General features: G+C 36.1%; 57 protein-coding genes and 7 pseudogenes. 40 read left to right on the top strand and 24 right to left on the bottom strand.

The features are described 5' to 3' along the window. Positions 1–685: 685 nt before the first annotated feature. On the bottom strand, positions 686–931 hold the full coding sequence (locus J7Q84_RS13965; protein WP_209095181.1) for a hypothetical protein: 246 nt from the start codon (positions 929–931) through the stop codon (positions 686–688). Between the two features lie 109 nt (positions 932–1040). On the opposite strand from J7Q84_RS13965, the gene J7Q84_RS13960 reads away from it, so the two are divergent. Together J7Q84_RS13960 and J7Q84_RS13955 are read left to right on the top strand one after the other, a co-directional pair. Then, a complete protein-coding gene (locus J7Q84_RS13960) occupies positions 1041–1811 on the top strand; it encodes a prolipoprotein diacylglyceryl transferase (RefSeq protein WP_209095191.1) in 771 nt (256 codons plus the stop codon). Beyond that, positions 1783–3186 (top strand): radical SAM protein, encoded by a 1404-nt coding sequence (locus tag J7Q84_RS13955; RefSeq protein ID WP_209095180.1) that lies wholly within the window; start codon positions 1783–1785, stop codon positions 3184–3186. The genes J7Q84_RS13960 and J7Q84_RS13955 overlap by 29 nt, the downstream gene beginning before the upstream one ends. A gap of 833 nt (positions 3187–4019) precedes the next feature. Here J7Q84_RS13955 and J7Q84_RS13950 read toward each other — a convergent pair. Both J7Q84_RS13950 and J7Q84_RS13945 read right to left on the bottom strand, forming a co-directional pair. Then, positions 4020–4337, bottom strand: a complete 318-nt coding sequence (locus tag J7Q84_RS13950) for a hypothetical protein (RefSeq protein ID WP_209095179.1) — start codon at positions 4335–4337, stop codon at positions 4020–4022. Positions 4338–4511: 174 nt separating this feature from the next. Beyond that, positions 4512–4694 carry a hypothetical protein gene (locus J7Q84_RS13945; protein ID WP_209095178.1) on the bottom strand — a complete coding sequence of 61 codons (183 nt, stop codon included), beginning with the start codon at positions 4692–4694 and terminating at the stop codon, positions 4512–4514. A 226-nt stretch (positions 4695–4920) separates the two neighbouring features. On the opposite strand from J7Q84_RS13945, the gene J7Q84_RS13940 reads away from it, so the two are divergent. Further along, positions 4921–5316 carry an ATP synthase subunit I gene (locus J7Q84_RS13940; RefSeq protein WP_209095177.1) on the top strand — a complete coding sequence of 132 codons (396 nt, stop codon included), beginning with the start codon at positions 4921–4923 and terminating at the stop codon, positions 5314–5316. Positions 5317–5587: 271 nt separating this feature from the next. Here J7Q84_RS13940 and J7Q84_RS13935 read toward each other — a convergent pair whose 3' ends face one another. Further along, a complete protein-coding gene (locus tag J7Q84_RS13935; protein ID WP_209095176.1) occupies positions 5588–6172 on the bottom strand; it encodes a TetR/AcrR family transcriptional regulator in 585 nt (194 codons plus the stop codon). A gap of 281 nt (positions 6173–6453) precedes the next feature. On the opposite strand from J7Q84_RS13935, the gene J7Q84_RS13930 reads away from it, so the two are divergent. The 4 genes and pseudogenes from J7Q84_RS13930 to J7Q84_RS18415 all read left to right on the top strand — a co-directional run. After that, positions 6454–7899, top strand: a complete 1446-nt coding sequence (locus J7Q84_RS13930; RefSeq protein ID WP_209095175.1) for a DHA2 family efflux MFS transporter permease subunit — start codon at positions 6454–6456, stop codon at positions 7897–7899. 313 nt (positions 7900–8212) lie between these two features. Beyond that, positions 8213–8728 (top strand): annotated as a pseudogene (locus J7Q84_RS13925) (PepSY-associated TM helix domain-containing protein); the annotation flags it as partial. After that, positions 8721–9086 (top strand): annotated as a pseudogene (locus J7Q84_RS18420) (FixH family protein); the annotation flags it as partial. The pseudogenes J7Q84_RS13925 and J7Q84_RS18420, both read left to right, overlap by 8 nt. Before the next feature lie 63 nt (positions 9087–9149). Next, a pseudogene (locus J7Q84_RS18415) lies at positions 9150–9617 on the top strand (IS3 family transposase); the annotation flags it as partial. 479 nt (positions 9618–10096) lie between these two features. Here the strand turns inward: J7Q84_RS18415 and J7Q84_RS13915 are convergent. Then, positions 10097–10240 (bottom strand): hypothetical protein, encoded by a 144-nt coding sequence (locus J7Q84_RS13915; RefSeq protein WP_209095173.1) that lies wholly within the window; start codon positions 10238–10240, stop codon positions 10097–10099. A 342-nt stretch (positions 10241–10582) separates the two neighbouring features. Here J7Q84_RS13915 and J7Q84_RS13910 point away from each other — a divergent pair, with 342 nt between their 5' ends. The 3 genes from J7Q84_RS13910 to J7Q84_RS18410 all read left to right on the top strand — a co-directional run bounded on the left by J7Q84_RS13910 (position 10583) and on the right by J7Q84_RS18410 (position 13413). Next, complete coding sequence (locus J7Q84_RS13910; protein WP_209095172.1) at positions 10583–11245, top strand: DUF2642 domain-containing protein; 663 nt, start codon at positions 10583–10585, stop codon at positions 11243–11245. A gap of 238 nt (positions 11246–11483) precedes the next feature. Then, on the top strand, positions 11484–12839 hold the full coding sequence (locus tag J7Q84_RS13905; protein ID WP_209095171.1) for an arsenic transporter: 1356 nt from the start codon (positions 11484–11486) through the stop codon (positions 12837–12839). A gap of 169 nt (positions 12840–13008) precedes the next feature. Beyond that, complete coding sequence (locus J7Q84_RS18410) at positions 13009–13413, top strand: hypothetical protein (RefSeq protein WP_247739268.1); 405 nt, start codon at positions 13009–13011, stop codon at positions 13411–13413. 300 nt (positions 13414–13713) lie between these two features. Here the strand turns inward: J7Q84_RS18410 and J7Q84_RS18405 are convergent. Both J7Q84_RS18405 and J7Q84_RS13895 read right to left on the bottom strand, forming a co-directional pair. Next, positions 13714–14291 (bottom strand): annotated as a pseudogene (locus tag J7Q84_RS18405) (IS1595 family transposase); the annotation flags it as partial. Further along, positions 14288–15190: an AraC family transcriptional regulator gene (locus J7Q84_RS13895; RefSeq protein ID WP_209095170.1), complete on the bottom strand. Its 903-nt coding sequence runs from the start codon at positions 15188–15190 to the stop codon at positions 14288–14290. The gene J7Q84_RS13895 and the pseudogene J7Q84_RS18405, both read right to left, overlap by 4 nt. A gap of 242 nt (positions 15191–15432) precedes the next feature. Here J7Q84_RS13895 and J7Q84_RS13890 point away from each other — a divergent pair, with 242 nt between their 5' ends. The 4 genes from J7Q84_RS13890 (at position 15433) to J7Q84_RS13875 (ending at position 19243) form a co-directional block, all read left to right on the top strand. Continuing rightward, positions 15433–16605, top strand: a complete 1173-nt coding sequence (locus J7Q84_RS13890) for an MFS transporter (RefSeq protein WP_209095169.1) — start codon at positions 15433–15435, stop codon at positions 16603–16605. Positions 16606–16751: 146 nt separating this feature from the next. Beyond that, positions 16752–17603 carry an aldo/keto reductase gene (locus J7Q84_RS13885; protein WP_209095168.1) on the top strand — a complete coding sequence of 284 codons (852 nt, stop codon included), beginning with the start codon at positions 16752–16754 and terminating at the stop codon, positions 17601–17603. A gap of 255 nt (positions 17604–17858) precedes the next feature. Then, positions 17859–18104, top strand: coding sequence for a hypothetical protein (locus J7Q84_RS13880; RefSeq protein ID WP_209095167.1), 246 nt, complete (start codon positions 17859–17861; stop codon positions 18102–18104). A gap of 410 nt (positions 18105–18514) precedes the next feature. Continuing rightward, the gene (locus tag J7Q84_RS13875) at positions 18515–19243 is read left to right on the top strand and encodes an alpha/beta hydrolase (RefSeq protein ID WP_209095166.1); all 729 of its coding nucleotides are present in this window, start codon (positions 18515–18517) and stop codon (positions 19241–19243) included. A gap of 194 nt (positions 19244–19437) precedes the next feature. Here the strand turns inward: J7Q84_RS13875 and pbp4b are convergent, their stop codons facing one another. Continuing rightward, positions 19438–20721 (bottom strand): penicillin binding protein PBP4B, encoded by a 1284-nt coding sequence (gene pbp4b, locus J7Q84_RS13870; RefSeq protein WP_209095165.1) that lies wholly within the window; start codon positions 20719–20721, stop codon positions 19438–19440. A 415-nt stretch (positions 20722–21136) separates the two neighbouring features. On the opposite strand from pbp4b, the pseudogene J7Q84_RS13865 reads away from it, so the two are divergent. After that, positions 21137–21301: pseudogene (locus tag J7Q84_RS13865) on the top strand (exo-beta-N-acetylmuramidase NamZ domain-containing protein); the annotation flags it as partial. A gap of 105 nt (positions 21302–21406) precedes the next feature. Here the strand turns inward: J7Q84_RS13865 and J7Q84_RS13860 are convergent. Together J7Q84_RS13860 and J7Q84_RS13855 are read right to left on the bottom strand one after the other, a co-directional pair. Further along, positions 21407–21625, bottom strand: a complete 219-nt coding sequence (locus tag J7Q84_RS13860; protein WP_091175162.1) for a helix-turn-helix domain-containing protein — start codon at positions 21623–21625, stop codon at positions 21407–21409. Positions 21626–21635: 10 nt separating this feature from the next. Beyond that, a complete protein-coding gene (locus J7Q84_RS13855; protein ID WP_209095164.1) occupies positions 21636–22121 on the bottom strand; it encodes a DUF2975 domain-containing protein in 486 nt (161 codons plus the stop codon). Positions 22122–22674: 553 nt separating this feature from the next. Between J7Q84_RS13855 and J7Q84_RS13850 the strand changes: the two genes are divergently transcribed. Together J7Q84_RS13850 and J7Q84_RS13845 are read left to right on the top strand one after the other, a co-directional pair. After that, positions 22675–23094 (top strand): GNAT family N-acetyltransferase, encoded by a 420-nt coding sequence (locus tag J7Q84_RS13850; protein ID WP_209095163.1) that lies wholly within the window; start codon positions 22675–22677, stop codon positions 23092–23094. Positions 23095–23298: 204 nt separating this feature from the next. Continuing rightward, complete coding sequence (locus J7Q84_RS13845) at positions 23299–23631, top strand: hypothetical protein (protein WP_348519861.1); 333 nt, start codon at positions 23299–23301, stop codon at positions 23629–23631. Positions 23632–23878: 247 nt separating this feature from the next. On the opposite strand, the gene J7Q84_RS13840 is transcribed toward J7Q84_RS13845, so the two are convergent. Continuing rightward, entirely contained in the window at positions 23879–24361 is a 483-nt protein-coding gene (locus tag J7Q84_RS13840; protein WP_209095162.1) for a MarR family transcriptional regulator, read from the bottom strand. A gap of 137 nt (positions 24362–24498) precedes the next feature. Between J7Q84_RS13840 and J7Q84_RS13835 the strand changes: the two genes are divergently transcribed. The 3 genes from J7Q84_RS13835 to J7Q84_RS13825 are packed head-to-tail and all read left to right on the top strand — an operon-like array spanning position 24499 to position 26341. Further along, positions 24499–25254 (top strand): NADPH-dependent oxidoreductase, encoded by a 756-nt coding sequence (locus J7Q84_RS13835; RefSeq protein ID WP_209095161.1) that lies wholly within the window; start codon positions 24499–24501, stop codon positions 25252–25254. Between the two features lie 24 nt (positions 25255–25278). Then, positions 25279–25716 (top strand): VOC family protein, encoded by a 438-nt coding sequence (locus J7Q84_RS13830; protein WP_209095160.1) that lies wholly within the window; start codon positions 25279–25281, stop codon positions 25714–25716. A gap of 16 nt (positions 25717–25732) precedes the next feature. Beyond that, positions 25733–26341, top strand: a complete 609-nt coding sequence (locus J7Q84_RS13825; RefSeq protein ID WP_209095159.1) for a VOC family protein — start codon at positions 25733–25735, stop codon at positions 26339–26341. A gap of 577 nt (positions 26342–26918) precedes the next feature. Here J7Q84_RS13825 and ppsA read toward each other — a convergent pair. From ppsA to J7Q84_RS13810, 3 genes are all read right to left on the bottom strand, one after another. Next, positions 26919–29534, bottom strand: coding sequence for a phosphoenolpyruvate synthase (gene ppsA / locus J7Q84_RS13820; RefSeq protein ID WP_209095158.1), 2616 nt, complete (start codon positions 29532–29534; stop codon positions 26919–26921). Between the two features lie 623 nt (positions 29535–30157). Further along, positions 30158–30541, bottom strand: a complete 384-nt coding sequence (locus J7Q84_RS13815) for a VOC family protein (RefSeq protein WP_209095157.1) — start codon at positions 30539–30541, stop codon at positions 30158–30160. Between the two features lie 160 nt (positions 30542–30701). Further along, on the bottom strand, positions 30702–31370 hold the full coding sequence (locus J7Q84_RS13810) for an HAD family hydrolase (RefSeq protein WP_209095156.1): 669 nt from the start codon (positions 31368–31370) through the stop codon (positions 30702–30704). 377 nt (positions 31371–31747) lie between these two features. On the opposite strand from J7Q84_RS13810, the gene J7Q84_RS13805 reads away from it, so the two are divergent. The 3 genes from J7Q84_RS13805 to J7Q84_RS13795 all read left to right on the top strand — a co-directional run bounded on the left by J7Q84_RS13805 (position 31748) and on the right by J7Q84_RS13795 (position 34314). Continuing rightward, positions 31748–32440 carry a hypothetical protein gene (locus J7Q84_RS13805; protein ID WP_209095155.1) on the top strand — a complete coding sequence of 231 codons (693 nt, stop codon included), beginning with the start codon at positions 31748–31750 and terminating at the stop codon, positions 32438–32440. Between the two features lie 264 nt (positions 32441–32704). Further along, a complete protein-coding gene (locus J7Q84_RS13800) occupies positions 32705–33667 on the top strand; it encodes an AraC family transcriptional regulator (protein ID WP_209095154.1) in 963 nt (320 codons plus the stop codon). A gap of 233 nt (positions 33668–33900) precedes the next feature. Continuing rightward, entirely contained in the window at positions 33901–34314 is a 414-nt protein-coding gene (locus tag J7Q84_RS13795; protein ID WP_209095153.1) for a GNAT family N-acetyltransferase, read from the top strand. A 162-nt stretch (positions 34315–34476) separates the two neighbouring features. Here the strand turns inward: J7Q84_RS13795 and J7Q84_RS18400 are convergent. After that, positions 34477–34695: pseudogene (locus J7Q84_RS18400) on the bottom strand (hypothetical protein); the annotation flags it as partial. A 243-nt stretch (positions 34696–34938) separates the two neighbouring features. Here J7Q84_RS18400 and J7Q84_RS13790 point away from each other — a divergent pair. After that, positions 34939–35187: a hypothetical protein gene (locus J7Q84_RS13790; protein WP_209095152.1), complete on the top strand. Its 249-nt coding sequence runs from the start codon at positions 34939–34941 to the stop codon at positions 35185–35187. A gap of 129 nt (positions 35188–35316) precedes the next feature. Here J7Q84_RS13790 and J7Q84_RS13785 read toward each other — a convergent pair whose 3' ends face one another. The 4 genes from J7Q84_RS13785 to J7Q84_RS13770 form a co-directional block, all read right to left on the bottom strand. Beyond that, a complete protein-coding gene (locus J7Q84_RS13785) occupies positions 35317–36051 on the bottom strand; it encodes an alpha/beta hydrolase (protein WP_209095151.1) in 735 nt (244 codons plus the stop codon). Positions 36052–36069: 18 nt separating this feature from the next. Beyond that, the gene (locus J7Q84_RS13780) at positions 36070–36765 is read right to left on the bottom strand and encodes an ABC transporter ATP-binding protein (protein WP_209095150.1); all 696 of its coding nucleotides are present in this window, start codon (positions 36763–36765) and stop codon (positions 36070–36072) included. After that, positions 36766–37896 carry an ABC transporter permease gene (locus J7Q84_RS13775; RefSeq protein ID WP_348519860.1) on the bottom strand — a complete coding sequence of 377 codons (1131 nt, stop codon included), beginning with the start codon at positions 37894–37896 and terminating at the stop codon, positions 36766–36768. A 95-nt stretch (positions 37897–37991) separates the two neighbouring features. Beyond that, positions 37992–38567, bottom strand: coding sequence for a TetR/AcrR family transcriptional regulator (locus J7Q84_RS13770; RefSeq protein WP_209095148.1), 576 nt, complete (start codon positions 38565–38567; stop codon positions 37992–37994). A gap of 544 nt (positions 38568–39111) precedes the next feature. On the opposite strand from J7Q84_RS13770, the gene J7Q84_RS13765 reads away from it, so the two are divergent. Next, positions 39112–39435 (top strand): transposase, encoded by a 324-nt coding sequence (locus tag J7Q84_RS13765; protein WP_247739267.1) that lies wholly within the window; start codon positions 39112–39114, stop codon positions 39433–39435. Beyond that, entirely contained in the window at positions 39393–40298 is a 906-nt protein-coding gene (locus J7Q84_RS13760; protein WP_209095188.1) for an IS3 family transposase, read from the top strand. Before J7Q84_RS13765 ends, J7Q84_RS13760 begins: the two co-directional genes overlap by 43 nt. Before the next feature lie 56 nt (positions 40299–40354). On the opposite strand, the gene J7Q84_RS13755 is transcribed toward J7Q84_RS13760, so the two are convergent. After that, a complete protein-coding gene (locus J7Q84_RS13755; RefSeq protein ID WP_209095146.1) occupies positions 40355–40780 on the bottom strand; it encodes a hypothetical protein in 426 nt (141 codons plus the stop codon). Positions 40781–40906: 126 nt separating this feature from the next. On the opposite strand from J7Q84_RS13755, the gene J7Q84_RS13750 reads away from it, so the two are divergent. The 3 genes from J7Q84_RS13750 to fsa are packed head-to-tail and all read left to right on the top strand — an operon-like array spanning position 40907 to position 43488. After that, positions 40907–42079, top strand: coding sequence for an MFS transporter (locus J7Q84_RS13750; RefSeq protein ID WP_209095145.1), 1173 nt, complete (start codon positions 40907–40909; stop codon positions 42077–42079). Positions 42080–42125: 46 nt separating this feature from the next. Next, on the top strand, positions 42126–42839 hold the full coding sequence (deoD, locus tag J7Q84_RS13745; protein ID WP_209095144.1) for a purine-nucleoside phosphorylase: 714 nt from the start codon (positions 42126–42128) through the stop codon (positions 42837–42839). 1 nt (position 42840) lies between these two features. Further along, the gene (gene fsa, locus J7Q84_RS13740) at positions 42841–43488 is read left to right on the top strand and encodes a fructose-6-phosphate aldolase (RefSeq protein WP_209095143.1); all 648 of its coding nucleotides are present in this window, start codon (positions 42841–42843) and stop codon (positions 43486–43488) included. A 49-nt stretch (positions 43489–43537) separates the two neighbouring features. On the opposite strand, the gene nagZ is transcribed toward fsa, so the two are convergent. Further along, entirely contained in the window at positions 43538–44707 is a 1170-nt protein-coding gene (nagZ, locus tag J7Q84_RS13735; protein WP_209095142.1) for a beta-N-acetylhexosaminidase, read from the bottom strand. A gap of 409 nt (positions 44708–45116) precedes the next feature. Here nagZ and J7Q84_RS13730 point away from each other — a divergent pair, with 409 nt between their 5' ends. The 4 genes from J7Q84_RS13730 to J7Q84_RS13715 all read left to right on the top strand — a co-directional run bounded on the left by J7Q84_RS13730 (position 45117) and on the right by J7Q84_RS13715 (position 48617). Then, positions 45117–46394: an aminopeptidase P family protein gene (locus J7Q84_RS13730; RefSeq protein ID WP_209095141.1), complete on the top strand. Its 1278-nt coding sequence runs from the start codon at positions 45117–45119 to the stop codon at positions 46392–46394. A gap of 155 nt (positions 46395–46549) precedes the next feature. Continuing rightward, entirely contained in the window at positions 46550–47428 is an 879-nt protein-coding gene (locus tag J7Q84_RS13725) for a GNAT family N-acetyltransferase (RefSeq protein WP_209095140.1), read from the top strand. Next, entirely contained in the window at positions 47425–47931 is a 507-nt protein-coding gene (locus J7Q84_RS13720; protein ID WP_209095139.1) for a GNAT family N-acetyltransferase, read from the top strand. The genes J7Q84_RS13725 and J7Q84_RS13720 overlap by 4 nt, the downstream gene beginning before the upstream one ends. Positions 47932–47990: 59 nt before the next feature. Next, on the top strand, positions 47991–48617 hold the full coding sequence (locus J7Q84_RS13715; protein ID WP_209095138.1) for a TetR/AcrR family transcriptional regulator: 627 nt from the start codon (positions 47991–47993) through the stop codon (positions 48615–48617). A 186-nt stretch (positions 48618–48803) separates the two neighbouring features. Here J7Q84_RS13715 and J7Q84_RS13710 read toward each other — a convergent pair whose 3' ends face one another. From J7Q84_RS13710 to J7Q84_RS13700, 3 genes are all read right to left on the bottom strand, one after another. Beyond that, entirely contained in the window at positions 48804–49877 is a 1074-nt protein-coding gene (locus J7Q84_RS13710) for an alpha/beta fold hydrolase (protein ID WP_209095137.1), read from the bottom strand. Next, the gene (locus tag J7Q84_RS13705) at positions 49877–50347 is read right to left on the bottom strand and encodes a hypothetical protein (RefSeq protein ID WP_209095136.1); all 471 of its coding nucleotides are present in this window, start codon (positions 50345–50347) and stop codon (positions 49877–49879) included. Before J7Q84_RS13705 ends, J7Q84_RS13710 begins: the two co-directional genes overlap by 1 nt. A 428-nt stretch (positions 50348–50775) precedes the next feature. Further along, positions 50776–51432: a TVP38/TMEM64 family protein gene (locus J7Q84_RS13700; protein WP_209095135.1), complete on the bottom strand. Its 657-nt coding sequence runs from the start codon at positions 51430–51432 to the stop codon at positions 50776–50778. Positions 51433–51711: 279 nt separating this feature from the next. On the opposite strand from J7Q84_RS13700, the pseudogene J7Q84_RS13695 reads away from it, so the two are divergent. The 7 genes and pseudogenes from J7Q84_RS13695 to J7Q84_RS13665 all read left to right on the top strand — a co-directional run bounded on the left by J7Q84_RS13695 (position 51712) and on the right by J7Q84_RS13665 (position 56063). Continuing rightward, a pseudogene (locus tag J7Q84_RS13695) lies at positions 51712–52424 on the top strand (carbon-nitrogen hydrolase family protein). A 126-nt stretch (positions 52425–52550) separates the two neighbouring features. Beyond that, the gene (locus J7Q84_RS13690) at positions 52551–52997 is read left to right on the top strand and encodes a DUF3920 family protein (RefSeq protein WP_209095134.1); all 447 of its coding nucleotides are present in this window, start codon (positions 52551–52553) and stop codon (positions 52995–52997) included. A gap of 102 nt (positions 52998–53099) precedes the next feature. After that, positions 53100–53624, top strand: coding sequence for a GNAT family N-acetyltransferase (locus tag J7Q84_RS13685; RefSeq protein WP_209095133.1), 525 nt, complete (start codon positions 53100–53102; stop codon positions 53622–53624). A gap of 18 nt (positions 53625–53642) precedes the next feature. After that, complete coding sequence (locus J7Q84_RS13680) at positions 53643–53873, top strand: hypothetical protein (protein WP_209095132.1); 231 nt, start codon at positions 53643–53645, stop codon at positions 53871–53873. 30 nt (positions 53874–53903) lie between these two features. After that, positions 53904–54062 (top strand): hypothetical protein, encoded by a 159-nt coding sequence (locus tag J7Q84_RS13675; protein WP_209095131.1) that lies wholly within the window; start codon positions 53904–53906, stop codon positions 54060–54062. 231 nt (positions 54063–54293) lie between these two features. Beyond that, complete coding sequence (locus tag J7Q84_RS13670) at positions 54294–55580, top strand: helix-turn-helix domain-containing protein (protein WP_209095130.1); 1287 nt, start codon at positions 54294–54296, stop codon at positions 55578–55580. Positions 55581–55640: 60 nt separating this feature from the next. Continuing rightward, positions 55641–56063 (top strand): hypothetical protein, encoded by a 423-nt coding sequence (locus J7Q84_RS13665; RefSeq protein ID WP_209095129.1) that lies wholly within the window; start codon positions 55641–55643, stop codon positions 56061–56063. The last annotated feature ends 184 nt before the right edge of the window (positions 56064–56247 follow it).

Below are 56247 nucleotides of genomic sequence, written 5' to 3'. Positions count from 1 at the left end.
CGACTAATATTGGTTAGGAGTTATTCAATTAACTGATGCATTAGTTTAATAAGCATTAAAAAGACTGTTTGGTGAAAAACAGTCTTTTTTAGTACGCAAAAATCAACATTTTAGTTTAACAGAGCCTTTATAAAAGAAAGATAAGAAAAGAAGGTTGGATACTAATCCTTCTTTATTTTGTTTAATATATTTAATTTTCAAATATGTACACATATAGAACATAGGCAGTTACATGGGAATTTGAATAAAACATGATGGAGGGGTAAAAAGAAAGGGTATCTAGATTCTCTTTCTTTTTTATAATTTTTCGGTAATTAGGTAAATAAATAAGGATTAGTTCGGTAAAGGGGTAGGGAATGGGATAGTAAAAATAACTATAATCACAGTTACAATCAAACCAATCAAAAGTGGGAATAAATTTCGTCTAGCCAATTCAAACGAATCCACATTACAAATAGCAGCTGCAGTCAGGGTTGCGACTGATTGTAATGAATCAACAGTATCTAGATTATCCTTTGAAGTTGTGTCTGCTTTATTTGATATTAGCACAGACCGAAGTTATATGTGTATATACCCCAAAACTCAAAATGGTATTCAAAACCTGTGAAAAAACGGCCCCGCTGCCTGCAGTAGGGCCATGTTACTAAAGTTGATGGTTATGGACACTCGTGTCCTTTTTTTCGCTTCACCCTCCCCACACTGATCCACAAATAACAACCATGATATAAATCTGAATAGGGATGGATAACAACAGACCGAGACCTAAATACTTTCGCCCTTTTGCCATTACTAAGATCGCCGTAAATGCAAGTGCAAGCGGTAGGAAGACAGAAAAAATGAACAGGATATATGTACTACAAGCGGATACCGCGCCGATTACTAATCCAAGAAGAAATTCAGCTAGTGGTTTTCGTTGGCGTAGAATCTTCATACTTTCACTCCTTTCTAATAGAATTTGTTATAAATATAATAGTAGATTGCTTAAAAAAATAGTATCATAGGAATAAAGATTCTGAAAATTTTAAAAAGGATGTGGTACTATTCATACCCCTGTACTCATTCCGTTTTTCGGGGAGTCTTTACACCCGCATCGTATATTCGAAACACTGGCTTTTTTTATTGGTTTTCGAATGTATGTTAAGCTCAGACGAAAAGAAACGATCAGCGAAGAACATGCAGTGTATGTGTTGATTGGCGCCGTTTTGGGTGCGTTGATTGGAAGTACAGTCGTTGCTTCGCTTCAAGACATTCCCGCACTGGTTCATAACGTTCACAACCATGGCTTCTTGGGATTGCTTCAAGGGAAAACGATTGTTGGCGGCTTGTTCGGCGGGATTATTGGTGTTGAAATAGGGAAAAAACTAGCTGGTCACCAACACTCTACTGGCGATGACATGGTGCTCCCACTAGCAATTGCCATGTGTATCGGGCGGATCGGTTGTTTTTTAACTGGTTTGTCGGACGATACCTATGGAATCCCCACTTCTTCTATCTTTGGAATTGATGTTGGAGATGGGGTCAAACGACATCCGACGTCACTTTATGATATCGTCTTTTTACTTAGTTTGGTCATGGTGATTCGATGGAGCGCACGAAGAAAACCGTATGAAGGGTTTCAATTTGCTTTATTTAGTACGGCTTATTTTCTGTACCGATTCGGAATTGAATGGTTAAAACCCTCCATCAAACCGTATGTTGGGATGAGTAGTATTCAATGGACGTGTGTCCTTGGTGTTCTTTATTATGTTGTGTACTTTATCGTTCAAAAAAGGAGAATGAACTATGCCCAATCGTCCGTACACTTACACTGATTTTACATTATCTGTTTGCAGTAAATGTTTACGAAAAGTAGAAGCGAAAATCATCATCGAAAACGACTGTGTCTACATGGTAAAACGTTGTAAACAGCACGGGATGGAAAAAGTACTGATTTCAACGGATGTAGCATACTATGAGCTGTGCCGTCAATTTGTGAAACCAAGTGAAATGCCGCATCGCTGGAATACACCGATTAAATATGGTTGCCCTTACGATTGCGGACTTTGTCCAGATCACGAACAACATAGTTGTCTAAGTATCGTTGAAATCACGGATGTGTGTAATTTGCAGTGTCCAATTTGTTACGCGGAGAGTTCACCAAAACGAACAACGTGGAAAGATTTAGACACCATCAAAAAGATGTTTGATACGATTATCAAAAATGAAAAAGAAGCGGATGTTGTGCAAATATCAGGTGGTGAACCAACCATTCACCCGCAATTTTTTGAGATTTTAGATGAAGCAAAAAAACGACCGATTAAACATCTTATGGTGAACACAAACGGCCTTCGGATTGCCACAGACGAAGCATTTGTGAAAAAACTAGCGAGTTACAAACCAGGATTTGAGATTTATTTACAATTTGATAGCTTTGAGGAAGAGACACTTATTGAGCTGCGTGGCCGTGATTTACGCGCTGTGCGCCAAAAAGCCATTGACAATTTAAATAAATACAACATCAGCACGACACTTGTAGCAGTTGTTAAAAAAGGGTTAAACGATCACGAAATCGGGAAAATCATTAAATGGGGGACGGAACAAAAATGTGTGCGAGGTGTGACCTTCCAACCGGTTCAACATGCAGGCCGTACCGAAAACTATGACCCAGCAACACAGCGCCTCACCCTCAGTGAAGTGCGTCAAGAAATCATCAACCAAAGTGAATTCTTTACAGGTGATGACATCATTCCAGTCCCATGTCATCCAGACAGTTTGGCGATGGGGTATGCCCTCAAAATGGGAGGCAAGATTACGCCGCTCACCAGTATTATCGATAAAAGTGTGTTATTAGAAGGTGAGCGAAATACAATCGTATTTGAAAGTGACGAAGAGTTAAAAAAGAAAGTATTTAAATTATTTAGTTTGAATCATTCCCCGCAAAGCGGCTTCCAAGGATTAAAAGATTTACTCTGTTGTTTGCCAAAAGTGGTTTTACCAAACGGAATGGGCTATGACAATGTGTTTCGCGTACTCATTATGAAGTTCCAAGATAATTATGATTTAGATGTACGAAGTGTCAAAAAATCATGTGTTCACTTTGTGACGACCGATGACAAAATGATTCCATTTGATACCTATAATCTGTTTTATCGGGACGACAAAGAGGCTTACCTGCAAACACTTCACGAAGAAATCGAGTCAAACTAAAAAAGCTTGCCCTTGTTCGCTTGAAGAAATCATTGCGACCAAGATAAACTTCGTGGAAAATAGATGTAAAATTCAGAAAATAAATAAAGTAATGAAATCTACATGTATACTAGGGCTGTCCAATAGTCGGTATTAGACAGCCTCTTTTTTATTTGACGATGTTCTAAAAGGTATTTGCACTAATGAGGTTATGCTCTCTCTTTTGTAAAACCAGCAAGATTGTTTTGGCTAATGTGCACCTAAAAGGTTTTCTTAAATGGATTAATAGCATAACCAAATCCTGTTCGATAAAGAATTTGTATTTCGCTATAACCATATGTTGTAAAGAGATGAGAACACATGAGTTCGATACTAGGATTAATTCAAACACTCATTATAATGGCTTTAGTCTTTATGTTGGTTTACAAATAGGTTGATGTTCAAACAAAAAATACCCATTTTGAATGCCCGCATTTTCGTTCGTTCTTTAAATTATCAAAATCAAGTTTCGCTTTGGTTTTTTAAAAAAATTCTTATGAACGAATGGTGATTTGTCCCGTTTGTGGCTATACAGGTTGGATGGAAATTATAAAAGATGAAAAATAAAAATTGAAATCAATAACAACTGTTAAACAGGAGAAGCTTCAAGCGTTTTGATGTGCTGTTTACACTGTCTGTTGATTTTGAAAATTAACTGTGAATTGATATTTTCTCTACGTTATCTGAACTACTTACTTCATGCAGAAAAGTAGTTTAATAATCTGAAATTACATTTCGTATCATTTGTTTCTGTGTGCCATATTTTTGTAATGATACCTATAAAAAAGAGACTGTTTGAACAGCCTCTTTTCCCTTTAATTATTTCCATCACCGTTTTCTTCCTTTTTCACAACATTCTCTTCTAATTCACCTATGGTTCCCTGTACTTTTTCATTGGCTTCTTTCACTGTTTTTTGAATAATATCTTTTTGATGTAACACATTTTCGCGAATTGCAGATTTTAATTCATTTTTTTGGTTTTTTAAATTCTTTTTCAATTCTTCCATTGCCGCTTTGAGGCTTTCCGATACTTCCTTTTGTAACTCTTTATCTACCTTCGTTTCATTCGCTTCGTTATTATTGTTTGAGACATTTGAAGTAAAAGAAAATGAATAATTTTTCTTGTTTGACATGTAAAATACACTCCTTGCTTTGATGTGATGTTTATCTTTTGTACATCAGAACCAACCATTAGTTAACGTTATAAATCTGCGTTTTGCGGGCAGGATCTTATTTATTGAATAGCACCTTTACATACAAAAAACATCCTTGCAGCCGTAGTAAGGATGTTGTCTTAGGAAAACCTATCACTCATAGATAGTTAAAATTCTAGAAAAACGTGAAAACGTAATACATCCTCGCCATTGTATATAAGGCATTCTATACATACTATTTTCTTCAAGGATAGATTGTTCCATAATTTTTAAATTAGGGTAAATTAATACATATTCTTTTATTCTATCTCGTTGATATTGGTTTAGTTTTTCCATACCATATGTCCTCTTGATACGAAAAAATATTATTATTATTTTGTTAAATAAATTATATGAACGTAGTAAAAACGTTTGAATTTGAAATATTTGTGAACGATTTCACATTTGAGTATCTTCTTTTTTTATTAATATTATAATGGTAGTAGTTATAGTAAAAAAGCTTATTGTATAGAGACGTATAAGGTAAACTTCTTGGGGATGGATGGGGTACAAGGAGGAAAAGATGATACAAAAGGCAATTAAAGCATTTAAACTACAAATGTATTATATTTTTGGATTAGTGGTAATCGCCTGGTTGTGTACACCGTTCGCCGAACACTTTTTGGGATTAGGTGTGGGACTGTTAGTCAGCCTGTATTGTGGATGGATTTTAGCTCGTCGTATTGAAAAGATGGGAGAACATATTATTTTGAATAAACGTTTGCCTTCACTCGGGGCGGCGAACCGTTTTGCTGCAACCGTCTTAGGTTGTGTGCTTTTGTATGAGATAGAACATCATATGGTAATGTGGGCTTTTGCGACAGGAATCTTAGGCGGCTATTTTCTTCTTATTATAAACCTAGGATATTATAGTGCGTACTACAAAGGTGACGACTTGATGACAGAACAAAAGATATAAATAAAATACCCTTTCTGCGTAGACTGTTTCTACATAGAAGGGGTATTTTTTGTTACATGAATGTGATATTTTATTTGTATTTTCATTTTGTGAAGAATTGTTAGAAGTATATGCCTGCATAGTTCTGACGCTGTGGATTAATATCCAATTATTTATTTGTGCTGTACAATATTGAAGTTAAGGACTATACATGTTTTAGATTGTATTTAAAAATATGTGAGATTTAGGTTGAATGGTCAAGGAGTCTAAGCGTTTTAACAGTCGAATCTTACTATTTTTTACTTGCTTGAAAAATCATAGACAACTGTTTTGCAAGATATTGCGGTGTATAAGGCATATCATTTCGCAACCAAAATGATATGGTTCCGATAAGTGCAGAAGATCCATACCAAATCACAATGTCTCTTTGGAGAGTATTTGGGTTAATAGAGGAAAGAATCTCTGTTCTTTCTCTTACTAGTTCTGTTAGGACATTTAACAAACGTTCTGTAAATATAGGAGTTCTTCTAGTACCGAGAACTACTTTATAAAATTTAGCATTTTCAGCAATATACTCTAGGAGATGTTCTAACATTATCCATTTAACATCTTTATCGAATTTTCCAGTGGTTATAGGCTTCCTTATTATATGCTTAATATCCTCGGCCATTTCCTCTGCCATTTTTTCCAGCATGTCTTGAATATCTTTATAATGCAGATAAAATGTAACACGGTTAATTGTAGCTCGTTCTGCAATTCGATTGACTGTTATTTTACTAATATCCATCTCTTGTAGCAAGTCAATTAAAGCATTTTTGATTAATTGTCGTGTTCGAATGATTCTGAGATCAACTCGAGTTTTACCAGTTTCAGTCACTTCAAACCTATCCCTTCTCAATAAAATATAAATTTACAATTAGTTGTATTCTGTATATTATTTGTGAATTTATTAACTAAATTAATAATGGTGATAACTAATTTACAGTTCTTGAGAAATTGTCTGTTGTCAGAATAAACTATCTCTTTATAATGTAATTTATACAATGTTAATTATTAAACACATTGTAAAAAAAGTCTATATTTAAAAAGAGAAAGGGTCGGGGAGAATTGAATACTCATTCGAATATAGTTATAAATTCGATAAAAAAAGGACCTATTATGTTTATTATGATTTTAGGTGCCTTCCTTGCTACACTAAACCAAACACTCATGAGTGTAGCTATTCCTGAGTTAATGACTGAATTCAATATCACAGCTGCAACAGCGCAGTGGTTAACGACAGGCTACATGCTAGTAAACGGGGTATTAATTCCAATTACAGCGTATTTAATGCAACGCTTTACTACTCGAGAGCTTTTTCAAGCATCAATGTTTACATTTCTCGCAGGTACAATTGTTTCAGCAATCGCAACCGGATTTCCAGTCTTATTAACAGGACGTATGATTCAAGCTGCTGGTGCCGGTATCATCATGCCATTGCTTACAAATGTTATTCTTACACTATTTCCTCCAAATAAAAGGGGATCAGCCATGGGAATGGTCGGGCTTGCTATTATTTTCGCTCCGGCAATTGGACCGACAATCGCAGGCTATATTCTTGAAAATTATAAATGGGAAACAATGTTTTACGGAATGATTCCATTTACAGTCCTTGTCATTGTATTAGGATTTGTTTACTTAAGAAATGTATCAGATCGAGTTAAGACAAAGCTGAATGTCCTTGGAGTTATACTATCTACCATTGGATTTGGGACATTGCTTTATGGATTCAGCAGGGCTGGAAGTCTTGGGTGGTCAGATTCAGAGGTAATCAGTACGATTGCAATTGGAGTAGTGGCTCTTATACTCTTTACATGGAAAGAATTAAAGTCGAGTAATCCGCTACTAGACTTAAGAGCATTTAAGTACAATATGTATACTTTAACTACTTTTATTAATATCGCTATTACAATGGTAATGTATGCAGATATGATGCTGCTTCCGTTATACCTTCAAAACATTCTTGGATACACAGCTATTGAGTCCGGTCTCCTTCTTCTACCAGGAGCGTTAGTGATGGGATTCCTTATGCCAATTACAGGAAAGCTTTTCGATCGATTTGGAGCTAAATGGTTAGCGATTCTTGGTATGATTATTACGATTATCACAACAATTGGATTTACTGATTTAACAGACTCGACTAGTTATGTGTACTTAGTTCTCATGTCAACTGGACGCCGTATTGGAATGGCCTTAATGATGATGCCAATCCAAACAGCTGGTCTAAACCAATTACCACAAAGGTTAAATGCACATGGTACAGCAATTGTGAATACAATTCGTCAAGTAGCCGGAGCTGTTGGAACTTCACTCCTTGTTACAGTTATGTCAGAGCGTACTAAGTCACATTTAGATGAACTGATTCCCACTGCAGCCACAAAAGGCTTAACACAGGTGCAACTTATTAAAGAAGCTACTATACAAGGGATTAATGACGCGTATTTTGTTATTGTAGGAATTGGTATTATCGGATTACTACTCTCATTCTTTATAAAAAAGGCAAAACAAGCTTCTGAAGTAGAAGCAACTGTTTCTGTTGAAAGGAAAGTATATAAAAAAGCGTAACATGAAATCATGTTGCAATTCATTGAGGTATTACACATACAAGATAAAAAAGTTTATATTTTTTTAGAATGGTATGTAAGTTTAAATATTTTGTAGGAAAAAGATCGTTTCTCTGAATTAAGAGAAGCGATCTTTTTCGCATCATTGATATTGAATTAGCTTATGAGAAAATGAAGCACAATGGCGTAGAAGTAGAGAAAATGTTAAGAATGCTATTTGGGACCATGTTCTCATTTTAGTGGAAAGAATTAATACTGCATTTAAATGAGAGTTTACGTGGCATACATTCTCCCCCTTCAATAAATTCTAAAAAATAGATGATGTAATATCAGTTGCTAAGAGTGAAGGAATCCATCCGAGTTATTCAATTTATATTCCGCAAGATAAAGAAGGGGTTTATACCTTATCTGCCTTTCCGCCAAAAGGGCAGGATGAGGTCACAATGCATATTGACCAATATACAGGTGCTGTTCTAGCTGATTATCGTTATGATAACTACGGACTAATCGGGAAAATGGTTGCTTGGGGAATTACTTTGCATACTGGAACTCAATTTGGCGTAATCAACCAAATTGTTGGCCTTATCATATGTTTAGGAATTATTCTAGTGGCTCTTAGTGGATTCTATTTATGGTGGAAACGCAAACCAAAAAGAGAATTAGCAGCTCCAAAAGCCCCTGGTATTCAGAAAATGAAACCTTTTCTTATTCTAATGATTGGCTTAGGAATTATTTTTCCTTTAGTTGGATTATCACTAATTGCTGTATTGCTGTTGGACTGGTTAATTATTCAAAGAGTATCTCCATTAAAGAAATTTTTTAATGCTTAATTCAAATGTAAAGGATGCTTTTTCTATGAAAAAATATGTATATTTTTCTCTCACTATTATTTTCAATCTTTTGCTAGCAGCTTGCTCAGCTGACGTGGAAGAGGCAGCTCATTTATATAAACAAGAAAGTCCACTTGAATTAAGCATCATTTTACCAGAATCGTTCTCGCCTAATCAGAATGAGACGATTAAAGCCGTTCTGAACCAGGATGGAAAGAAGTTGCAAAAAGCCGATTTTGTCCATTTTGAAATAAAGAAGCAAGATGGCTCTGTAAACTATAGCATGGAGGAAGCACGCAACGAAGGCAACGGCACATATAGCTTAAGTAAAAGCTTTGATAGCGAAGGCTTATACTTTATTAAAGTACATGCAAGTAATAATGGCTCTACCATTATGCCTCAAAAGCAGTTTATCGTTGGAAATACGTATATTCCTACGAATGAAGGCTGGTTATATTTAGCGAGCGTAATGGATCTGTATTCACGTAAAATTGTAGGATGGTCAATGGATAAAACGATGACAAAAGAGTTAGTAATGAATGCATTAAAAATGGCATATAAGCGTCAAAAACCAGGAAAAGGACTTCTGCATCATTCGGATCGTGGTGTGCAATATGCTTCCAATGAGTATCAAAAATTACTAAAAGAATATAAAATGATTGGCAGTATGAGTCGTAAAGGAAACTGTTACGATAACGCTTGTATTGAATCATTTCATGGAATCATAAAGCGAGAATTGGTCTATCAAACAAAGTACAAAACTAGGCAGGAAGCCAAAGAATCCATTTTTGAATACATTGAGCTTTTCTATAATTCAAAGCGAATTCATTCAACTCTTGGATATTTTACGCCGAATGAATTTGAGAAAATGTATTCAGTCGCAGCCTAATTTTCACCCTAAATAAAATAGTTTAAAAGACTTTCTTTTGAATTATTTTATTAGGGTCAAGAAGTTAAAACGTGTTAGAAAATCTGTGTCTACTTTCTTGACGTAGTATCAGTCTGCTTCTTTTCAATTTTTCGAGAATTATAGTTAAATCAACTTTTTTCTATCGAAAAGTACAATTGTTGGTTATTCAGATTCCTAATATTTATCAAGTGTACAAGGTGAATACAAGTTCACGTTTTTATATATTTTCAGAAGTATTGAGTATATATAAATGTTGGTGTATAAAAGTCTGTGTGTTCAATTGAGCGAAGAAGCAGAATAAAGGTAGTAATTTTAAAACTTCATTGCCTTTGGCCACTTCTAATAATGGGACTTATGCTAACTGGGGGGGGATAGGGTATACAACGTTAGTTTCTAACATCTTACTTATGTAAGTATAAAAAGGTTGCCCTTTGATAGGCAGCCTTAAATAAGTAGAATTATTCTTTTGGAATGTAGGATATTAACTTTCTAAAGATCTCAATATGATCTGTAATAAGAAAAACAGGAAGGAACAACAAAGCAACGACTACAACTAGATTGGATCCAATCCCGATAATACAAAACTTTTTTAAGAATTTCATAGTATTTCCCCTCCTATCATTTGTTATAGAACATGTTATGCAAATAGATAGAAAGGGATTGGACAAGTTATCTATTTTTGTTCTTTAAATATGATTGACAAATACCTATTTTATCCAAACAAAAAGTATACGGGACAAGCGTACATATTGAGCGCCTATCAGGTCTAGTGTCTAGCTTCTTCTTGATATAAGTTGCATTATATATGATTAGAGATTAGACAAATTATCGTAATTTATTATGAAGTATCATGTGAACTTTTTTAGAGCAACTTGCCTTCTAAAGTGTAAAGCCCGTGTATATAATGTATTACTATCTTGTTTTCATGGTGGGAGGTTTTTTTTTTGAGTATTGCAGCATTATGTGGAAAGCATGTTGATGTAGTGATATCGGGAAACGCTTTTTTTCAGGGAACACTTATTGAGAGCGGAAAAGACATTCTTGTGTTGTTTGACAGCCAAAGGTATATATATATCCCTCTATTGCATGTGCATAGGATTAATCTGAGTCCGATTATAAACGATAATTTCAGTGATCCAAGTGAAGCATTTTTAGCCAAAGATACACAATCCATTTCCTTTCGTACGATTTTAACAAATGCAAAAGGGCTTTTTACCGAAATTTATGTTACAGGTAATAAATCATTACATGGATATATCATTACTGTTCGCAGCGACTATTTTGCTTTTTATTCTCCTGTTTACAAAATGATGTTGATTTCATTGCATCATTTGAAATGGATCATTCCGTACAATCTAAAAACGCCCCCGTATACCTTAAGTAATGAAAAGCTTCCCGTCATCCCTTCAAGCATCCCATTACTTCGTTCATTTGAAGAACACTTAAAGAAGTGGGAAGGGGAGCTTATCGTTTTCGACATGGGAGAAGATCCAATGAAGATAGGATTAGTAAAGAAGGTTAGTGATGCTATAATTGAATTCGTAATTGCAAGTGGTGAAACAATATATTTAAAACTTTCACATATCAAGTCTGCCCATTTACCTTAGTGTGTCAAGAGGTCTTACTTTTATCAGTAGGACCTTTTATTTTTGTTCATAGTTGAAATATGACCGGCAAATGCCCATTTCATCCACAAATAAAGTATAGAAGATAAACGTACATTTTGAGCCTATCAGGTCTAGTGTCTAGTTCCTGCTGGGAAAAATTTCATATAAATAGAATTAGATGTTGGACAAGCGATTAACAAGTTGCTTGAGATTCTAAAAAGAAAGGAAACTACAATAAATGAATATTGACATCATGATTCCAGTTTTAGTGTTTCTTCTAGTAACGGTAGTGATATTTTGGAGACCGAAGGGCATCAATGAAGCGTGGCCGGCAGCAATTGGCGCAGGGATTATTTTATTAACAGGGGCTGTATCCTATGCCGACGTTGTAGACATTATCAATAAAATTGGCGGCGCCTCCATCACCATTATGGCAACGATTGTCATGGCAGTCATACTAGAAAGCTTCGGGTTTTTCCACTGGGCGGCTGCACGGCTTGCAAATTTAGCAAAAGGTTCAGGTTACCGTCTGTACTGGTACATTCAATTATTATGTTTTATGATGACACTGTTATTTAATAACGACGGGAGTATCCTGATTACTACCCCTATTTTAATTTTGCTCCTCAAAAATCTTCAGTTAAAACCACACCAACAAATTCCCTACCTTTTAACCGGAGCCCTTATTGCCACGGCTTCTAGTGCTCCAATCGGTGTAAGCAATATTGTCAATTTGATTGCCTTGAATATTGTTCACATGACTCTTTACATGCACACCGCCATGATGTTTGTACCGGCAACACTAGGTTTGTTGTTTATGTCGTGGTTGATGTACGTAGTAGTAAAACGGAAACTGCCGAAACAATTGCCAAATTCAGCATATGATATTGAACACATATTTTTCACGAAAAACTTTCATCCGTTAAAAGGACATCTTACGGTTGATACGAAACGGCAACGCACAAAGTTTATGTTAAAAGTATTATTGTTTGTTTTTATGATGCGCTGTCTACTCTTTGTCGCATCGTATTTTGCAATTCCAATCGAGATTGTTGCGGTACTCGGCTCAGTCGCTCTACTTGTGTGGAGATGGTATCACTTGCGCACGAATCCCGTGGATATATTGAAAAAGACACCTTGGCATATCCTAATTTTCGCCTTTTCTATGTATGTAATCATTTATGGTCTCCATAATGCAGGACTAACAGCGATGTTGGTAAGCTTATGTGAACCGATTGTAAATCAAGGCTTATTCTATGCAAGCTTTATCATGGGCGGTTTGGTTTCTGTTCTATCCAATTTCTTCAACAATCATCCAGCTTTGATGGTTGGAACAATCACTTTAACAGAAATGGGACTAGATCCAATCACATTGAAGACGATTTATCTAGCGAATATCATTGGCAGTGACATGGGATCCTTGCTCTTGCCTATCGGGACACTTGCCTCCCTCATTTGGATGCACATATTAAGACAAAATAAGATTAAGGTGAAATGGAAAGATTATTTGAGCGTATCGTTGGTTGTAATTCCGCCAGTAACAATCGTGACGCTACTTTTATTGTTCTATTGGGTACAAATGGTCTTTGCTTAAGACAGTATAAAAAAATATAAACCTGTTTTAGATATGAAAAAAGATCGTATGATGGCTTTTAGGGGAGGGGTGAATTGAATAACATCATGCAATTGCTGAATAAGTTCATGTGAAAGTAACAGGAGAAACCTGTTTTGAAGGAATACTCACTGATCTAGGAAACGATATTTTGGTGGTATTTGATGGACAAAGGTTTTTGTATATTCCTTTATTGCATGTCCATAAAATAAAGCTTAGTGATACAACAAACGGAGAGGTTGGCCAGCCTGCTGGATTTTCATTATCTGAGAAAGTCGAGTCTATATCATATCGTACGATTTTAACAAATGCAAAAGGACTTTTTACCGAAATTTATGTTACAGGGAATCAATCATGGCATGGGTATATCATAAATGTATTAAGTGACTATTTTGTTTTTTATTCACCTGTATATAAAATCATGTTTATTCCCTTGCATCATTTAAAATGGTTAACCCTGTACAATCAAAACGTACTCCTTATACACTCAACAAAGAAGCCTTGTCTGCCAATCCTTATACTGCTCCTCTACGTCGTTCTTGGAAAGAACAATTAAAAAACTAGAAGGAAATCTAGTAGTGTTTGATATGGGGAAAGGTCCAGATAAGATTAGATTACTAAAAAAGTCGAGGATAATCTAATTGAATTGGTAACTGCAAATGGCGAATCTATGTATTTGAAACTTACTCGTATCAAATCTGTACAAGCTCCGTAAGTAGCCTCTAACATAAATAAAGTCGAAGTTCTTTATAATTTAATTCACTTTCGATAATCCTCATTATGTCAACTGGAAGCCCACGATAGGGCTTTTTTTCTTTCTCCATATATGCAAAATAGTTCTTTTCTTATGAGGGTCTTAAGCACTTCTCTTTAGGTTCTCTACGGTTACCCCCGACGCACGAAGGAATCCTTGTAAAAACAGGTCTTCCGTTTGAACCTGGTTCTTCGCTTTCTTCCGCATGTACAAGAATTGATGCCAATAGAGGTAGTTATCGAGATATTTGGTAGCTACACCATGAAAACGGTCCATCCATACCTTCAATTAGCGATGGTAGCTATTGACGTGCTGAATATGATGGATGCCTTGTTTGAGATACTCCTTCTTGCGCGTATTAACCGTATGGTGTTTCAGTCCTTTCAGCTCCGCGAATCGTTTGTAGTTGGTAGCTTCATCTGTGCATAGGGAAGGAGAGTCACAGAGCAGATGTCCCATGACTTCATCAATCTCATGTGCCGTAATCTTTCCGTACCCAGCCATTTGGGACAGAAGGTGCCATTGCGGTCATGCGCCACGACGACACAGACTTGTTCTTTGCTGATACCGCGCTTGGACGCACGTCCGCCTCGTTTGAGTGGCTTTCGATGAGAAATGTTCTGTTTACCCTTCTCAGATTTTAAGAAATAGGTCTCATCAGACTCTACAGCACTTTTTACAAATAAGTTGCTCTCAAGCGGTTAATATCTTCTTTCGGTGGTAAACCAAACAAACGAGAATACTCACGACTAAATTGAGATGGACTCTCATAACCTACACGAAACGCTGTTTCAATGGCATCTGTTGACTCAGATAATAATATGCGACGAGCTTCCTGCAGGCGCAGTTGTTTTTGGAATTGAATAGGGCTCATTGCTGTTACTTCCTTAAAATGTCTATGAAGTGAAGAAACGCTCATATTTGCAATTTCTGCAAGATCTTCAATTCGAAAAGAGTGGTTATAGTTATTCATGATATGATCGACAACGGCACGGATTTGATTAGTAGAACTTCCTTCTATAGCTATTTGCCCAAGAGTTACTCCGTGTTTTCCTTGTAAAATTCTATAGATTATTTCTTTTGTAATAAGAGGCGCAAGTACAGGTATATCATTAGGATTCTCGAGCAAGCGAGCTAATCTTGTTACTGCGTCCAATAAAGATAACTCAATTTGGCTTACATACATGCCTCTTTTAGTATTTTCTTTATGAGGAAAAGTAAGTTTGGAATCCTTTAAAATTTCCAAGATTTGATTAGGGGTAAATTCGAGTTTGAGTGCTAAATATGGATTCTCAATAGAGGCTTCTGTGACTATTCCGGTAATTGGCAAGTTAACAGAGGCAATTAGGTAATCGGCTGGACTGTATACATAATGCTCTTGTGCCAATACTACTTCCTTTGTACCTTGAACGATAATACACAAGGAAGGCTTGTAAACTCCATAATTTGGTCCAGTAACATTAGAATAACGTGAGAAAAATAAAGAAGGAACTGCAGTCGGATGAGATCCATCCTTACCTGTATGACTCTCTATGAGTTGAATGAGATCAGCACGGAGTTTATAGATTTGACTAGACATAAAAACCTCCTAAATTCCTAATGACGTCTAGTTCCATTTTAATATATATTGCTTTGGAATATAACTGATTTGATAGGATTAGGCAATTATTTGATATGAATTGGATAACGGTAGTTTTGTATTTATTGCATAATAAAAGTATAAAAACAATATACCTACTGCAAAAATTTATAATCAAATTTTTAAAATAACATATTGCAGCATAGATCCATTGCAACACAGTTAAAGGAGTGGAAAAAACTATGAACAATACTTGGAAAATTTACTTTCTAACTCTTGTTAGCTTTGTGGTAGGCACTTCTCAATTTGTGATTGTAGGTACGTTGGATAAAGTGGCTGACTCAATTGGTGTGTCGGTTTCAACTGCAGGTCAACTTATCACTGTTTTTGCTCTTGGTAATGCAATTGGTACTCCTCTTGTTATGGTAGCAACTTCGAAGATGGATCAGCGTAAACAATTGTTACTTTCACTCGCCACCATATTACTAGGCGTCATTGGGATAATTGCTTTACCTGGATTGGGTTTACTTATGGCCTCTCGCGTTTTACTAGGAATTGGAACGGGAGTCTTCGTTGTCACTGCTTATGGATTAGCTGCAAAATTTGCAGTTCCTGGTCGTCAGGGTCGAGCTATGGCAAATGTCGCAATGGGGTATAGCTCTTCCCTTGTTTTTGGAGTTCCACTTGGTCGTATGGTAGCTTTGTCTTATGATTGGAAGGTTATCTTTTGGGGCATAGGAATCTTTAGTCTCCTTGCTATCTTTACGGTTGCACGAACGATTCCTGTCATGGAAAGTGAGGAGGCAGTCTCTCTGAGTAAACGACTTGCACTTCTGACGAATCCGAGAGTTTTACTAACACTATGCGTAACCTTTTTTGTCTTTATTAGTTATTCAATTCTCAATACTTATATCACACCTTTTCTGACAGTCATAATGCCGAGAATGAAAGAGAATGTAAGTATAGTTCTCTTAGCCATGGGTATCGCGAGCTTGATTGGTTCTAAACTTGGTGGTTTATTAGCAGACCGAATCGGCATAGTCCCTACACTGGTAGGATCAATGGGAATACACATCCTTTCGTTAATGCTGTTGTTTACGGTCTCGGGCTTTGAACAGCCAATGGTCATACTCCCGTTACTCATGATTTGGGAAATTGCGGCTTGGACGTTCGGCCCAACCCAAAACTTTAACCTAGTTTCGTTGACTCCTGAAGCTTCTAGTATTGCACTTAGTCTAAACAGTTCCTTTGTACAACTTGGATTTGCAACTGGTGCTGGAATTGGAGGTATTATCACTAAAAAATCTACTATATTAGAAATCAGTTGGGTTGGAGCTGTATCAGTTATGATTGCTCTATTGATAGGAATGTTTTCATTTAGACGTAGCCCTAAGCTTTTAAGTGTACAACAATAAAGCTTTAGAATTTGCTTCAACAGATATTTGCTTTTTAGATCGCAATATATCTGGAGTAGTAAACTTAAATACAACATAAAACCACCGATAAATTTTTAAAAGAAAGTAATATGTTCCAAATTAATTAAAAAACTGGAGGGATTTATATGCAAAAAGTAATTTTAAACAATGGTGTGGAGATGCCTATTTTAGGTTTTGGTGTTTTTCAAATTCAAGATGAAACCGAGTGTGAACAAGCTGTATACGATGCGATCACGGCAGGTTATCGACTGATTGATACTGCTGCATCCTATTTAAATGAAGAAGCAGTTGGCAGAGCAATAAAGCGTAGTGGTGTACCAAGAGAAGAATTGTTTATTACGACAAAACTCTGGGTTCAAGATACAGGATATGAACGAACAAAGCAAGCATTTGAAAAATCGCTGAAAAGATTGCAACTTGATTATTTAGATTTATATTTAATCCATCAACCATTTGGTGATGTATATGGTTCTTGGCACGCGATGGAGGAATTGTACCATGAGGGTAAAATTAGGGCGATTGGGGTTAGTAACTTTTATCCAGACCGTCTGACTGATTTTATTATTCATAATAAAGTGGTTCCTGCTGTGAATCAAGTTGAAACGCATCCTTTCTGTCAGCAAATTGAAAGTCATAAATTGATGAAAGAAAACAATGTTCAGATAGAATCATGGGGACCATTTGCTGAAGGAAAAAATAACATGTTCCAAAATGAAGTTTTAGCATCAATTGCTAAAATACACAATAAATCCGTAGCTCAGGTTATCTTGCGATGGTTAACACAAAGAGGTGTTGTTGCAATACCTAAGTCAGTACGTAAGGAGAGAATCGTCGAAAATTTTAATATCTTCGACTTCGAACTAAACCAAGATGAAATAGATAAAATTACTGCACTAGATACAAATGAAAGCTTGTTCTTTTCTCACAGAGATCCTGAAATGGTAAAATGGATTGGTACTCGTAATCTTGATATTTAAATCGCCCTATCCTATGGTTTTATTTCTGATAATACTATTATATTTTACTTTCAAAAGACAGCCAGTTAACGTAACTAGCTGTCTTTTCTTATTTAAGGAGGTTCTGAGGAAACTTTGTTTTTTGTTCAACTAACGCATGCGTTTAGTTGAAGATCATGAGTCACAAAAGTGACTCATTTTTTATTGAAGTAAATGGCAGGATAGTTGAATAAGGACATACAATATAGATGTATATATTATTAAGGGTGTGAACAAATGGAACAAACTGGATTTTATTGGGTAGGTCTCATCTTTTGGTTATTAATTAGTTCGGGATTGATTCTTTTAGTGTGGGGGCTTTGGAAAAAATCGTGGAAGTCATTACTAATGAGTGGAATTGCTTTAATACTACCAACGCTTTACTTCGGTGGTGCTGAAACTTGGTTTAGGTTGCTGGCATTTTTCCCTTTGATTCCTTTCGTACTTGCTTATATAATTAAAAGAAAAATATCAGTAAAATAAGTCTTATGCACAAAAAAGGATCTGTGAGTAAAGATCCTTTTTTTATTACTGATAATCCCGCTTATGGTAACAAGCGGCCCGAATGAACAGCTCTTGTTGTATGTTTTGTGTAGCGTGGTTTTTCAAGATGCTGGTGATGTACCTAGCAGGAGAGTTTGCTACATCAATGTTTGTCTTATGATGAATTATTCTTGACCTTATGTTCGACAGAGTACCATTACATGATGTAACGGGTGGGGGAACAATTGGCATGTTGTTCTATAACATTAGCCCATTCAAACTCAATGTTAAAACAGGAAAAACTTGAGAGGCTTAATATTAGACTACTGTTGAGGTTGAGAAGTATGATTGAAGAGGAGAGGTGCGAGATGTACGAAGCTTATTGCAACAAAATATAAAGGAGGATTACGGTGAAAAAGTTTATAAAATACGGATTATTAAGCGTTGCAGCTCTTGTTATTATTACATTCCTAGGCTTTTATATTTGGGCTCAACAAACTTATAAACCTACCAAGCAGCTAACAAGCTTAGTAGGGGAAGTGAAGATAGAAGATGGCTGGGTTATCTATGAACCTAAAGAAAGCAAAAAGACAGGGGTCATCTTGTATCCCGGAGCTAAAGTAGAGCCGGAAGCATATAGTTATATTGCTCAACAACTATCTAAACAAGGATACTATGTTGGAATTCCCGAGGTGACCTTGAACTTAGCAATTACAAGCATTAATAAAGCTGAAGAAATGATGGAGAAATACCCGTCTGTAGAAAAATGGTATGTAGGTGGTCATTCTTTAGGAGGAGTGTCAGCAGGTTCCTTCGCTTATGATAACCTTGATATGGTCGACGGTCTTTTTTTCTTAGGTTCTTATCCTATGAATTCAAATGATTTTTCAGAAACACATCTTCCTATTTTATCTATCTATGCAGAGAGGGACGGTCTGACCACTTTAGGGGATATCGAAGACTCCGAGAGCTTATTATCTGATGAAACAGTTTTGTATGAAATAAAAGGGGGAAACCATGCTCAATTTGGAATATATGGGCCTCAAAAAGGAGATAACGAAGCAGAGATATCAGTGAAAGATCAGCAAGATATTATTGTCGATGTCCTTCTCAAATGGCTACAAGGCAAGAAGCTCTAATGGAAACCAAAAGGGGCTTATGGAAAGGGGACTGAAAAATTCAATTTGAAGAGAAAAAGAAGTCAACACCTTTGTGTAAGCAGTACCGATAAAGTGGAAAAAATCTAACATTACAGGTTAAATAGGCCATAAATTACCAGCATAAATAACAATTTAATATGTATACAAAAAGCTTGAGGGAAATTAAAGCAGCCTCAAGCTTTTTGATTTATTCTTAAAGCTTCATAAATACCGCTAATAACACTGGTGTATTTTCCGGTATGGAACGTATCCCCGGCAAAAGTGTTCGGAGATTTTATTGGATTTATAACTGGAGAATGCTTTTTATTGGTCAGTAAAGCAATACCTAAATTTTGTTCGAAATCAATAATTGTAACTGTACCTGTCCAGCCTGTGTGGCCAACTGCTGTTTCACTTGCATAAGGACCAAACATCCAGCTCATGCTGCTATCTCCGTTTCTTCGCCAACCAAGTCCGTATGTGGGATTTGTTTCAGATGGACTAATGAAAGTATTAATTGTTTGCTGGTCAAATACTTGCTCTTTCCCATACCCGCCCCCGTTTAACATCACCTGCAATAACACAGCTAAATCGTCTGTGTCAGAGAAAAGTCCCGCGTGTCCAGAAATCCCATCCATAGAATAGAATGCTTTTTCATCATGTACTTCTCCTTGCAATGTGTATGTCCGGATATTGGGGAAGTTGATGACTCCGTTACGAGTATTCCCCATTAATTCCGTTGCGGCAAAATCCTTTGGTTTAAAATCTTTTTGAAGAGGATTGAATATAGTGCGCTTAAGGCCCAATGGTTTGTAAATCGTATTTTCAACATAATCATCAAGCTTCTGTCCGGTTACTTTTTCAACAATATAACCTAATAGCATATAATCAACATCGCTATAGAGGTTCTGTGTGCCTGGTTCATACTGGAGGGGCGTTTTAGACAACATTTTTAATGTCGTTTCGCGATCTTGTGAATAAAGCGCACCGGCTACAGTAGGATTGTGATATTGCGGATCGGCTGGGAAACCAGCATTGTGATGCAGGATGTCGATCAGACGTATCAGATCCTTTCCCTTAATCTTGTCTGCTGGTCCATCCTTAAATTCAGGTATATATTGCTGCACAGGGGCATTTAGATCGATTTTTCCTTCGCTCACAAGCTTTTGCAACGCATAATTTGTTGCATACATTTTGGTATTTGAAGCCAGATCAAATATGGTATTGGTCTTCATTTTCTCGGCACGATGTATTGGTGTCAGGCCGTCATATTTTTTCACATACCCATAAGCCGTGTTTTTTACTACTTTTCCATCCTTGATAATCAGTAAAACAGCGCCTGGAAAACCATTTTTGACATCTTGCTGAATCAATTCATCAACCTGCTTCAGTATTTTAGAAGAAAATCCAACTTCTTCAGGACACTTCACCTTGACTAGCACAGGGAAGCTATCTTTATATTTGTCTTGCATCATCATATTCCTCCCTGTAGAAACAGAGATTGTTTCCGATTACGTATGCAAGGCTGATAGACCTACTTGTAGTGACCAGTGAAAGTGAAGGAGTTGACGTTACAATACCGCGGGCAATTCGGGTCAATGTTGTTCGCCTCCCATATGATAGATTCTCCAAACTAGACGCTATTGCTATAGGTGAGATCTGGAAGTAAATCCGAAAATGGAAACATTGTTCAAAATCAATAAAGAGGGAAGTGTATCTTTGGTGGGCGTAATAGGCTGATATGTCTGTTTTGATAAATGAAATAAAGTTCAGTATCCTCTTAATCTTAATTATAAGAAAATTATAAAAATTATTATAAATTTTAGATCCATAGTTTGTAAAGATAAACTTCGCGTTTGGTTCTCTAATAAAATCTTATAATCCGTAAATAATATAGGTGCTGATTTAACAGTTGTTAAAATAGAAGGGTGGAAACGGAATATGTATTACGATGAAACGCCATTGCATTTCGTGCTTCCATCACCAAATATGCCGACTTTAGATACTGTATTAGTTTATCCGGGTGCCTGTTTGATTGAAGGAACGAATGTTTCCGAAGAATTCACTGAGTAAATAACATCAATAAACGCAAAGAAGGGATAGCTTAATGGCTATCCCTTGAATTCTCTATCGACACCCGTTAAATAAAGTTGTTGTCTGTTTTTATTGAGTGTCTTCGTCGCTTTTGTACTCCAAAATATCACCTGGCTGACAATCCAAAGTCTTACATATCGCTTCTAATGTTGAAAACCGAACCGCTTTTGCTTTCCCATTCTTCAGAATAGAAAGATTCGCCATAGTAATTCCAACCCTCTCCGAAAGCTCCGTTACGCTCATTTTTCGTTTTGCTAGCATCACATCAATATTAATAATAATTGTCATATCCTCCACCTCAGACCGTCAAATCATTTTCTGATTTTATGTTAATCGCTTCTTGTAGAAGTCGTTGAAGGATAGCGGCAAAAACGGCGATAACCAACGAAGCGAAAATAATGATGAGTCCCATTAATCCAATAGGAGGGTCAACTTTCTTCGCTATAAAATGAAAGAGTGGCAAACCTAATACATACAAGCCACTGATTGTAATCGCACAGCACTTTATGTTCTTTAACGCCTTTACAGATAATTCCGAGAACGCTGTGTTCTCGTCAATGAACCGTAAAAGTTTGAAAGCCTGATAGAGAGCAAAGTAAAAAGGCACAGCCGCTCCATACATCACGATAAAAACGAGATATTTCATTGGAGCAATATTTGGATACAATTTTGCTGCGAAACTCGCCAGATGAGGCACCAAAAATATACATAAAGCAAGAACTGGGATTCCTATCATAAAAACAGCTATTTTTAAAAAGAGTGTCGTAACTTGAACTTGTTTCATAAAAGCACCTCACTTAATTATATTCAAATTCATTTTAAATTACAATTTATCGTTTTACAATAAAATTGTATCGTATTTTATTATGTTATTGTTGTTAATGTAATATATTCTCAAAATAGTTACCATATACTGAGCATATTTAGGATTGAAATTAATCATTGCCGATTTTGTATGCTTTTTAAGTGTTTTATAATTGTTTGTACTCCAAAACCTATTATTGAATAAGGCGTGTCCTATTTTTTCTCCCAATGGTAGAAGCAAACATCAACTACTAAAGGGCAGAGTGAAGAGGATATTAATGGAATCGGAACTTACGCAGCTGCTGATACTTACAGGCAATAAAAATGCACCAATATTTGAACAGTTTTAGGCGTTTAATAGGATTATTACTATTAATTCTACAATAGGAAGAAAAGAAATTAATTTAACTTCCTCTCATAGAGTTTATGTTAATTTGAAGTGAATACGCTATCGCAAAAAGCTTGCATATCTGAAGGTAGGAGGAGTATAGAAATGCTAACGAGAAATCATAGGAAGACAGGGAGGCGAATCTATGAAAAGACAATATGAAATCTCAAATTATGCACCTACATTAGAAGAATATAAATATTTATGTTCAGTTGTGGGTTGGGAAGATTATATGAACTTTGATGTTGCCGAAGTATCATTACAAAATTCTGTTTTTGCCGTTACAGTTAAGGACGAGAGTAAGATCATTGGAATGGGAAGAATTGTTGGGGATGGGGCTATTTACTTTTACATTCAAGATGTCATCGTCCATCCGGATTATCAAGGAATGGGAATAGGCAAAGAAATTATGAATGCATTAGTAGAGTATCTAAAAGAAAATGCACCAAATAAAGCGTTTATAGGGTTATTTGCATCAGAGGGAAAAGAACGATTTTATGAAAAATACGATTTTAAGGACTATTCACCTAATATGACAGGAATGTTTACTGTAATAACGAAGTGAGATTCAAAGGTTTATATCTTTAATATGTATTTGCTTTCTATATCGTCAACTATGTTAGTGGTACTTACGTGTATAAGATATTATGGTAACTAACAGATAGGGCATTTATCTTAAGAACAATCAATCATTGATTTAGATGATACAATTAACAAAAAGAAGACGGCGATTTTGTGTACTGTACAATTAGAATTAAGATAGAGGGAAGTGACGGAAAAGGGTATGTTTGATATTACGGTGATAATGGTAAATGTTGTACCATTCTTATTTAGTGGTTTTGCTATATTTCTATTTATAAAGGCAGGTTCACAAAAAGTTAAAGATAAAAAATTATCACTTGTGTTGGTAGGGGTAGGTTTGAATCTAATGACAGGTCCAGCTGCTCTATTTATAGGCGGGATGGCAACAGATGCTCCAGATAGCACCATGTTTGACTTTTGGATGGGATTTTGGTTTGTCCAAGCTATACCGTTCCTTATACTACTTATAGGAATTATGAAATGGTTTATCTACAAAAGTAAAAATAGAATGAGTATGTAGAATGTAAGTAGCAAAAGCTCACTTTTGATAACGGAGGATGTTAACTTGAATAGTTGTGGACTGTTGCTTATTCAACGACATGACAGGATAGTTGAATAAGCATGCAGTTTTTATTGAACAATTTGATGAGATATATTCGTTCACAAAAAGTCCAGGATTGATAAGTTCTGGGATCCAAAGGAATGCGATTCTAAACTAATGAAATTATAGTTAATGGGATGATTTTATTTGTATTAATTCAATTTAATTAATCAATTTTAACAAAGGAAGTGTTCGACAAATCATTCAATATTTTCTCTAAGAAAAGTAACTCTTGGTTACTGTATTTTTCAATAAATTTTACATAATTTTTATTTATTTCTTTATGGAGCATTTGATGTAAATTACATAGTTCATTCCCCAAATCAGTCGTTTTAAAATAGATTTCTTTGTTATTATTGGGGAGATATTCTTTGTTGAGTAATTTCTTTTCCACTAATTTTCTAGATATTTTAGTAATAGTGCCTCTTTGCATATTTAATTCTTTAGCAATGGTGATACCTTTTACTGGTTGATGCTTTTGAATGCAGTCTAATACATGTAACATCAATATCGTAATATCCTGTAAAATAATTAATAACTCTTCGTTTTTACAATTTTGAATAAGCCAAGTTTTTTCTTTATCCTCTTCATTGTTTTTCTCTATTAATTTTATATATCCATCTAATATATTCTTTTTAATTTTATCCAATTTTATTATATCCCTTCATATCTGAATATTGACTATTATAACCTATATTGTTTCCAGTAAACAAATTTGATATTTAAACTAGATTAGTTTATTATTGTTTCCAGGAAACGAAAAACATAATGAAGAGGAGACTCATTATGAATAAAGTATTAGAAACAATTATGAATCATAAATCGATAAGAAAGTTTAAAGATATTAAATTAACTGACGAACAAATCATTACAATCATAAAAGCTGCACAAATGGCACCATCATCACTTTTTATGCAAGATTATGCCATTATAGGCGTTTCGGATCCAAAAATTAAAGAACAACTTTATCAATTAACAAAAGGCCGTTGGGTGAAAGAGAATGGGTTACTTCTTATTTTTTGCTCGGATTTACATCGAATATCTGTTTTAGCCAGTATTGAACAAAAAAAGAAATTAAAATTAGCTCATAAATTTGGTCCTTTCAAAAAAATTTCTACTATCAATACATCTATAGCAGCTCAAAATGCTACTCTTGCTGCCGAATCGATGGGGTTAGGTGTCGTATATAGTGGCGCGATAGCTGAACATGAAAAAGCTGTCAAAAAGATTTTAAAACTACCGAAAAATGTAGTACCTTTATTTGGTCTTTGTATAGGTGTACCAGATAGTACACCTATACAAAAACCTCGTTTACCATTACATGCGGTGTATTTTCAAAATGAATACATTCAAGATGAGGAAACACAAAAAGAGTTGCTAATTCAGTACGATGAGACAATGAAAAATTATTATGCAGCAAGAACGGATAATAAAAGAGTAACAACTTGGTCTCAAAAGAGCCTTGATCCAATAAATCAAATACCATCTTCCAAAATTGGCTTCATGATATTCGTGTTAAAAAGATTTTTTTTAGATAAATAATTACGCTAAATCGAGGAGCATACAATGAAAAATAAATTGAAACATGAAAATTATCCTGGATTGGACAAGTTGCAACATGTAGTTTTTTATGTGAATGATTTGCAGGTCTCACAAAGCTTTTATGAAATGATTTTTGATGTACAATGTTCAGCCACGGCTCATCCAGATAGTAGTGCAGCAATGCGAATAGTAGGAAATACAATGAAATTTTATAGTTTTGGTTATTATCATCATGATATTTGTTTAGTACAAAATCCTAAAGTGACAGTAGATCATGAACAATTCAATCATTACACGCTTAAATTAGCAAACGGAGTTAGCTTGGATGAAATAAAGAGGAGATTAGAATCCCTAAATTTTCCTTATTTCAAAGGTAGAATGTTACCAATATTATCGAATGAGAAAGAAAATGTAATTCATTTTAAGGATCCTAATGGACATGTAATTGAAGTAGTTGAATAGAAGGGACAAGAAAACTATGGCAAAACAAATAAGTAAATTACAATCATATATAAGCCCTTTGTTAAAGAGTAAATTTGTACGTGAGTTAATTTTGTTACCTTCAACGCTTTCTGGTAAAAGGCAATTAAATAAAACTGAAGAATACCCAGTAACTAAACCGTCTCTAATTTCGCATATCGAAAGAGTGGCTATATACGTGTCTGATTTAGAGTATTCTATTAATTGGTATATAGAAAAGTTGGGCTTCACCTTAGAAAGGACTACAGATCAAATCGAGGTTAAGGCATTGCCGGATCAAACAATCCGTTGTGCTCTTTTAAATACGAAGAATCAAAGGAATGCTCTTGTATTAGTGGAGAGAAGAGACGCTTGTGGTAAAAAAATCCATCCATCTACAAATGGATTTTTTCATATTGCTTTTGAAATTGAGGAGTATCGTACATCCTTTGAATTTGCTCAAAGTTTAAGAGAAAAAAATGTTTTTATTAGCTACGGTCCAGTAAAACATAGCCGTGAAGGTGATGGTGAGATTGGTGGTAATATCGCAGTTTATTGTTTAGACCCAGATAATCATTATTTAGAATTCTTTTTTGATATGGATAAATATGAATCTTTATTGAATTAACGCATGAGTTAGTTGAACAAGGAAGTCTATTGAAACTCTTTATATAAAAAGTCAGATTCTAAGTAGAATCTGACTTTTTTGATGATATTTCACTCTATTAGTATAAAACCTTTGAAATTTTTTGTGATAAATATTCAATTATAGGCTTTATATTTGAATCATCTACGGTTGAAAGTTTCTCCGAATTAAACAGTTGTAATTTCCTTAGTTCATAAAAATCGAAAAGCACTTGTTCAATTGTTAACTGGTTTTTCATCAAATATTTAAGATCAAGTATTGAAAACAACATCTGATCTTGTAATAGCAAGAGTCTACCATTAATTTGATTAAAGACGCCCTTTTTCATTCCTTCGTTGTAAAAACAACTTGAGGCAGTTAGTCCTGAGAGTTCAGTTCACGGTGGGCGTTATTGAGTATAAACGTATAAATATAAAAAATTAAAGTTGAACGCCTCGTATCTTTATACAAGGCGTTCTTTTTAGTAGCTGTGATTAATAATTTTAGGGCTTTACCATTATTTCCTATACAACTAAACTGGCATTAGTTGTATAAGAAAATCAACAATCTTTTTTAACAATTACAATATTTCGATATATCCTTCTGTTCCATGCACGCGAATGTGTTGCCCATCTTTTATCAATTTGGTGGCATTCTCCACTCCGACAACTGCTGGTAAACCGTATTCACGTGCGATAACGGCTCCATGGGTCATCAGTCCACCAACTTCGGTGACTAGACCTTTTATGGATACAAACAATGGTGTCCAGCTAGGGTCAGTAAAGGCGGTGACTAATATATCTCCATCTTCTAGATTCGCATCTTCCATATTTAAGATGACACGTGCCCGGCCCTCTATAACTCCGGAAGAAACAGGTAGACCGACAATAGCTTCGGCTGGGAGGTTTTCTCGTTTGTACTCACCTGCAATAATTTCGCCATCAGACGTGATAACACGCGGGGGAGTTAGTTTTTCATATAATTTGTACTCATCTTTTCGTTTGCTGATGATCTGGTAATCTAGTTTATTTGTGCGTACGACTTCGTGAAGTTCTTCAAAAGTGAGATAGTATATATCTTCTTTTTCATAAATAACGTTGGTTTGTACGAGTTGTTCAGCTTCTTTCAGTAACGCCTGTTTATAAACGAAGTAGCGGTTAACCATGCCGTATTTTGGATATTCACGATAGCCGATGAAATTTCGGATTAGGTCGATTTTTCGTTTTGTTTCTTTGGCTTTTTGTTCACCATCTGGTAATTGCTGCAATCGATCTAATAACTCTTGTTCTTTTGTCAAGGCTTCCTGTCGACCTTGCTCAAATTTCCGATTGCTAGCATTAGGCTCAAAGTTTTTGATATTACTAAGAATTATGGGGACAAGTGCACCTGGTTTTTCGCTCCAACGAGTTTTAGTAATATCGATTTCTCCGACACATCGCATTCCATATTTGTTGAGATAAGCATAGATAGCGTCCTGGGTTTCCTTTCCCCCATCAAACTTTACCAGTTCATCTAAAAAGTTATCATCTTTTACATGTTGTAAATACTCAATTACTTCTGGATAAGGCCGAATCACATCTGCGACATCCAATAGCGCCAGACCCATTTCTGAAGTTATATTGTTTGGTACGGATTGAGAAAGGGTGTCTGCTGCGTTTTTTTCGCCTAACCATTCGTTCATTTTTTCGTTGATCCATGATGAAGCATTTATAGCAGACATAAATACAGCTGAACTTTGTGGGTCAAATAAAAACTTCTTTAATTCCTGGATATCTTCTAGAATAAAATCTAATAAATCCGATCCTGATTTCATTTGGATATTTTGTTTTAACTCTTCTATGGATGTTTGATTACTCTTAATCAAATCAGAAACAATTGTCGGGTCGTTTTCGATTTGTGCTTGAGAATCCGCAGACGACACACTTTTATTGATTTTACCAGAACTCTGTTCTTGCTTATCATTGGGGATAGATTTTATGAAATCTCTTCGCTCTATTATAGTAAGGAGTGCGTCTTTCATGAGCGGATCGTGTTGTCCCATGGCATCTAACAACATTTTTCTGCTGTCAGGTGAAGCCATCATATGTGTGATATCAACAAACAACCTTCCACCAGCTTTTCGCATGGGTGCCCTAGTCGTTAACAAGTAAAAAGACAATCCCAATGGTTTCATAGGGTCGGTCATCATTTGTTGATGACCAACAGATATATAGACGTGGTTTTCTTGATCACTCGCTTCAGGGATTGGGTATAAAGTAGTGATTGGCCGACTCTGGACGATATAAAATGTATCATCAACCAAACACCATTCAATATCTTGGGGGCAACCAAAATAAGCTTCGATCTGTCTTCCGATGCCTGCCAGTTGTAAAATTTGTTGGTCAGTAAGCGTTTGAGTTTTTTGCTGATCTGGATCGATTTGCTTTGTCTCTGTTCCGCCTTCTTGTAGTCCATAGATAGCCAATTTTTTGGCTGCTATCCTCTTATCGACGATTTTCTCTTCCTGTACTTTATAACAATCGGCAGATACTAAGCCAGAGACTAGTGCTTCTCCAAGTCCGAAACTAGCATCGATTGATAGCAACTTTCTGTTGGAAGTAATGGGATCAGCGGTAAATAAAATCCCTGAAGCCTGCGGGAAAACCATTCTTTGAACGATAACGGATAAATACACTTGACTGTGGTCAAATCCATTTTGCATACGGTAGATTACCGCGCGATCCGTAAATAGGGAAGCCCAGCATTTGCTGATATGCTGCAGGATTGCTTCTTTGCCGATGATATTTAAATAGGTGTCTTGTTGACCAGCAAAAGAGGCATGTGGTAAATCTTCAGCAGTCGCACTAGAACGCACTGCATAAGCATGCTCTTCGCCAAACTGGGAGAGATAGTGAGTAACTGCGTTCACAACATCGGAAGGAATGCTTACTTCCATAATGATTTTTCGAATCTTCCTGCTGATTTCACCAATTTGCTCTCGATCTTCTATTTTTAACTTTGTTAGTCGCTCCAACAAAGCATGATACGTTTCGTTTTGTGCGAGGGCTTTTTGATATCCCACTGTTGTAACGCAAAACCCTTCTGGTACTTGTATTCCTTGAATTTGTGATAGTGCTCCTAAATGTAACCCTTTTCCGCCAACGAGCAAAAGATTCATTTTTTCCATTTCTTGAAAACCGAGAACTAAAGAACTCATGCAGCATCTCTCCTAACCATTAATGTTCTATTGATTTTAGCAGTAGGAAATGAGAATAAACAGTCTATATTAACCATTGTTTAAATGTTATAATTAAATTAGGAAGGGTGCAAAAAATAGTTAGAGCTTACCATAAAGTAAACTGATACCCAGATTTATCCCCTCGAAAGCAGCTCATATACCTTTAACCCACTATATAATTAAAATCAACTTTTTCCCGTTTAATCTGTTTATTTTCCCTAAAATACCTTATATGAATAGGAGATTTCAAGCTCTTATCTGTTAATAAAAAAGCGTTTCCACTAAATGTAGAAACGCGTGCGTTAGATCAATTAGAAAGAGTGCCTATAATTAAATCACGTATTTATATGTAACTTTGCTTATAAAATAACGGGAGAGATAGTGAATAGTCATCTTTTTTGTTCTAACGGATTCAAGAAGGTTTTTTATGAAGACATTATTAATCGCCATAATCCTGTTGTAGCTGTTCAGGTTACATTGCATGTACATAAAATCTCCGTCGAAGCTGATAACCCTGTCCTAATTTTAGGACAGGGTTATCATAAATTTATGTAATTGTTAATCCAACTTAAAACAAGCCAATAAAGTCGTTTAGAACTAGGTTACTGCTGCACTATCTGAATAAGATTGCCGCATGTATCGTCGAAGACAGCTATTGTGACTGGGCCCATTTTTGTCGGCTCCATAGTAAACTTCACGCCGTTTTCCAATAATCGTTTATACTCTTTATGAATATCTGTAACACCAAACATTGTTGCTGGGATACCATCTTCAAATATCTTATTTTGATACTCTTTTGCAGCAGGGTGCTCATTCGGCTCGAGTAAAAGCTCGGTACCGTCATGAGCATCGGGAGAAACAAGCGCAATCCACCTAAATTTGCCCATGGGAATGTCATGCTTCTTCACAAACCCCAACTTTTCTGAATAAAATTCCAGTGCCTTATCTTGGTCTTGTACAAATATACTGGTAACAATGATGTTCATAATGTTTTGCCTCCTTTAATATTTATCACGTTTGTGATCTGTAAACAATCTAGCTCCAAGCAGAAAAACCTCTACATTTCATTAAATCATAATTTACCTAACTTTTGATTACAGATTTTATGCTAGCATTTAGAAAATCCTTTTATAAGCTTCTAATTTATTAACTTTGTTGTACTAGATTTTTGGTACCAAGTAAACGATACAACTCGGATACACTTTTTACAATATGCGTAGGTTTTATGCTTTCGAGTTCTGTAATAGAGCCGTATCCCCAAGTCACTCCAACAGAATGTACCAACATGTTTTTGGCACCAATAATATCATGCTTTCGATCACCAATCATTATAAATTCGGTTGTTTCACTGTTTGGATACTGTAATAAAATATGATTAATAATATCAGTTTTAGCAGTACGTGTGCCATCCAAATTACTTCCAATAATTTTAGAAAAATACTTATCTAACGCAAAATGTTCTAGTATACGTTCTGCGAAAACAGTTGGTTTAGAAGTTGCTACTATAAGTGTTTTTCCTTCGCGACGAAGGGATTGTAATAGCTCCAAAATACCGGGATATACTTCGTTCTGAAACATACCAGTTACCTTGAAATATTCTCGATAGTACGCTACAGCTGTACTTATCTGTTCCTGATTAAAACCATATAGCTGAGCAAACGAATCTTGGATAGGTGGGCCGATAAACTCTAAAAGCACATTACTATCTTGCTCCTTAATACCCATTTTAGCTAAAGCATATTGGACAGAGTTTATAATTCCGTCTTTTGGATCAGTTAACGTTCCGTCTAAATCAAATAATATGAAGTTGTACATAATAGCTCCTCCTTCTATATTTGCTAAAATGAATATTCAAATAATTTTAACAAAAGGAAAGGGATTTTGCTATATGGATTTGTGATACTGATTAACTAGAATGGTATAAAGTATACACTAGGCTTATGCTAAGCACCTATAGATTGATAAGAAGTATCTATTTTTTATTATAGAGTTATCATCTGGTTATTATTGAATTTTCTGAAATTTAATAATAAGGTTGAAGTAGTAGAATCGTTATATACAAGTTAAATAAGGAGGGAATAGGGATAATAAAATTGTTGTATCTTTATGTACTGTTTTTGAACTCTCTCTTGTTTCACCAATAGTCTTAGTCACTACATATGAAGTTTGAGGAAAAGGGGAAAATTAAATAAATGAAAAGTAATTATATAAAAGTGAAACCAATATTTACTATTGGGATATTGATTGGAATACTGACAATAGGGTTTATTGGATTTAATTATATTTATTTAGGTATGAACGGAAACCCTGATAAGATAACGGAAACAGCAAAAGTTTTAAAAGAAAACATGGAAGAAAAATACGGTATTGTTATTATAAACAACGAAGGTGGCTATACAAATAAAGATGGATATGGTGCAATCTTTACTACTGACAGTGGTATAACTTTTGGTGCATCGAAACGAAAAAATGGTAGTGTTGACACTTATATGGAAGAAGTGTGGCGGAAAAAAGGATTAGAAAAGTGGGGGTATGCTGAAACATATCTATCCCATGTTGAAAAAATCAACTTAAATGTAGGGTATCGTGAGGAAGCGGAAAAAGATAGTAACAAACTTACCCGACGAATTGAAGATGTAAAAGACGATTTATGGTTGACTCTAATTATTGATTTACAAGAGTCCTATAAAGAACGAACAGCAAAAGTAATCGAACAAGATATATTTAACTACTATCAACAACTGCAAAAAGATGGTGCAGAAGGAGTTGAGTTGATCGTTAGACATAAACAATCTACAGGTTCTTATATGATAGTGAGAGACGAACATGGAAAATTTCCTAATATTAGTAATGTAGAAAGTGTTTCGGGTACATTATCTCATTAAGGAGCCTTCACTTCTGAGTAAATCCATCCATTACTACGTATAATCCACATGATGTCGCCAGCGCCACCATTCATTCCAGAAACGTAAGAATAAGTCAATAATTCAGCAGCCAAATCAGCATATGATTTGGCTGCTTTTTTTGGTGTGTATGCTCATTTGTGAGAATGTGTGAATAACTATAAACCTCAGCTATCATACCCAAATTGTTTAGACATTTTTTTATGCTAAAGTATGTAATAATTACGTGATAGAGGGCGGAGGAGCATGCGTTACCAATATGAGCAGATAGATTATCAGGTCGATTTACCAATTAAAATTTTCACACATACAGTAGAACGTTTCCCTTATCATTGGCATGAAGCGACTGAAATCCTGTTCGTACTTGAAGGTGAATTGGAAATCAGGGTTAATCAAGATGACTACCATCTGAGAATGGGGGATATTTTCCTTGTAAATGGAAATGAACTTCACTTTATCAACTCTAGGACAGCTTTTGGGAAAACACATGTATTGGCGCTGCAATTTGACAGTAGGTATTTTAAAAAGCAGGGGATTGATATTGAACAAAAAAGATTCTATTTGAACTCAAGAGAAGTTGGAGCAGGATCTATGTCTGTCTTAAATGAAATAAAATATATCCTAGCCAATATGATGGATCTCGTATTGAATAGGAAAAAGCTTTACCATCTCAAAATTAAGATAATGTTATTAGATCTTGTGGTCATTCTTTTGGAGCATTTTGAAGTACCGACACAAACCAAGAATAAGCAAATTGAAAATGATCAAAGGCTTCTAGAAATCCTTCAGTATATGAATACACATTGTTTAGAAGCACATATTGGATTACAGGATATTGCGAAAGAATTCTCGTTAAATCCACAGTATCTGTCCAGATATTTTAAATTAAATGTAGGGGTATCTCTAAAAAAATACTTAGATAATATGCGCTTAAACAAATCATTGTTTGCCTTGCGAACAACAGATGAAACAGTTACTGAGATAGCTCTTAAATTCGGTTTCTCCGATAGTAAAGCCTATTACAGGGTCTTCAAGGAAGTTTTAGGGATAACGCCAATGCAGTATCGAGAACATTATCGGATAGAGATTGAGAAAGGCATCACGAAGGATTATCTGAGCATCAACAGCAAAGAATCTTTCGTAAATCTATTCAAACATCTTGAGCGTAAAAATATTAGCGGGCTCTCCTACTTTCACCAAAAGCACTAATGTTTTTGGTGAAAGTGAAAATTTCCCACTAAAAACGAAAGCGTTTTATTTTTTCGAAATACCTTAAAGGGTTTACAATTTTATTATATGTTTATAGGAAGGATTTTTGGTTTTAAAGTCAAATCTCTTCTTAGTAGTATCCCAAGAAATGTTTGGAGGTCATTGTTTTGTTACTTTATTTTTGATACATCATCTGCCTAATGATTAAAAAGTAAATTAGGAGTTGATATACGATGTTATACAAAAATTGTCTTAATGAGATTTCGTCTGATATGTTGAAAGGGTTTTTTGTGGGTTGGCTTAATCCTCCAAATTCACAAACTCACTTAAAGCTGTTAAATAACAGCAGTAAAGTGGTCATTGCGTTAGATGAAAATACTAATCAAGTAGTTGGATTTATTACGGCAATCAGCGATGGAGTTCTATCTGCCTACATTCCGTTCCTTGAAGTTTTGCCAGAGTATAAAAATAAAGGCATTGGCAAGGAGTTAGTAAAGCGAATGTTAAAAGAGCTTGATGATATTTATATGGTTGATTTGTGTTGTGATGATGACGTAGTTCCTTATTATGAGAAGTTTGGAATGTTAAAATCAAACGGAATGCTCGTAAGAAATTACAAAATGCAGTCTGGTATTTCAGACAAATAAATATACAAAAACGCTTGGATATTCTCCAAGCGTTTTTGTATGCTAAATTATGTGCTAAACTTATTAAAATTCAACTGTGATTTTGTTTGTGAAATGGTCTGCTTTTTAATTTTCTCCAGATTATCTGAACTGCTTAACCTTTGTTTGGCTTCTTTTTAGATCCTATAGTAAGAAAATAGTCACAATCTTAGTCACAACCAAACTAATCACCACTGGGAACAAGTTTCGTCTAGCCAATTCAAACGGATCCACATTACAAATCGCAGCCGCAGGAATTAACGCCCACGGAATTAATGTTCCGTCGCCTACCTAAATGGCGGGGATTTGGCTCATTGTAATCAGGGTTGCGACTCCATGCCTTATGGCCACGGCGAATAAAGAAGTGTTTGGGCAACATGACTAGTGAAAAGAAGTGTAAGTTATGGATAAAAACCCATCTTTATAACAGTATTTGGATTAAGTCTTCAAGCTGTGTCTTTAATAGCAGTTTTAAAGAATGATACTGTATAGCCCTCATTTCATCATGTTATGTATTCTACAAAACAGATATAAGAAAGAGGGTATAAATGGTGAGTCAAGGAATATGTAGTAGTAAGTCTTAGAGAAGGAGGGATTGTTATTTCGTTGTATAAAATGATTCGTTGTGTTTTATATTCTACCATTCTTTTTTCTTCTCTCTTTGCTGTTCTTTCGATCCAACATGTAGTAAGGGATTATAGGGCCCGAACAGATAATGGCTTTCCATTTTTAATTTACAGTCCTGCAATGTACGGTATCATTGGAATTTTGCTTGGATTAACGCATTTTTTAGTTGAACAACGAAAAAAAGAACCTTCTTACATTGAAGGTTCTTTAACTTATTCTCAAGTTTAAGCAAACATTTAATTTAATGAACTTTGGAATACGCCCCGCAAGTGAGCTGCTGGATCATTAAATCCCCATTGAACACGTTTTTAAGGCAATGTTGTTACTGGACTATTAAAATAACAATATAAAGTCATTTTATTTTCCCTTCTTATCCAGCCATTTCGTTGTCACTTCAATTATTTTATCTTGTTGTTGTTTCGCTTTAATTGTAGCTTTTTTATCTCCTTTTTGTTCTCCATACATCCCAAATTGAGCGTGGTTGCCGCCTAGCACCTCATACATAGTAGCATCCTGTGAAAGTAAATGTTTAGTTTCTTTAATTTTTGATATTGTAGACAATCCATCACGTTCCGCATATAACGATAACATAGGTACATTTAAATTAGAAAAGTCATTAGAATTACTTGGATACGATCCTAGAAAGATGATCCCTTCTATCTTGTTTAAGTTCTTATAGGCGTAAGAAGCAGCTGCCACTCCGCCAAGGGAATGCCCGCCAACATACCATTTCTTAATAGAAGGATAACTTTTCATTACTTGTTCAGCTTTATTTACATCAAAAATAGCAAAATTAAATTTAACATGTGGAATAATAACTGTATATCCATCATTTGCTAGTCCTTTTGCAAAATAACTGTAAGCTTCAGGCTCAACCTTAGCTCCAGGATATAAAATGATTCCAGTTTCTTTATTCTCCTGAGGTTCAAAAATTGCCCAATGGTGTTTGTTATCAGTATTCACATTACCGACTAATGAGTACATCTCCTTTGAAGGACTATACGTCTGTTGTGACCAAATGTAAAATCCTCCAACTGAAAGTAATAGTAACACGATGATACTAATCATGATGTACTTTAAAATATTTTTCATCATATACCCCCACTATTGTTATTGGCTGTTCAATTCAGCACTTTTTATTGATAGTATGCCATCCTCCATAAAATATACTTGGTCACAATAACCTAGCATTCGTTCATCATGTGTCACCATTATTGCTGCTTTTTTTCTCTTCCTTACCTCACTAGAAATTAGTTTCACAACTTCATGGGCTCGATTTGAATCTAAGCTCGCCGTTGGCTCATCAGCTAAAATAATACTTGGTTGATTAAATAGTGCCCGCGCAATTGCTACTCGTTGACGTTCGCCACCTGATAATTCATTCGGCATTTTTGTCAATTTATTACCTAAACCAAGTTCAGTTAGTAGGTCAACTGCAAATTGTTGGTCTTTTTTATTTAACTGTCTAGCCATTTTTTTTACCAAAATTAACTGATCATATACAGATAAGTATGGAATTAAGTTTGATGATTGTAAAATAAATCCAATTTCATTCAAGCGAAATTCTGAAAGTTGTTTAGCATTTAACGTCGTTAAGTCTTGACCATTTACACTTACTCTTCCTGACGTTGGTTTTAATAATGCACCAATCATTGATAGTAATGTACTTTTACCAGAACCAGAAGGACCAACAATTGCAATGAGCTCTCCTGGATTTACCTTTAAAGATATTTCTTTTACAACTGTTACAATGGAATATCCTTCTTTATATTGTTTCGTAACTTGATGTAACTGAATTCCACCCATTTATTCCACCCTCCCTAAGGCTGTTAGCGGGTCAATTTTTGTAATTTGTCTTACCGAAATAATCGAACTTAATAAGCTAATAATTAATAATCCAAGCGCGTATATACCAACAAGCTTTGCATCTAAATCGAAAGGCATATTTTTTGGAAATGCAAGAGCAGTTAAATAAGTCAATGCAATTCCTACCAAAATACCAAATGTTGATAAAATAAAGACCTGTGCCACAATAGCTTTTGAAATAAATCGATTGGATGCGCCAATTGCCTTCATTACACCAAATTGTGATGTTTTCTGAATCGTAATAACATAGAAGAAAACTGCAACGATAAAGGCTGAAATTACAATAAGGAAAACAAGCATCATTAGAATTGTTCCATTTTCTTCCTTATACCCAGGCATTTCTTTCACAGCTATCGATTTTGTTACTGTTTCTATTCCATGTACCTCTTTATCAAGCTTTGTAGCATCCAATCGTGGTGCTTTTAAAATAATTGCTTGTATAGGATTTTTAATATCATTATCTGAACCAGGTGCAGCATATTGATAATTTCTCCATGTATCAATATCAGCAAATAATACAGGTAAATGGTTGAATGTTTCATTTTCAACAAATCCAATAATATTAAATTTCATTTTAGAATTTGAAACAATTAATTCATCACCAATTTTGTAACCTTCATCTTTTAAAGTCTTATTAGCTAGAACACCAAGTTTTTCACGAGTAGAAAGTTGTTTTCCTTCTACGACACTTGGTTCAATAAACGAACCTACATCAATTCCAATTAGTGCTACATCAGTTTTCTTATCACTATCTTCAGTTTTTTCTTTGGAAACCGATGCCATAGAGGTTCCCATACTAGCTAAATTTTTTACTGCTTTGTTATTACGAATCTCTTCACTTAAATTAGCAGAAATAACAGATTTACTAAATCTAGCACCAGCAGTTTTTTCATACACAACATAATCGGCATTTAAGTTTTTTATTGTTGCTGCACTTAAAGTGGATAGACCGTTTCCAAGCCCTGATAAGATAAATACAAGCCATGCAATTAAAATAATAATTATACTCATCATTAAATATCGAAATTTTGCATGCTTTAATTCCTTTATTGCTAAAAACAAATCAAACACTCCTCTCAAAATAAGTTACATATATGTCACTTTTGAACAAAAAAATAACTTATATGTTTTTACAATAGTTAGTATACATATAAGTTACAACACTGTCACTTATTTTTTATTATTCCTTTTAAAATTAAGTTTTTTGTGTAGTCCATCAACTTTCCGTCATCTATCCCTGAATGATTAGGTATTGAAATACTTTGAAAAATAAATCCAAGTAATAGTTCATTAGGTATATCCATTTCAATGAAACCTTCCATTTTTCCTTGCTGCACAATATGGACAAGAGGAATATATAATTCTCTGTGCATAAGAGCCAGCTTCTTTTTCTTATTTTCTAAATGTGGATTATCTTTTGTTGGTATAACTTCCTGTATCCCAAGTATTAAATGTAAATCCTTGTACATATAAATTTTTTGCAATAATAAATCAATCTTTTCTAGAAAAGATTGTTCCTCTTGAATAGTTTTAAAACTATTCAAAACGTTGTTCATTTCCTCAAGCATAAAATCTAATAACAATTCATCTTTATTTTGATAATATTTATAAATTGCTGCTCGTGAAACATCTAACATTGTTGCCAATTGCCCAATTGTGAATCCTTCGTATCCATTTTGTAAAATTAAATTTTTAGTGCAAAGGAACAAATCTACTGTATTAAATTTTCGATCTCTCCCCATTTTTTTCCCTTCTTTCAGTTCATTACTTATAAACTTCATTTAATGATATTCCAGTTTTTTACTATTATAAAAATTTGCTTATAATCTTTCAATAATAAACCATTCCTATACATAATTATAGCATTACTTAAGGCACTTAACCCGCGATTATTTCTAAAAAATATTTTAGACTTAGGATTTTTTATAACACTTAGGTTAAATTGATAGTTTATTTTCATAAATTGAGGCTCCTAATAACACTATCCCAGGGTTAGTGTAGCGTAAAGAATCGTTTCGACCCATTCATACCGGTTCATGTGGTTCTCTCCTGTTAGATAGATTGTTCGTTTGATATGTTCGTAATCAATTGGAACATCCCCTGCCAAGTGTTCATTTGGATAGAGGGGTCTATCGCGTGATCCATAGCATAGAGGAACAATCTTTTAGAACACAGCCTTTCTTAAAGAGAAGAGTCGAGCAGGATGATATTATCCCCTTATAGTAGACACGAAAAAAAGCCCATCTGATAAAATGGATGGGCAGTCTACTATTGGGGGATTTTATTATGCCATTACAGGGAACAAAATTTAAACACTATTCAAATCAACTAAAACTTAAGGCAGTAAAACAATATGAAAATGGCTATGGAAGTTACGTTTCAATTTCACAGGAATTTGGTTTACGTAGTTCAACTCAACTTAAAAATTGGGTGAAAAAGTATAGAAATGGTGAGTTATTTGACGATCAAAGGGGAAAATCAAGTAGTTATCATCCGTTCACTGGACGTCCAAAAACTAAGTTTAATTCCATTGAAGAAGAAAGAGATTACTTGAAAGCACAGGTAGAATATTTAAAAAAGCGCTATCCAAATATATTGGGGGAGGGTTAATTCCAAAGAAAATTCGATTTGAAATAATAAGTGAAATGAAAGCACGATATCCCATTACGATGCTTATTAAAATCGCCAAAGTCTCTAGGGCTGGCTACTACAAATGGAGAAACTCTATTTTACTCAATTCAAATAAAAAAACGGTTGAAGAAACGGTGAAATCTCATATTGAAGCCATCCATGCGATTCGACCATACTATGGATACCCTAGAGTTACTGACCGTCTAAGAGACGAAGGATTAGTAATTAACCATAAAAAGGTTTATCGAATGATGAAGGAATTAGAGATCAAATCTGTCATTCGTAAAAAACGTAAATACTATGGGAAAGAAGCATCAAATAGTTACCCTAACCTTTTAAATCGCCAATTTAAACAAGATTTACCCAACGTTGCATTCGCAACTGATATTACTTATATCAAAGTAAGAGATAAATTTTATTATCTTTCGGTCATTCAAGATCTTTATAATAACGAAATTGTATCTTGGAAATGTTCAAGTCGAAACGATCTTAAGTTAGTCGTCGAAACTGTTAAAGACTTATGTAACAAAAGAAACGTGCATGGAAGTATCCTGCATTCAGATCAGGGATTCCAGTACACGTCTACAAAATACAGCCAGTTCTTAGAAAAGAATCATGTATTAGGCAGCCACTCTCGCAAAGGAAACTGTCTAGACAACGCTTGCGTTGAATCATTCTTCTCACACTTCAAATGTGAATTGGTGTATCTATCTAATTTTAATTCAGAACAGGAACTTATTCAAGCGATTGAAGAGTATATCCACTTCTATAATAATGAACGGTCACAAAAACGACGCAACCGTTGTTCCCCTGTAAAATACAGGTTAACAACGGTTGCTTAGTCGGTCTTATTTAAATGTGTCTACTTGACAGGGGTAAGTCCAGATTCAGGTCTTTTTTACATGGTATCTAATGTAAATACATATATGATCGAAATAAACGAGAGCAGAAACGGCATTACAGCCAGGGTTTTTGTATACAAATTTGAGGGGGTTTTGCTGCCGATATAAAAGAATACGCTAGCAATTACAATTTCCCAAAAGGGAAAGCCAAACGGCTGGATTTTTACAATGATATTGCTCCAAAATGCTCCGAGAATAACCCCTCCGATAACACAATACAATCCGTAATGAATTCGAATAGAATGTGAGAGGAGTTTGTAAAGGGAAAAAAACATGGCTGTTGCTGAGTAGATGAAAAATAAGAAAATCGGAATGAAGGCTATAATATCCACCTCTAACGGATGGCGGCGTAAGAGGCTCGATACAAATACCGTGAACATAACTCCTAAAAAAGCAAATGCGCTGTCTTTCCAATAACTCACACTATCTCCTCCTTAATTATAAGATATTCCCTTGTTAATAAACTTTTCCCGCTTGTCAAAAATATATGTTGCTGTTTTGTTTACAAAAAGTTACTATACATGTAGTAACTTTTTTGATGTGGACATATGAATCTGCGTATATACATTTTAGCAATGGCTGCGTTTATTGTGGGAATAGTAGAGTTAATTATTGGGGGAATATTGGATCTAATCTCTGCTGATTTGCATGTATCAGTTGGAGCAGCAAGTCAGCTGATTTCGGTATTTTCTCTATTTTTCGCGACTGCAGCACCTGTGTTATTGACGCTAACCGCAAAAATGGAACGAAAATCATTGTATTTATGGGCTATGTTAGCTTTCCTTATTGGAAATGTGCTGGCGGCGGTAAGTACAGGATATGCTATGTTGCTTATCACAAGAATATTGACAGCGGCAAGCGGTTCGCTGCTGGTGGTTCTGTCTATTACAATTGCGGCAAGCATAGTGGAGCCGGAGTATAAAGGACGAACAATCGGTACGATATTTATGGGGATTAGCGGGGCGTTAGTGCTGGGTGTTCCGCTTGGCATAATTGTAGGAAATGAATGGGGATGGAGAGCACCGTTTATACTTATCTCCATTTTGATACTCGTTGCTATGATTTGCATTTATTTTCTGTTAGAGCCGATTCAGCCAAAACCGGTTGTATCGCTTCGTAAGCAGCTAGAGGCATTAAAGCATGGAAAGGTTATCAGTGCACAGTTAATTACATTTTTTATGCTGACTGGTCATTTAACACTGTATGCCTACTTCACTCCTTTTTTGCAAGAAACATTAGGAGTTAAAGCTGGGATGGTGACAGCTATTTATTTTGTAGTTGGTATCGCTGTTGTTACGGGTGGAGGTGTTGGAGGGTGGCTGTCTGATAAATGGGGAACACGTCGTTCAATTTTAACGATTATTTCTTTATTTTCACTATCCATGATTTTGCTTCCGCTTGGTACAAAGTTGCCTATGTACGGATTTTTAGTAATTGTGGTTATATGGAGTGCGCTTAGCTGGGCGATTTCTCCGGTACAGCAAAATTATCTCATTCAAACAGCTCCGGCAACATCAGAGATTCAGCTTAGCTTGAATACATCTGCCATTCATTTTGGAAGTGCACTTGGTTCATTGATTGGCGGAATGGTTATTGAACAGAGTTCAGTGTTTTACAATGCATGGATTGGTGTGTTGTTTGTGTTAGTATCGTTAGCTTGTGCGGTGTTTTCTTTGACAAGGCCAACGCTTGAGGGTGCACAAAGCCATTTAGGACAGTAAGATTACAAATAAAAAATTACACTTTATAACAGGAAAGAGGGAAAGTATGAGTACACATATTGGAGCAAAGCAAGGAGAAATTGCAGAGCGTATTCTATTACCAGGAGATCCGCTTCGTGCTAAATATATTGCTGAAACATTTTTAGAGGATGTGACTTGTTACAACAATGTTAGAGGGATGCTTGGATTTACCGGTACTTATAAGGGAGAACGTGTCTCTGTGCAAGGAACAGGGATGGGCGTTCCTTCTATTTCAATTTATGTGAATGAATTGATCCGTGATTATGGTGTTAAGCAGCTTGTACGTGTAGGAACATGCGGTGCGATTCAAGAAAATGTGAAGGTGCGCGATGTGATTATTGCAATGACAGCTTGTACAGATTCTAGTATGAATCGTTTAACGTTTCCAGGCTTTGAGTTTGCTCCGTGTGCAGATTTTGATTTATTGAGAAAAGCATATGATGCGGGGGTACAAAAGGGGATGAGTGTTCGGGTCGGAAGTGTTCTCACTGCAGATGTATTTTACCGTGAAAGTATGGAGCCGGTGAAGAAACTAGCTGACTATGGTGTACTTGCTGTAGAGATGGAAACAACAGCCCTATACACATTGGCGGCTAAATACGGTGTGAATGCCTTATCTGTATTAACGGTAAGCGACCATATTTTTACGGGTGAGGAGACAACAGCAGAAGAGCGTCAAACGACGTTTAACGATATGATTATTATGGCATTAGATGCAGTAACGGCAAAGGAGAGATAAGATGAAATTTTTTATTGATACAGCTAATATTCAAGAAATTAGAGAAGTGAACGATTTAGGAGTATTAGCCGGTGTTACGACAAATCCGTCTTTAGTTGCAAAGGAAGGGGTAGATTTTTATGGACGTATCCGTGAAATTTGCAACGTTGTAGTAGGTCCAGTCAGTGCAGAGGTTATTAGTCTACAAGCAGACGAAATGATTGCAGAAGGAAAAGAGCTGGCGCGTATTGCTCCGAATGTCGTTGTAAAAGTACCGATGACGGCAGAGGGGTTAAAAGCAGTTAAAGTTTTTAAAGAGATGGGCATTCCTACCAACGTAACACTTATTTTTTCGGCACCGCAAGCATTGTTAGCTGCTCGTGCTGGAGCAACGTATGTTTCTCCATTTTTAGGGCGTCTTGATGATATCGGTCATAACGGTATGGACTTGATTGAACAAATTGCAGCTATCTTTTCTGTTCATAATATGGAGACGGAAATTATTGCAGCATCTGTGCGTCATCCGGTTCATGTGACGGAAGCTGCTTTAAAAGGTGCCCATATTGCGACTATTCCCGCAAAGGTGATTTATCAATTAGTACAGCATCCGTTAACGGATCAAGGAATTGAAAAGTTTTTAGAGGATTGGAATCATTCGCAAGTAAAATAAGGTCAACCCCCTTCTGCTGTCATGCTGAAGGGGGGTTTTTAAGCATCTCTCAATCTGATTTTAAAATTTCATTTAAAACTGCTTGATGTGCCGGACAACCTAGAATTGATAATGAATCTGCCGGCAATGGCTGGTCGGTAAGATTGTATTTTAGTTTTAAATGGACAATGCGCCGTACGCTTTCGTCAATGCGTTCCTCGGAAATTTTCCCATTTTGGACCGCTTGTTTAATAGCGTGAATGGCTTTTTTTTCTGTTTCATAAGTATGAGCAAATAACAATAAATCCACGCCTGCTTGGACAGCGTCCACAACAGCTGTTTCTATCCCAAAATGGCTCGAAATAGCCCCCATTTCAAGATCATCGGTGATGACGACACCATCAAAACCTAGTTCGTCACGGAGTAGTCCGGTGATAAGTGTTTTAGATAAAGAGGCTGGCTTCGCAGAGTCGATATAAGGGTACTGAATATGTGCGACCATGACCATATCCGCTCCGTTTTTAATAGCAGCTTGAAAAGGCTTCAGTTCTGTTTTATATAGCTGCTGTTTCGTTTTGCGCACGATAGGAAGCCCGATATGAGAATCAACAGCTGTATCTCCGTGGCCGGGGAAATGTTTGATTGTCGGAATAACATGGGAATCTTGTAATCCTTTCATTGCAGCCGTGCCTAATGAACTGACGATATCCGGTGTGGTGCCAAAAGAACGATTGCCTATAACTGTATTATTGGGATTTGTATAAATATCAAAGTCCGGTGCAAAATTCAGATTAAAGCCGTATGCTCCCATCTCCTTACCAATAGCGTTGCCCACTCTATATGCTAAAGCCTTATTATTATGCTTCCCAATAGTGAAGCTAGGGGGGAATGCGGTTTTTCCGGCCGGTAAACGGCTGACACGCCCCCCTTCTTCATCAGTGGAGATAAAGAGAGGAAGTGTATTTATGTTCGTTTTCTTTAAATTGTTAACTAAGGAAAGAAGCTGAGTACTGGATTGGATATTTTGAGAGTATAGAATCACACCCCCAAGGTGTTCGTTTTGGATCAAATCTGTTATTTCTTTGTTCATCACTGGACCGTGAAATCCAGCTATAAACATTTGTCCGATTTTCTCGTCCAGAGTCATGCTGTTTACAATGACATCTGTAGGAGTGTGAAGATAAACGGTATTCATCATCATGACAGCAGTTAACGCTAGCTTCATCAAGATACTGGACATAGCATTCCTCCTATATGATAAAATTCCATTTTTTAGTATGTGTGAGGGAGGGAGGAGTGATACAGGAATTTGTTCATATAGTTTTTTGCTGTCTTTGAAAATGTCACTTTATTTCGGATAAGCCCAAGGAATTGCTAATAGCGAAACAATCGATACAACAATACAATTAAGGAAGCAATAGCTCCTGCTCCTATTATCCAAAGTGCGAGAATGCCATAGCCCATTCTTGCTCAGCCTTCCATAAAAAATAAGTTGATGAACAAAAGAGATATCCCTACTTGAAAAACTATACCAGGTAAAGCATTATACCCTGCACAAATGTCTCCTCCTGTATTGCAAATTGACGAAAAATTATAACAGTAATAAAATAGACTATATAGTCAGTTTATTTTATGTGAGGGGGATGACTATGAACCAGTCATTTTTTATGCAAAACCGAAAAAATCTAGTGAAAGCATTACCGAGTGATTCTGTTACTATTTTGTTTGCTGGACAGGCGCCGCATAAGTCCGCAGATGCGAATTATGTATTTGTGCCGAACCGAAATTTTTATTATATGACCGGAATTAATGAACCGAATGTGATTTTAGTAATAAAGAAGACAGGCAATGAGCTTGAAGAAATGCTGTTCATTGAGAAAGCAGATCCTGTTATGGAAAAATGGGTGGGAAAAACGATTGCAAAGGAAGAAGCGCAAGCTGTTTCCGGAGTGAACAAGATTTTATACTTAGACAGCTTTGAATCTACTTTAGCGCGTACATTTTTAACTGAAGATACAAAGCATGTGTATTTAGATTTAGAACGCCGTGAGTGGGCAGGTCCGCAAACAAAGGTATTATCATTTGCTAAGCATATAAGAGAGCATTATCCACATATTTCTGTCGGCAATGTGTATGCAAGCATTTGCGAGCTGCGAGTGTTCAAAACAGCTGAAGAGATTGAAAAAATGAAAGCAGCCATTGAAGTTACGAAAGAAGGTATTTACAACGTATTAAGACATGCTAAGGAAGGCATGATGGAATACGAACTGGAGGCACATTTTGACTTTACGTTAAAATCCTCAGGTATTAAGCATCACGCATTTGATACAATTTTAGCGAGCGGTAAAAATGCGACGGTGCTGCATTACGAACATAACGATGCTGAAATTAATAAAGGTGATTTAGTGCTGCTTGATTTAGGTGCTCAGAAGGAGTATTACAATGCTGATATCAGCTATACATTCCCTGTGAGCGGGGCGTTCTCTGATCGTCAAAAGCAGCTTTATAACATTGTACTAAAAGCATTAAAAGAAACAACCGAACTTGTGAAACCGGGAGTGAAATTTGCTGCATTAAATGAGCATACGAAAAAGGTACTGGCACAGGAATGTAAGAGCATCGGATTGATTCAGGAGGATGCTGAACTTGCTAATTATTACTATCACGGTGTCAGCCATTTCCTAGGATTAGATACACATGATGTAGGTTCATACAAGGACAGAGTGTTAGAGCCGGGGATGGTTATTACAATTGAACCTGGTCTATATATTGAAGAAGAATCCATCGGCATCCGTATAGAAGATGATATTCTTGTAACGGAAGACGGACATGAGAATTTGTCCAAAGATATCATCCGAACAGTGGAAGAAATCGAAAGCTTCATGGCAGCGAACAACCCTCACGTAAAAGAAAAGCAAACTGTGTAAAGCGCCCATTTTGGGCGTTTTTTACTAGTGAGATTTAGTCATTAGGTTTCTTAAGAAAGAAATCGGTGTAGGACATTCAAGCAGGAGGATTTTGATGATAACGAGAGGTACCTGTTCTTCCTTAAACATGACAATCATAAAAGGAGGTGTGTGATATGACGGAAATAAAAAGGCTGGTTGATTGTACATTACATGATGCGTTAAGGGCATGGAATACAGGGTTTGAAGAGTATTATTTCACTATGACAATGGATGTGAAACGATTTACGGATCGCCTTGCTTTTGAGGGACTTTCACCAGAGCATTCTATTGTGGCATTTGACGGAGAGACTCCCATTGGATTGATTTTAAACGGCATGCGCATCATTAATGGAAAAAAAGTATCATGGAACGGGGGAACGGGCATCGCTGTCCCTTATCGCGGTAAAGGAATTGGCAAGGCATTAATGCAAAAAGCTCTCAAGATTTATGAGGAGAACGGGGTAGAGATTTGTACGCTGGAAGCAGTTCGCGAAAACGAACGGGCGATTGCATTATATGAACAAATGGGCTATCGTGTGAAGGATAATTTGCAGCATCTTGTTCAGTCAGGTCCGAAAGAAAAGGAATGGTTTCAGAAAAGTGAAAAGCTGGTAATTGAAACAGGCATACCGCAGGCTGTAAGTACTCTCTCATTTTATCCAACAATCATCCCGTGGCAGACACATTGGTTCAATATTCAAAATGGTGAAAGCATCCTTGCTAAAGATGACGGAGGGAATATAGTTGGCTATGCATTGTATAAGCGGGTATTGGGTGAAGACGGAAGTGTGAAAGTAATCGTTTTGTATCAATGTGTAGTCGCACCTGGTATAGAAGAACAGTCAGTCATACAGACCTTACTGTGGACTGTATTTGATCAGCCGAAATTAAATTGTCAGCGTATGGCTGTCAACCTGCCCGAGTCTAATCAAATAACGTTTCGATTGCTGCAGAAAGCAGGCTTTACTACGCATGTGAAACAAGTATTTATGGTCAAGGGAGATGTTCAATGAGTATCAAAACTATAGAGACAAGCAGGTTGATTCTCCGGAAGTTTAATCCCGAACAAGACAGTATGAAATATGCTACCATTCTTGGACAACAGGAAGTTGGTAAATGGCTGCCCAAAGGAGGTGGCTATACATCTGAGGAGGCCCAAAAGTTAATGAATTTTTTCATCCACCATTGGGAGAAGTATGGGTACGGAACGTGGGCAATTATAAGGAAAACCGATCAAGAGTTAATCGGACATTGCGGCTTTAATTATATTACTGCTTTACATGAGACAGAACTGCTTTATGCACTGGAAAAGGAGAGTTGGGGACAGGGATTTGCGACGGAAGCGGCAGCAGGCTGTATGCAGCTTTTCAATAAACGAAAAATCATTGGACTTACGAAACTGGACCATACTTCCTCACAAAATGTATTGCGCAAAGTGGGAATGAAGTATGAAAAGGAGATCCATCTTTGGGATATAGATTTGAAGTACTTTTCTATTCAACGTGCCTCACGTTAAAAACAAAAAGAAACATTGGCACACTTTGAAAATGATAAAGCTATCAAGGAGATGTTAGTATGCCGAAGGTTTCTGAGAAATATAAGGCACAGAAACGGAAACTGATTTTAGAAAGCGCTTTGCAATGTTTTTCGGAAAAAGGGTATCACACAACAACTATGGATGATATCGCAGCATATTCCAAGACAAGTAAAGGATTAATATATCACTATTTTAAGAGCAAAGAGGAATTGTATATTGCACTGATGGAAGAGAGGACGGAGGCTGCTTTTTTAGTGATGAAAGAGCGGTTTCAAACGATTGAAACGGCGACTGGAAAAATGAAAGAATGGTTCCGCATCTATCAGGAAGTAAAATCAAGTTCAGAGTGGCAGGCGATGATTCGGGTGCATATGGAGTTTTGGATTAACTCAGCCCGCTATGAGAATATAAAAAATATCATGATAAACCGCTATAAAGAGCAATATATTAATTCTATCCAAAATATTATTGAAGAGGGTAAGGAGAATGGGGAGTTTCATAAACACATTGATTCCTATGTAATGGCGAGCTTTTTTTGGGGAAGCATCGATGGTCTCTCTCTTCATTATTCGGTGGTCGGTGAAGATAGGCTATATAGAGAAAGCTTGAAGAAAAGCGAAGAAATGATGCTAGGATATTTGCAAATCCCCCCTCTTAATTCATGAAGGGAATTAAGAGGGGGGAATGGTTGAAGGAACTTAACTAAAGATCGTTAATATATGCAAAAAAGTCTCTATAAACAATCCCCCCAAATCCTAAAGAAGCGATACAGGGGGATGTATTTTTATATACACGATTTGTATATGCGTGGTAATACAGAAAATATATTTTGGCTACCTCCTATCTTTCATTTATTTTTCGTTTAAGTCATTAATAAGCCCTGATCGTGAAGATAACCAATCATTCAGATAATCAGGCAGATTACCGTTAGCTGCATTGATAGCATGGCCTCCTGTAATGATGTGATACGTCTTATCTTCACTTGAAACCGCATCTATTAGTGAGGAGCTTAGCTCTTTTGGAACTAATCGGTCACCGTTTGCACAAAGGACGAGTAGGTTTGCTTGTATATTAGCCAAATCAACAATTTGATCACGAATAACCATTTCATTTTTTATAAGCTTATTGTCTTTCCCGATATCATTTAGCAGTTGCTTCATAGCCGCACCAGTAAACGGAATATGTCCATCAACCCAGTATTTAAAACGGCGCCATCTTTCTACGTATTGTTCATCATATGCACGGTTAAGAAGTGACAAATAAGGGGTGAAATAAATTGGTGAAGAAACAAACCGCAGTCCTGATTTCATGAAGCTTGCTGGGATAATTCCATAAGCATCGATAATCGGTTCGAAATCTATGTTGCCTTCCCTGAGTGCCTGAGCCCACTTATCTAGAATAGGGACGACACTAACGTCAATCGGTGAAACGGAAAGAATGAGGTTTTTGATAGGCTCTTCAGCAAGGGCCGTATATATGGTTGCAAGTGTTCCGCCAACACAATAACCGATTATTGTAATTTCTTGAGCATTGGAATGGCGCAGCACCCGTTTGACTGCCTGCTGGATATAATCGAAGATATAGTTATCTATAGAAATATCTTTATCTTCATAGCCGGGAATGCCAAAGTCTAGTAAATATACGTCATATCCGCTATTAACAAATGCTTCAATCATACTGGAGCCTTTTTCTAAATCGAGAATAAAAGGCTGGTTAACAAGAGAATATACGAGGAATAAGGGCACAGTATATTTTTTTTGCACAGCGGGGTAATACCATACTGTTGCCTTGTTCTTTTTCCAAATCCATTGCCGGAGGGTTACGCCCTCTTTAATACTCGGATCCAATGGTGTCAATGCATTAAAAAAATTCTTCCAGCGTGTGTACTCTTGCTCCAGTTCTGATGAAGGGGCATGTTTTTCCATTATTGTTCCTCCGTAGTATTCTTTGTCGAGGGAAGAGGAGCGTTTATTTGAGAGAAAACGTTCATTATCAGCTGGCTTTGAATTTCTTTTAACCTATTATGCGATGGTTTTAATGGTAGAAAAGATCTTGTTATTTCTTCATTCGGCAGGTGTTGTTTCAATTCTTCAACAGAATCCATTAAATATAAAATATGTTCCTCCATCATATCGAGCTTTTCTTCTACTTGGATAATGAGCTTTGCGATATTGGCTGCATCTGTCTTTGTAGGGAAATTAAATTGAACTGATAAGATTTCTATAAGCTCATGCAGCTGCTTAATTGTATTGGAGTGAGACTGAGCTTGGGCAGTAACGAACTCAAAAATCTCTTCTTTATTTACTTGATTGTGAATCAGCTCATTGGCTTGTTGCTCCAATTGGAACCCCAGTTTTTTTAAAGTGTTATAGAAATCTATAGTATTGTGGGACATTTTTTCCATCCTTTCTTTTTATAAATGTAAAGCATGTTACGTGTGATGTGTTTTACATACTGATAAACTTGTCCAATTACACCGATAGCTGTTTCCTGTTCGATTATATTGAGGTGGTATAGTGTTAGGGGGATTAGACTGCTTTGTAGAGAGTTGGTTGTATAGTTGTGCTTTAGTATCTGGACAGCGTTGCTGTTGGCAGTCAGTTCGCAATACTGGATAAATAGCAGTTTGGAGTTGGACAAGGTATCAATAATAGTATAAGTACATCAAAGTGGAAAAGTGTCTAAAATGAGTTGTTTGCCTTAGCCTATTTTCCTCCGTATGAACAGGGCTTTTATCCTCCTTTTTCTAGAGGAACAGCCTGTCCCCATTAAAAGAAAGAGAGCAGGCTGTTTTGTGAACTGTTTTTTTGTAGTAATGAGAGATTAAATGGTATGCTCCTGTGCCTCTAGACGATGCTTATTCCGTTTTTTTCTGTTGATTGATACTGCAATACATAAGAAAATGAGGATGGCTCCCATCACAATTCCCCACGCTGGTGAGTGGATTAATGTTTTTCCAAAGAATGTATACAGTAAGATAATAGGAATATTGCCGGCTAATACAGTCATAATAAATTTTCCATATTTCATCTTCATTGATGCTGCAACAAAGCAGGCTGCGTCTGTAGGTGCCATTGGGCTTGCGACAACCAGAAATAAATATTTCGATTGATTTTTTTCCATAGCAAGATATACTTGTGGATACTTTTTAGAAATATAACGATGAACTGGAGAGTCTGCAAAGTGTCTGGCGATAATATAAATAATGGTTTCTGCAAGGAACATACTGCAAAATGCCATTGGAATACTTTCCAGCGGTGAAAAGATAATACCCCCTGCTACAATAAAAACGGAACTCGGAATAAATAGTAATAAACGGCTTGTAAATAATAAAATAAAAACGATATAAGCATACGATTGTACACTTTTCACGAGGTGCTGTAACTCTTCTATACTCATATTTGTAAAACCAAGTTTATAGGCAAATCCAAACATCATTATCCACACGAGCATAAGGATAACCGGCCAGAGTTTTTTCATTGCTATTCTCCTTTTTTATGAAGGATTCGTTATTTTGAGTATATAAAACAAAACTTAAAACATTCTTGATACAATTCTTAAGATTTCTTAAGAAGCGTTCTTTTAGATAAAGAAGTATAGGGAAAGGAGCTATCTGCTTGCAGATTTAATGGTGATTGGATACCTTATTTTGTATCGATAGAGGAATAAAAGAAATTATCGGCCTCAATTATTGTGTATTTTACTTCGGATGCTGAAGCTGACTTTGTTGTGTTTCCTGAGATTTTTACAACACAGCTTATGTCATTTTTATCAGAAAGGTCCCCTAGTTTGGCTGTACAGCGTATTACAGAATATACGACAGAGTATATTAATCTGTTTACAGAGCTTGCTGTTCGATACGATGTCAACATCATCGGCGGTTCTCACTTTGTAGAAGAGGGAGAGCATATTTATAATATTGCTTATTTATTTAGAAGGAATCGAACGATTGAAAGCAGTATAAAATCCATATCACACCGAATGAGCGTAAGTGGTGGGAGATTACCCAAAGTGATCGAGTCCGAGTATTTGATACCGATTGCGGAAAAATTACCATTCAAATTTGCTATGATATTGAGTTCCCAGAACTTGCCCGCATTGCAACTGATATGGGAGCGAAAGTCATTTTTACGCCATTCTGTACGGAAGATAGGCAAGGATATTTGCGCGTACGTTATTGTGTACAAGCGCGTGCTGTTGAAAATCAAATATATACGGTTATTGCAGGAACGGTAGGAAACCTGCCGGAAGTAGAAAATATGGATGTTCAATATGCACAATCTGCCATTTTTGCGCCGTCTGATTTTGAATTTGTACGAGACGGCATGGTAGGAGAGTGTAATCCTAATATTGAAATGGTCATTATAGGTGATGTGGACCTCGAAATTTTACGAAGACAGCGTCAGTCTGGTACAGTACGTCAGCTGAAAGACCGTCGCCACGAGGTGTATGCGATAAAATACAAGAGATAATGAAATAAGAAGGTATGTGTTTACCTTGTTTCTAGTATAGTTCCCTGCAAAAAGTGAAATAACAGTACTAAAACATCTAAGTGTACTATACACCTATATAAAAGAGATATGGAAGGGAGAAAGGAAATGCAATTCCCATTTCAAAGAGTGTTTCAGCAAGCAGGTCTTTGGTATGTGCTGGATGAGGAATTTCCGTGGGATCTCCATAAGTTACAACAAGATATCTTTTCACTAATGATGGAACGGGAGGTACGTGTATTATTTTGTGATACATGTGATGCTAATGCTATTTTATCCGTCTTGGGAGAAGAAGAAGAGGAATTTTTGTATCCGCTTTCTGGATTATATCATCCGGGAGCACGATTGATTTTTGTGTTTCAGTGGGAGGAATATGAGGTACTTTTGGGAACATTGCTGCATGAACTACGGCATGATATGCAGTTTGAAGAGAAAACGATACGGGATGTATTTTATAAGGAACGCCGGTTGAATTACGAAGAGCGCTGGATTGAGAAGGATGCGCAGCTTTTTGTAAAGAATACAATGGAACAATATTATAAAAAAGAAGCGTAGAGTTGGTCTACTATGCTTCTTTTTTACTGTTTCAGCTCTGTCTTTCCGTCTTTCATATATCATGATAGAATGGTTAAAATTTATTGCTAGGGGATGAAACGTATGAGGCATGTGTTTTTAACGAAACCGATTATGGAATTACAGGACGAGTATCTATCATTTTATACGGAATGGAAAGAAAGCAGAGAAACAATGGTGCCATGGGTCATTAGTAAGGACCCTTCCGATTTTCAAGGGATGCTTCAGTCTTTGCTTGATTCTGAAAAAGGAGAAAATCTTCCAAGCGGATGGGTGCCAGATTCTACCTTCTGGCTTGTAAATGAGGATAAAAGAGTACTCGGAGTAGTGAATATTCGCCATACATTAACGGAGAAACTTTTGAATTGCGGTGGTCATATCGGATACGGAATACGTCCTTCAGAAAGGCAAAAAGGCTATGCAACAAAGCTGCTTGCATTAGCATTAGAAAAAGCTAAGGAATTAGGAATTAAAAGAGCTCTTGTTGTGTGCGATGAGACGAATATAGGATCTGAGAAAACAATTATAAACAACGGTGGTGTGCCAGATAGAAGTTATGAGGAAGAAGACGGGAATGTTGTGAAGCGGTTTTGGATTGCATTACAATAGCTAATGCAATATGAAGCAATGGAAATATCTTTATATGATGGAACTTCAGATTCATCCTTGAAGCTCTTCAGCATTAAATCTGGTCAACTATTCGTTGATGGGAAGAAAAAAGAAAAATTAGAACTAACGGTAGCACCTATTACGTTAACAGGTGTAGTGTATGATGGAAAGAAAGTAGTTCAAGAGGGGGCTGTGTCTATTGTTTCTCTTGATAAAGACGGGAATGAACTGCAAGGTTACTGGGGTTGAATCGATTTTGATGGCAGCTTCAAATTCCGTTTGCCAGATGGTAAGTATAAAGTCATAAACGTAGGCTTATTTGATGGAAGCATAGTGCAGTTTGATAAGCTGTTTACTATCCAATCAGGGAAAATTATGGTTGGCGGAAAGCAAGTTGATCATATGAATTTGAACTTGCAAGAAGGAGTTAGAGAGTAAAGGTAAATAAATGCGTTTGAACATATTCGTAAGTTGCAGCTGGCTCTTGTGATTAACACCGTTCTTATCTTTGGATAGATAAGAGCGGTGTTTTTTATTTTTAGGAAGGGAGCATATGAGCGGTGGCTGTATAAAACTTCATTTTTTATTAAGTGAAAATATTCAGAAAATAATGTATGATATTTATATCTTTTATATTTCCTATTGATACTTAGAAAGCGGGTGAATTGAATGAACGCCTCTTTATTTCAAGAGATTCAACATTATATGGAAATGAAGCAATGGAGTAAAACGGATTTAGCCAATCATTCAGGTATCCATATTAGTGAAATCAGCCGCATTTTCAATCATAAGCACCCTCTTTCTTTACGCTGTTTGGATGCAATTACGAATGCACTTGGGTTAGCGGAAGGTGCGTTGTATTCCTGTTATATAGAGGAGTGCTTCAATGAGAAGGGTCATTTGGATAAACGGAGAGGCAGCCAGTTTTTATACAAATGTGCGGCTGAAAAGTATAAAGAACTATGTGATGAAGTGTTAACTATAATGTTAGAGGAAAAATTGAAAACAATACGCAATAAAAATTTAACCTACATATTTTCAGTTGCTGAACAGCTGTTTCAAGAAGGGAAGGAACGAGAAGCATTGCGGTTATATGAGGTTATTATTGAAAGTATGCCGGATCGTTTTTCTGAGCAGGTAGCCATCAGTTATTTCAGGCGCTTTTATATTGTAAGACTTACTGAAAAAGCAGAGCATGCATTGGTGCAAGTGTTAGAACACATGGCATATATTCCGGAAGACATAAGGAAAGAGGCTGTCATGTGGGTGATGGCTATGTATTATCGACGCGAGGAATGGCTTGAGGTGCTGCATTACGCAGAAAGACTGGAACGTATGACAGGTGAAGGAGAGTACTATGCTCGAGCCATTATGTATAAAGGATTTGCGCTAACGCGTCTTGGCGCTTCCATTGAAGAAGTATTAGCTCTTACCGATCAATATGCAAAAGTAGATGATTTTTTCGCTGATATGGCTATAGGAAACCGTTATGTTACGCTGTTAGATTACGGTTATTTAGAATATGTGGATGAGTATTTAACATGGTTAGAAGAGCGAGCCGATATTTATGTTGGATTACCAAGAGTTTTGGAAGCTTATGTGCACTTAAATCGTTTAGACGATGCGTCGCGGCTGCTAGATAAATTTCGGCATGTAATTGAAGATATGGCTGTAAGCAAGGAGCCTTGGCTAAAGGAAAAGATGTACTTAGATTTTCGTTATGCATATGCTTTGTATCAATGTAAAAGGAGTCTTTTTTCAGAAGGGATAACTACGTTACTCGATGTAGCTTATGCAGCGTATAACATTAGAAATATGGAACGGTTTCATAAATGCTTGTTATCCTTTTGGAAATACAGATATGATGCAGCCCCTCATCAAGAAGAGCAATATATACAATTACTCAGTATAAGTGAATCTCGTAAAAATCGTACATTTAACTTCCTCAAGTTATGAGATAGGTCCGCTAAAATAGTTAAGCAGTGTTTGGGGAAACTAGCAACGAGGTGTTGCTAAATGATAAAACGAATAGCAATAATGCTGATAGCTTTGTTAATCATGGTGCCCCCTGTTACGGCTGAAGGCAAGAGGGTTGAAATCTTCGATATTAAACAAAAACGTGTTATTCAGTTTGTAGAAAGCAGTCCAGATATACAAAAAGAAGCAGAGCGCTTTTTGAAGGGGATTACTGACATATACAAAAAGTTTGATCCTATCCCGGCTGAAGGATATATGATTCGTATCCCGCTTGAGCCTTCTGTGATGGTGCAAAACCAATGGATGGATGCCCTTGTTAATGAAGTCGTTGTTATTTTTCCAAAGGAAGGAACACCATTTTTACTAGTGTTTGATGATGAAAATACGACCTATTTTTTTATCTTTAATGAAGATACAGATGCGTTGTTGCGCTATTTAAAGTTTAATCCAAAGACCTTGTGATGAGGTCTTTGTTCGTTGTTTTTACGATATTTGTTTCTTCTGAAAAAGGTTTTTATTCGCTGTGACAAATTTCTTTAGTTTGATACCGCATTTGCATAATATACTGTGCTTCAGAACCTTAATTTTCGATCCACATGCTGGACATAAAGTATGTGTCATTGACTTTCTCCTTTTTTATTTATTA

Origin of the sequence: Bacillus sp. 165 (assembly GCF_017742235.1) — a bacterium.
Classification (GTDB): domain Bacteria; phylum Bacillota; class Bacilli; order Bacillales; family Bacillaceae_G; genus JAGHKQ01.
The sequence above is the reverse complement of the archived record's forward strand: the minus strand, read 5'-3'. Positions and strand labels throughout refer to the sequence as shown.

Bases quoted from the DNA above. Each gene is read 5' to 3' on its own strand.
- J7Q84_RS13965 (WP_209095181.1), bottom strand. From the start codon at position 931: ATGAAGATTCTACGCCAACGAAAACCACTAGCTGAATTTCTTCTTGGA.
- J7Q84_RS13955 (WP_209095180.1), top strand. From the start codon at position 1,783: ATGCCCAATCGTCCGTACACTTACACTGATTTTACATTATCTGTTTGC.
- J7Q84_RS13950 (WP_209095179.1), bottom strand. From the start codon at position 4,337: ATGTCAAACAAGAAAAATTATTCATTTTCTTTTACTTCAAATGTCTCA.
- J7Q84_RS13945 (WP_209095178.1), bottom strand. From the start codon at position 4,694: ATGGAAAAACTAAACCAATATCAACGAGATAGAATAAAAGAATATGTA.
- J7Q84_RS13940 (WP_209095177.1), top strand. From the start codon at position 4,921: ATGATACAAAAGGCAATTAAAGCATTTAAACTACAAATGTATTATATT.
- J7Q84_RS13930 (WP_209095175.1), top strand. From the start codon at position 6,454: ATGTTTATTATGATTTTAGGTGCCTTCCTTGCTACACTAAACCAAACA.
- J7Q84_RS13915 (WP_209095173.1), bottom strand. From the start codon at position 10,240: ATGAAATTCTTAAAAAAGTTTTGTATTATCGGGATTGGATCCAATCTA.
- J7Q84_RS13905 (WP_209095171.1), top strand. From the start codon at position 11,484: ATGAATATTGACATCATGATTCCAGTTTTAGTGTTTCTTCTAGTAACG.
- J7Q84_RS13895 (WP_209095170.1), bottom strand. From the start codon at position 15,190: ATGTCTAGTCAAATCTATAAACTCCGTGCTGATCTCATTCAACTCATA.
- J7Q84_RS13890 (WP_209095169.1), top strand. From the start codon at position 15,433: ATGAACAATACTTGGAAAATTTACTTTCTAACTCTTGTTAGCTTTGTG.
- J7Q84_RS13885 (WP_209095168.1), top strand. From the start codon at position 16,752: ATGCAAAAAGTAATTTTAAACAATGGTGTGGAGATGCCTATTTTAGGT.
- J7Q84_RS13880 (WP_209095167.1), top strand. From the start codon at position 17,859: ATGGAACAAACTGGATTTTATTGGGTAGGTCTCATCTTTTGGTTATTA.
- pbp4b (WP_209095165.1), bottom strand. From the start codon at position 20,721: ATGATGATGCAAGACAAATATAAAGATAGCTTCCCTGTGCTAGTCAAG.
- J7Q84_RS13860 (WP_091175162.1), bottom strand. From the start codon at position 21,625: ATGACAATTATTATTAATATTGATGTGATGCTAGCAAAACGAAAAATG.
- J7Q84_RS13855 (WP_209095164.1), bottom strand. From the start codon at position 22,121: ATGAAACAAGTTCAAGTTACGACACTCTTTTTAAAAATAGCTGTTTTT.
- J7Q84_RS13850 (WP_209095163.1), top strand. From the start codon at position 22,675: ATGAAAAGACAATATGAAATCTCAAATTATGCACCTACATTAGAAGAA.
- J7Q84_RS13835 (WP_209095161.1), top strand. From the start codon at position 24,499: ATGAATAAAGTATTAGAAACAATTATGAATCATAAATCGATAAGAAAG.
- J7Q84_RS13830 (WP_209095160.1), top strand. From the start codon at position 25,279: ATGAAAAATAAATTGAAACATGAAAATTATCCTGGATTGGACAAGTTG.
- J7Q84_RS13825 (WP_209095159.1), top strand. From the start codon at position 25,733: ATGGCAAAACAAATAAGTAAATTACAATCATATATAAGCCCTTTGTTA.
- ppsA (WP_209095158.1), bottom strand. From the start codon at position 29,534: ATGAGTTCTTTAGTTCTCGGTTTTCAAGAAATGGAAAAAATGAATCTT.
- J7Q84_RS13815 (WP_209095157.1), bottom strand. From the start codon at position 30,541: ATGAACATCATTGTTACCAGTATATTTGTACAAGACCAAGATAAGGCA.
- J7Q84_RS13810 (WP_209095156.1), bottom strand. From the start codon at position 31,370: ATGTACAACTTCATATTATTTGATTTAGACGGAACGTTAACTGATCCA.
- J7Q84_RS13805 (WP_209095155.1), top strand. From the start codon at position 31,748: ATGAAAAGTAATTATATAAAAGTGAAACCAATATTTACTATTGGGATA.
- J7Q84_RS13800 (WP_209095154.1), top strand. From the start codon at position 32,705: ATGCGTTACCAATATGAGCAGATAGATTATCAGGTCGATTTACCAATT.
- J7Q84_RS13795 (WP_209095153.1), top strand. From the start codon at position 33,901: ATGTTATACAAAAATTGTCTTAATGAGATTTCGTCTGATATGTTGAAA.
- J7Q84_RS13785 (WP_209095151.1), bottom strand. From the start codon at position 36,051: ATGAAAAATATTTTAAAGTACATCATGATTAGTATCATCGTGTTACTA.
- J7Q84_RS13780 (WP_209095150.1), bottom strand. From the start codon at position 36,765: ATGGGTGGAATTCAGTTACATCAAGTTACGAAACAATATAAAGAAGGA.
- J7Q84_RS13770 (WP_209095148.1), bottom strand. From the start codon at position 38,567: ATGGGGAGAGATCGAAAATTTAATACAGTAGATTTGTTCCTTTGCACT.
- J7Q84_RS13765 (WP_247739267.1), top strand. From the start codon at position 39,112: ATGCCATTACAGGGAACAAAATTTAAACACTATTCAAATCAACTAAAA.
- J7Q84_RS13750 (WP_209095145.1), top strand. From the start codon at position 40,907: ATGAATCTGCGTATATACATTTTAGCAATGGCTGCGTTTATTGTGGGA.
- deoD (WP_209095144.1), top strand. From the start codon at position 42,126: ATGAGTACACATATTGGAGCAAAGCAAGGAGAAATTGCAGAGCGTATT.
- fsa (WP_209095143.1), top strand. From the start codon at position 42,841: ATGAAATTTTTTATTGATACAGCTAATATTCAAGAAATTAGAGAAGTG.
- nagZ (WP_209095142.1), bottom strand. From the start codon at position 44,707: ATGTCCAGTATCTTGATGAAGCTAGCGTTAACTGCTGTCATGATGATG.
- J7Q84_RS13730 (WP_209095141.1), top strand. From the start codon at position 45,117: ATGAACCAGTCATTTTTTATGCAAAACCGAAAAAATCTAGTGAAAGCA.
- J7Q84_RS13725 (WP_209095140.1), top strand. From the start codon at position 46,550: ATGACGGAAATAAAAAGGCTGGTTGATTGTACATTACATGATGCGTTA.
- J7Q84_RS13720 (WP_209095139.1), top strand. From the start codon at position 47,425: ATGAGTATCAAAACTATAGAGACAAGCAGGTTGATTCTCCGGAAGTTT.
- J7Q84_RS13715 (WP_209095138.1), top strand. From the start codon at position 47,991: ATGCCGAAGGTTTCTGAGAAATATAAGGCACAGAAACGGAAACTGATT.
- J7Q84_RS13710 (WP_209095137.1), bottom strand. From the start codon at position 49,877: ATGGAAAAACATGCCCCTTCATCAGAACTGGAGCAAGAGTACACACGC.
- J7Q84_RS13705 (WP_209095136.1), bottom strand. From the start codon at position 50,347: ATGTCCCACAATACTATAGATTTCTATAACACTTTAAAAAAACTGGGG.
- J7Q84_RS13700 (WP_209095135.1), bottom strand. From the start codon at position 51,432: ATGAAAAAACTCTGGCCGGTTATCCTTATGCTCGTGTGGATAATGATG.
- J7Q84_RS13690 (WP_209095134.1), top strand. From the start codon at position 52,551: ATGCAATTCCCATTTCAAAGAGTGTTTCAGCAAGCAGGTCTTTGGTAT.
- J7Q84_RS13685 (WP_209095133.1), top strand. From the start codon at position 53,100: ATGAGGCATGTGTTTTTAACGAAACCGATTATGGAATTACAGGACGAG.
- J7Q84_RS13680 (WP_209095132.1), top strand. From the start codon at position 53,643: ATGGAAATATCTTTATATGATGGAACTTCAGATTCATCCTTGAAGCTC.
- J7Q84_RS13670 (WP_209095130.1), top strand. From the start codon at position 54,294: ATGAACGCCTCTTTATTTCAAGAGATTCAACATTATATGGAAATGAAG.
- J7Q84_RS13665 (WP_209095129.1), top strand. From the start codon at position 55,641: ATGATAAAACGAATAGCAATAATGCTGATAGCTTTGTTAATCATGGTG.